The following is a 53,777-nucleotide window of genomic DNA, read 5'->3' on the forward strand; positions in this document are numbered from 1 at the left end:
ACGACTTTGCCTTCCTCGACCTTGTGCATCAGGCGGTCGATCAGGATCGGCTCGGCGCGGAACTTGTCGCGGCGGTGGATCAGCGTCACTTTCGAGGCGATGCCGGCCAGGTACAGCGCTTCCTCGACTGCGGTGTTGCCGCCGCCGATCACCGCCACTTCCTGGTTGCGGTAGAAAAAGCCATCGCAGGTGGCGCAGGCGGACACGCCGCGGCCCATGAATTCCTGCTCGCTCGGCAGGCCGAGGTACTGGGCCGAGGCGCCGGTGGCGATGATCAGGGCGTCGCAGGTGAATTCGTTCGAGTCGCCGACCAGGCGGATCGGCTTTTCGTTCAGGTAGGTCGTGTGGATGTGGTCAAACACGATCTCGGTGTTGAAGCGCTCGGCATGCTGCAGCAGGCGCTGCATCAGTTCCGGACCTTGCACGCCCAGCGGGTCGCCCGGCCAGTTCTCGACGTCGGTGGTGGTCATCAGCTGGCCGCCCTGCTCGACGCCGGTCACCAGCATCGGGTTGAGGTTGGCGCGCGCGGCGTACACGGCGGCGCTGTAGCCGGCAGGGCCGGAACCGAGGATCAAGACTTTGGCGTGTTTGCGAGTAGTCATCGTTTCACTTCACTTAGGATGTTGCCCAGGAAATGGGGCCGGGCAGCGGGGTAATCAAGAGGCGTCGTTTTTTGAGTCCAGGATTATAGACGATGATGCACACGAGCATGAATGATGGGCCCGCTCGGCCGCAGATCGCTTAGAATGGGCATTTCCGGGTTTCAAACCCTGCAGTGTGTTTCAATCAGCATGAGCAAGACTAGTCAAACGACCGGATCGACCTATACCCGCAAGCCTGCGCCGCCCCGGCAGCCGTTGCCGAACCGCCTAGTGCGCCTCTTGTCCGAGGCGCGCTGGCTCGCCACGGCTGTCGCATTGTTGTATTTCGTCCTCATCCTGCTGAGTTACAACAAAGCGGATCCGGGCTGGTCGCACGCTAATCCGGTGCCCCATATCGCCAACCTGGGCGGCCGCGCCGGCGCCTGGCTGGCCGACCTGCTGCTGTACATCTTCGGCTTCTCGTCCTGGTGGCTGTGCATGTGCTTCGCGCGCGCCGTGTGGAAGGGCTACCGGCGCCTGCACAGCCGCTTCGTGATCGAAGCCGCGCCACCCGAGCCCGAGCACCAGGGCGAGACCGTGGTGCGCTGGATCGGCTTCGTCCTGATGTTCGCCGGCAGCGTCGGCCTGGAATGGCTGCGCATGTGGGACCTGAAGGTCTCGCTGCCGCGCGCGCCCGGCGGCGTGCTGGGCCAGCTGATCGGCCACGCCTCCTACGCCGCCTTCGGCTTCACCGGCGCCACCTTGCTGCTCCTGCTGCTGTTCGGCCTGGGCTTTTCCTGGTACTTCCAGGTGTCCTGGCTGGCGGTGGCCGAGCGCATCGGCGAATCGGTCGAGATGGCCTTCGACTGGTTCCGCCTGCGCCTGGAAGACCGCGAAGACCGCCGCTACGGCGAAGCCGCCGCGCACAAGCGCGACGAGGTCGTGGGCGGCGAGCGCGCCAAGTACGTCGAGAAGCACGCCGAGAAATTTACCCCGGCGCTGGCCAAGCCGGAACCGCGCCTGATTGATGAGGGCTTCGCCGACGTCGAGCTGGCCGCGGCCGCCAGCGACGGCGAGGCGGCGCCGGGCTTCCTGGCCAAGGCCATGGCCAAGGTCAAGAAAAAGGCCGAGCCCAAGCCGGCCGTCGCCAAGGCCGAGCCGCAGATGGACGAGGATGGCGCCGCTGCAGCCGCCATCGACGACGATGATGGCGAGGCCTTCGAGACCGCCCGGCCCATGGCCGCGCAGCCGGCCGCGGCCGCCGCCGGCGCGAGCGCGAAACCGCTGTCGTCCGCCAGCGCCCCGAACCCGTCGCCGATCAAGATCGAGCCGCAGGTGGTCGCCGTGCCGCGCTCCGAGCGCGCCGAAAAGGAGCGCCAGTCGCACCTTTTCGAAGTGAATGGCGAGGGCGCCTTGCCGCCGCTGGCGCTGCTCGACGAGGCGCCGCCGGCGCAGGAGTCGGTGGCGGTCGAGACGCTCGAATTCACCAGCCGCCTGATCGAGAAGAAGCTGTCCGACTTCGGCGTCGAAGCCAAGGTCGTGGCCGCCTACCCGGGTCCGGTGGTCACCCGCTACGAGATCGAGCCGGCCACCGGCGTCAAGGGCAGCCAGATCGTCAACCTGGCGCGCGACCTGGCGCGTTCGCTGTCGCTGACCTCGATCCGCGTGGTCGAGACCATCCCCGGCAAGAACTACATGGCGCTCGAGCTGCCCAATCCGAAGCGCCAGATCGTGCGCCTGACCGAAATCGTCGGCTCGAAGATCTATGGCGACAGCCCGTCCAGCCTGACGGTCGCGCTGGGCAAGGACATCGCCGGCAAGCCGGTGATCGCCGACCTGGCCAAGATGCCGCACCTGCTGGTCGCGGGCACCACCGGCTCGGGTAAATCGGTCGGCATCAACGCCACCATCCTGTCGCTGCTGTACAAGTCCGACCCGGAAGACGTGCGCCTGATCCTGATCGACCCGAAGATGCTCGAAATGTCGGTGTACGAAGGCATCCCGCACCTGCTGGCGCCGGTGGTGACCGACATGCGCCAGGCCGGCCACGCGCTGAACTGGGCGGTCAACGAGATGGAGCGGCGCTACAAATTGATGTCGAAGCTCGGCGTGCGCAACCTGGCCGGCTACAACGGCAAGATACTGGAAGCGGCCAAGCGCGAGGAGCACATCCCGAACCCGTTCTCGCTGACCCCGGACGCGCCCGAGCCGCTGGATAAACTGCCGACCATCGTCATCATCATCGACGAATTGGCCGACCTGATGATGGTGGTGGGCAAGAAGGTCGAGGAACTGATCGCGCGTATCGCCCAGAAGGCGCGCGCGGCAGGCATCCACCTGATCCTGGCGACCCAGCGCCCGTCGGTCGACGTGATCACCGGCCTGATCAAGGCCAACATCCCGACCCGTATCGCGTTCCAGGTCAGCTCGAAGATCGACTCGCGCACGATTCTCGACCAGATGGGCGCTGAGACGCTGCTGGGCATGGGCGACATGCTGTACATGCCGCCGGGGACCGGCTTGCCGGTGCGCGTGCACGGCGCGTTCGTGTCGGACGAGGAAGTGCATCGAGTTGTAAAACATCTGCAGTCGACCGGCGAACCGAATTACATTGAGGGCATCCTGGAAGGCGGCGTGGCCGAGGAAGGCGGCGCCGACGGCGCGGTTGCGAGCGGCGAAGGCGGCGGCGAGTCCGACGCGATGTACGACCAGGCTGTGGCGGTGGTGCTGAAGAACCGCCGCGCCTCGATCTCGCTGGTCCAGCGCCACCTGCGCATCGGCTACAACCGCGCGGCGCGCCTGCTCGAGCAGATGGAGACCAGCGGCATCGTGTCGCCGATGCAGAGCAACGGCAACCGCGACATCCTGGTGCCGGCGACCCAGGCCGAATAACAAAAAAAGGAGCCTCATACGTATGCAGTTGAAGACCGCTTTCACCGCAATCCTGGCCGTCGGCGCGCTCGTGGCCGGCGCCGCGCACGCCAGCGCGCTCGAGCAGTTCAAGAGTTTCGTCGCGAGCACGAAGTCGGCGCGCGGCGATTTCAACCAACTGCAGGTGCGCAAGTCGAAGGTCGCCAAGGCGCCGCAGACCTCGACCGGCACCTTCGTGTTCGCCCGTCCCGGCAAGTTCATCTGGACCTACCAGAAGCCGTACGAGCAGGTGCTGCAGGCCGACGGCGAAACGCTGTACATCTACGAAAAAGACCTGAACCAGGTCACCACGCGCAAGCTGGGCAACGCGCTGGGCAGCTCGCCGGCTGCGATCCTGTTCGGCAGCAACGACCTGGAAAAGAACTTCACGCTGGCCGAAGCCGCCGACCGCAACCGCGACGGCCTGGAATGGCTGAGCGCCACGCCCAAGGCCAAGGACTCGACCTTCGCCCAGATCGCGATCGGCATGAAGGACGGGTTGCCGCAGCAGATGGAACTGAAGGACAACTTCGGCCAGACCTCGGTGCTCAAGTTCACCAGCTTCGAGCGCAATCCGGTGCTGGGCGCGCAGGCGTTCAAGTTCGAGGTGCCGAAGGGCGCGGAAGTCGTCAGCCAGTAATCGTCATCGAATCGGGGCTTCGCATGGGCGCGCCTGCGCCTGCGCATACGGCCCCGCCGGTCATCCGTTACACTTGCGCTTTCGACGCAACGGCCGCACATTGGCTGCATGAACAACGTGGATGACCTTTTCAAGACCGAGCCTTCGCCGCCGCTGGCCGAAGCGCTGCGCCCCAAGACCATCGCCGAGGTGATCGGCCAGAGCCACCTGCTGGGCCCGGGCAAGCCGCTCAACCTGGTGTTCCAGTCGGGCAGGCCGCATTCGATGATCCTGTGGGGCCCGCCCGGGGTCGGCAAGACCACGCTGGCGCGCCTGACGGCCAACGCCTTCGACTGCGAATTCATCGCCTTGTCGGCGGTGCTGTCGGGCGTGAAGGACATCCGCGCCTCGATCGATCAGGCCGGGCACTACCTGGCCGGCGGCAAGCACACCATCCTGTTCATCGACGAGATCCACCGCTTCAACAAGAGCCAGCAGGATGCGCTGCTGCCGTTCGTCGAAAGCGGCCTGGTCACGCTGATCGGCGCCACCACCGAAAACCCGTCATTCGAGGTCAACTCGGCATTGCTGTCGCGCGCCCAGGTCTACGTGCTCAAGGCCCTGACCGAGGACGAGCTGCGCCAGCTGCTCGCGCGCGCGCGCGAGCGCGTGATGCCCCAGCTGGAATTCGACGAAGTGGCGATCACGACCCTGGTCGGCTACGCCGATGGCGACGCGCGCCGCTTCCTCAACCTGCTGGAACAGACCAAGACCTCGGCCGACACGTCCGGCGTGAGCCGCATCACCGGCGAGTTCGTCGAAAACGCGCTGACGCTGAACGCGCGCCGCTTCGACAAGGGCGGCGACAACTTCTACGACCAGATCTCGGCGCTGCACAAATCCGTGCGCGGTTCGCACCCGGACGCCGCGCTGTACTGGCTATGCCGCATGCTCGATGGCGGCGCCGACCCGAAATACCTGGCGCGGCGCATCGTGCGCATGGCCTGGGAAGATATCGGCATCGCCGACCCGCGCGCGATCCAGCTGGCCAACGACGCCGCCGAGACCTTCGAGCGCCTCGGCTCGCCGGAAGGGGAGCTGGCGCTGGGCCAGGCCGTGATCTATCTCGCCATCGCCGCCAAGAGCAATGCCGGCTACAACGCCTTCAACGCCGCCATGGCCTTCGTCAGGAAGGACAAGTCGCGCGAGGTGCCGGTGCACCTGCGCAATGCGCCGACCAAGCTGATGAAGGAACTCGGCTACGGCCACGAGTACCGCTACGCCCACGACGAACCGAATGCGTACGCGGCCGGCGAGACCTACCTGCCCGACGGCATGCCCGAGCCGGGCTGGTACCAGCCGGTGCCGCGCGGGATCGAGGCCAAGATCGGCGAGAAGCTGGCCTGGCTGCGCAGCCTGGACGAGGATGCGCGCGGCGGCTCCGGCGACTGAGCGCTAGGCGCTTGCCGGCGCGACGGCGGCCGGCATCAAGTCGTCCGAGACCGATTTGCAGTCGTCGGCCATCGCGTTCTGCGAAGCGTTGGCGATGATCACCCGTACCAGCAGGTCGGATGGGCCGAGCGTGCCGATGCCGGGCATGGCGGTCTCCAGCAGGCGGTTCGTACGGGGAGTGTCCGCGAAATCGCCGGCCCATGCGCTACGCTTGCCGAAAGCGGGGAAGAATGCCTGTCGGCTTGGTACAATTGTGGTTTCGATACTTATAACATCGCACAAGTCCGACATGATAGACATCCAACTGCTCCGCAAAGACATCGACAACGTCGCCGCGCGTCTGGCCAGCCGCAAGTTCCAGCTCGACGTGGCCGGTTTCAACGCCATCGAGGCCGAGCGCAAGGCGATCCAGACCCGCACCGAAGAACTGCAGGGCAAGCGCAACTCGCTGTCCAAGCAGATCGGCATGTTGAAAGGCAAGGGCGAGGACACGGGTGCCGTGATGGCGGAAGTGGCCGGCATCGGCGACGAGCTCAAGGCCAACGAAGTCAAGCTGGCCGAGGTGCAGGAGAAGATGGCGGCCTTCATGCAGACCATTCCCAACCTGCCCAACGCCGACGTGCCGGTCGGCCAGGACGAGTCGGGCAACGTCGAAGTGCGCAAGGTCGGCACGCCGCCGGCATTCGACTTCGCGGTGAAAGACCACGTCGACGTCGGCGCCCCGCTGGGCCTGGACTTCGACACCGCGACCAAGCTGACCGGCTCGCGCTTCTCGGTGATGAAGGGCGGCATCGCGCGCCTGCACCGTGCGCTGGCCCAGTACATGCTGGATACGCACACGGGCCAGCACGGCTACACCGAGTGCTACACGCCGTACATGGTCAACGCCGATTCGCTGCGCGGCACCGGCCAGCTGCCGAAATTCGAGGAAGACCTGTTCGCGGTCAAGAAGGGCGGCGTCGAAGGCGAGGGCGAGACCTTCTACCTGATCCCGACGTCGGAAGTGTCGCTGACCAACATGGTGCGCGACGAGATCGTGCCGGGCGAGCAGCTTCCTATCAAGATCACCGCGCACACGCCGTGCTTCCGTTCGGAAGCCGGCAGCTACGGCCGCGACACGCGCGGCATGATCCGCCAGCACCAGTTCGACAAGGTCGAGCTCGTGCAGATCGTGCATCCGGAAAAATCGTACGAAGCGCTGGAAGAGATGGTCGGCCAGGCCGAAACCATCCTGAAACACCTGGGCCTGCCGTACCGCGTGATGGCGCTGTGCACCGGCGACATGGGCTTCGGCGCGGCCAAGACCTACGACCTGGAAGTCTGGCTGCCGGCGCAGAACACCTACCGCGAGATCTCGTCGCTGTCGAACTGCGAATCCTTCCAGGCCCGCCGCATGCAGGCGCGCTTCCGCAACGCCGCGGGCAAGCCGGAACTGGTGCACACCCTGAACGGCTCCGGTCTGGCCGTCGGGCGTACGCTGGTGGCGGTGCTGGAAAACTACCAGCAGGCGGATGGCAGCGTGGTCGTGCCGGAGGTGCTGCGCCCGTACATGGGCGGGCTGGAGCGCCTGGTTCCGGCTGCTTGAGTACGGCGTAAATAGCTCTTCCGTTTTTGCGGGAGGCTGCTATAATGTGGCCTCTCGCGAACGACCAGCGACCTGAAACGGAGAGGTGGCAGAGTGGTCGAATGTACCTGACTCGAAATCAGGCGTACGGGTGACCGTACCGTGGGTTCGAATCCCACCCTCTCCGCCAAGAAATAAAACAGGCCCCATCGGGGCCTTTTTTATTTTGTGGCGGAGAGGAGGGAGCGCCTGCGCGCTCCCCGGGTGGGATTCGAAGCCGCGCGCGTACTCGCGCGCGGGCGGCCCGCGGAACGTGGGCGAATCCCACCCCTTTGTTGGGTGCCGCCCCGGCGGCACCCAACAAAGTACATCGTGTGCAGGCCTGCGGCCCACACACGATGCGCACCGCCAGCTGAAGCCTCGTGCGCAGCACGGGCGCCGCACACCCCATCTTGAAGCCGTCGCACGCCCCAAGCCTCGTGCGCAGCACGGGCAGCACGGGCATCACGCAACTTACTCACGCCCGCGCAATCCCTATGCCAAGCCTCGCGCGCAGCGCGGGCATCACCGGACCACCGCTCGCACGCGCGCAAGCCGCCCCTCAAAGCCTGCCCTCAGCCACCAGCTCCCGCGTCTTCCTCAACGTCGACAGCAACGCCGCCTTGTACCCCTGCTCGCTGTCGAACACCGCCTGCTCCGCCCGTTCCTCCGGCCCGCCGGGCGCCTTCCCGCGCAGCCCGAGATAGCCATAAAACTTCAGCTGCAGCGCGCCGGCATCGTCTTCGAACAACTGATTGACGATCACTCCCTCGCGCGGCCCGGTCGTCTGGAAGAACGACACCTTCTTCTCGTCCTCAAAGACGATGATTTCCCGCAGCGCTTGCCCGCCGATGACCGCCTCGCGCACGATATGCGTCGCACTTTCCTCCACCACATCACAGCGCGTGCACAAGCCCGGCGGCAGGAACAGCCGCGCATCGCGCGCCTTGAGCACCAGCCCCGCCCAGGCCTGGGCCCGGGTCAGAACAGCTTCACCTTCCGGATTGACCGGCACGGCCGCAGTCGAATAGATCATGATGATTCTCCTTGAATGAATGAATAGATGGGCAGGTTCAGGCGTTGGCAGCAGCCTGCGCCGCGACACCTTCCGCAAATGCGCGATACGAGCGCAGCGGCCGCCCCAGCAGGGCAGTGAGGCGCACCACGTCCCCGGCTTCCGGCGCCATCCCGTCCGTCAGAAAACGCTGGCTCATCAGGCGCATGTCGTACGCCATCCACCCCGGCATGAACTGGCGCAGGTTCTGCTCGAAGCCGGCCGTATCGTCGCCGCCATACGCCACCTCCCGCCCCAGCACGCTTGACCAGATCGCCGCGATGTCGGTGCCGGTGAGCGTGTCCGGCCCGACCAGGTTGATGCGTTCCAATGGCATCGGGCGGGTCGCGTGAGCGCGGTGGATCAGCTCGATCGCCGCGACTTCCCCGATGTCGCGCGGGTCGACCATGGCCAGGCCGCGCGCGCCGACCGGCATCGGGTACACGCCGTGCTGCAGCACCACGTCCTTGATGGTCAGGTCGTTGCTCGTGAAGTAGGCCGGGCGCAGGATCGTGGCACTGAACCCCATCTGCTCGAGCATGCGCTCGACCCCGAACTTGCCGGCGAAGTGGGGCACGTTCACATACACGTCGCTGTGGATGACCGACAGGTAGACGACGCGGTCGATGCCGGCTTCCTTGGCGACGTTGAGCGCGATTAGCGCCTGGGTGAATTCGTCGGGCGTGACGGCGTTCAGCAGGAACAGCGCCGAGACGCCCCGGTAGGCGCTGCGCAGCGAATCCGGATCGAGCATGTCGCCCTTTGCGATCTCGACTTGCGGTGGAAAGTCCGCCTTGGCCGGATCGCGCACCAGGGCGCGCACCTTGGCGCCGCGCTGGACGAGTTGGTCGACGATGTGTTTGCCGATGGTGCCGGTGGCGCCGGTAACGAGGATGGTCATGGTATCGCTCCTTGGAAGGTTGTTTGTCGAAATGACGATTCCATCTTATGCATTCCACAGGTGGGCCGATAGCCGTTATAGTGAGACCTTGCGTCTCACCGGTGAAACACATGGATCTGCTCGCCCTTGCCGACTTCAACCTGGTTGCCCGCCACGGCGGGTTCGGCCGCGCCGCGCGCGCGAGCGGGCGCCCGAAGGCGACGCTGTCGCGCCGGGTCGCCGAGCTCGAGGCCAGCCTCGGCCTGCGCCTGCTCGAGCGCGGCGCGCGCACGCTCAAGCTGACGCAGGAAGGACAGGCGCTGCATGCGCGCACCTCGGTGCTGCTGGGCGAGATCGACGAGGCCGCCGCCGCCATCGCGTCGGGCGGCGACCGGCCGCGCGGCCGCCTGCGCATCAGCGCACCGCTGCTGTTCTCGCAGACCGCGATGGGCAAGATCGCGGCCGGCTTCGCGCTGGCCTGTCCGGAGGTGCGGCTGGAAGTGACGACCGAGGACCGCGGCGTCGACATGGTCGAGGAGGGCTACGACCTGGTGCTGCGCGTGAATCCCGATCCGGACGAAAGCCTGGTCGGACGCGTGTTCCTGCGCGACCGGCTGGTGATCGTGGCCAAGCCCGGCCTGGCGCGGCCCGTGGATGGCGCGCCCGTGGCGGCCGTGGTACGCGGATCGGCCGAACGCGGCGGCGCCTGGACGATGAGGACGGCGGCGGGCGTCGACAGCATCGCCATCGACCCGGTGCTGGGCCTGTCGTCGTTGATGATGGTGCGCGACGCGGTGCGCATGGGCGTCGGCGTGGGCCGGTTGCCGCTGTCGCTGGTGAGCCACGACCTGGCGGCCGGCAGCCTGGTGCAGTGGGGCGATGCCGACGTCCCCGAGATCGCCCTGTGGGCGCTGTACCCGTCGCGCCGGCTGCTCAGCGCGCGGGTGTCGGCGTTTCTCGACTATTTGAGAAGCGCCTTTCCGGAGGGGACGCCGGACGAGCTGGCGGCCTACGTCGCCGCTTGACCACGCCCGCGCCGAGCCGGCCGGGTCACTGGCACTGCGTGTTCCAGTTTTTCAGGATCTCGCGCAGCAGTTTGCCGGAGTCGGTCAGGTCATTGTCCGTCCACGGCCCGGTGCCGGAAGTGCCGGGCTTGAACAGCGAGGCGCCTTCCTTGCGGTCGCTGACCGCCCACTGCGCCTGGCTCAGGCAATGCGCGCGCAGGTAATCCTGCCAGCGCCGGGTTTCCGCGACGTCGACGGCGCCGTTGCCGTCGGCATCGACCGAGCCCCATTCGGTCACGAACAGCGGCGCCCCTTTGCTCATCGCCACATCGGCCTTGTCGCGCAAGAACTGCTTGTGGGTGCCGGCATAAAAGTGCAGCGAATACAGCAGGTTGGGGCCCTTGAGCGGATCGGCGGCGGCGAGGTCGACGTCCTGCGACCAGGTCGGCGTGCCGACCACGATCAGGTTGTCCGGGTCGATCGCGCGGATGGCGCCGATCACCTTGTCGGCATACGGCTTGATGGTCTGGCTCCAGGACACGTCCTTCAGCGGCTCGTTGTACAGCTCGTAGATCACGTTGGGGGTGCGGCCATATTTTTTGGCCATGCGCTGGAAGAAGGCGACCGCCTGGTCCGAATACTGTTCGGCGTGGTGCGAATGCCAGTCGATGATCACGTACACACCGTTGGCGATGGCCGCATCGACGAGCGTCTCGACACGCTTCTCGTTGGCCGGGTCCTGCAAGAAACCACCCTTGGCGTCGACCCCCATCGCCGCGCGCACGATCGACGCATGCCAGTCGGTGGCGAAGGTCTTGACCGCGTTGGCGTTGTAGAACTTTTCCTGGCCCCAGCCGGTGTTCGACCAGAAGAAGCTGGGACCAGCGAGGGCGACCGGCTTGCCGTGCTGGTCGAGTACGCGGCTGCCTTCGACGTGGAGGGCGCCGTGCGTTTCGACGGGGGTGGCGGCGCTGGCTGAGGTGGCGGCGGCAAGGCAGAGTGCGGCGAAGAGGGCTGCGGATGTCATGGATGGCGTGGGTGGATGGACGATGCGACCCATCATAAAGAGCGCTCGCGCGGCTTGTATATAAGGAATTCATCGACATGCGCCCGCCGCGCACGCCATGCACTTGCGATAATCTCAACCGCCCTCTATAATGCAGCCTCTCGCGAACGACCAGCGACCTGAAACGGAGAGGTGGCAGAGTGGTCGAATGTACCTGACTCGAAATCAGGCGTACGGGTGACCGTACCGTGGGTTCGAATCCCACCCTCTCCGCCAAGAAATAAAACAGGCCCCATCGGGGCCTTTTTTATTTTGTGGCGGAGAGGAGGGGAGCGCCTGCGCGCTCCCCGGGTGGGATTCGAAGCCGCGCGCGTACTCGCGCGCGGGCGGCCCGCCGCAGGTGGGCGAATCCCACTCTTTGTTGGGGAGCGCCAAGGCGCTCCCCAACAAAGTGCATCGTGTGCAGGCCTGCGGCCACACACGATGCGCCCCGCCAGCCAAAGCCTCGTGCGCAGCACGGGCGCCGCACACCACAAACAAAAAAGCCTCGCGCTCCGCGCGGGCGCCCCACGCCCGCTACCGCATGCACACGCGCACACGCTCCCACACGCACGCGCCCACACGCACACACGCACACACGCACACGCGCGAGCTACCCCCACGCACACTCCAAACCCGACCGCCAACCTTCGTATCTACCACCACCTCCCACCCCTCATCCGCGCGCACACGCACACAACCCCCTCCTGTCGCACCCCCGCAACCACCCCCATCAATCGTGCGCATGCACTCCGAATAATTAACCATAATCACTACAAATTACTGACCGCTGAGTCATTGAATCTCATCATGAAGAACCGTCACGCCCGCATATCCGGAGGACCCATGTCGCACGCCGTATCCCCGCGCCGCCCGGCGCTCGCACTCACCCTGCAAGCCGCCATCCTGAGCACCGCCTTCGGCGCCGTCGCCGCCCACGCCGAGCCATCGCCGGCCCTCGACCGCGTCAGCGTGTCGGTCGGCGGCTTCATCGCCAAACCGAAGATCCAGGCCGACGGCGACAGCGCCTACGGCTACCTCGAGACGCCCGAAGGCGAAGGCGGCCACACCACGCTGCCGCGCATCAAGGCCGACGTCCTGCTGGGCGACAGCCAGGGCATCTCGCTCGACTACTTCCGCTACGACAAGGATTACAACCCGACCCTGAGCGGCGCGACCACCTACCAGGGCCAGCCGATCAGCGGCAACGCCAGCGTGTACGGCAACCTGCGCCTGGACGTGGCCCAGCTGGCCTACCGCTGGTGGATCGGCCACCAGAACGACGTGTTCGGCATCGGCGTCGGCGCGGCCTACCTGCATGCGCGCGTCGAAGGCAGTGTCGAGGGCCAGGTCAGCACCCAGGGCCCCGTCACCGTCGGCGGCTTCACGATTCCGCAGCAGACCCGCACCTTCAGCGGCAGCGGCTCGGCCAGCGAGAACGGCTTCGCGCCGCTGATCGAACTCGCCTGGCGCCATTCGATCCGCCAGGACCTGCGGGTGTATGCCGAAGCGTCGGGTATCAAGAAAAACGGCGGCAATGTCGACGGCCACATCTACGGCGGCACGGTCGGCGTCGAGTGGCTGCCGGCCCGTAACATCGGCGTCGCGCTCGACTATGGCGTGCAGAAGGTGCAACTGTCGCGCAACGGCGATCGCCGGGCCGACCTCGACCTGCGCCTGACCGGCCCGTCGGCCTACGTCAAGCTGCGCTTCTGAGCAGGCGCGTGCGGCGGCGCATGGCAGGGACGACTGGGCTATGATCGGACACCTCATCGATTCCGACAGGAGCCCGACCATGTTCGATACCGCCCGCCGCATCATGTTCCGTCCAGCCGCCGCGCTGCTCGCCGCCCTCTGCGCGAGCGCGTGTGCGCCCGCCGCCGCCCAGAGCGTCGGCGCGCCTTCCGCCGGCAGCGCGGCCTCGACGCCCGACAACGCCATCCTGCTGACCATCTTCCTCAAGCACGACCAGTCGCGCCCGCTCGCCGACCTGAACGCCCAGCTGGCCAAGCAGGGCTTTTACAAGGCCTTTCCGCCCCAGGGTGTCGAAGTGGTGAGCTGGTACGTGCAGATGGGCATCGGCCAGGTGATCACCGTGCGCCTGCCGGCTTCGCGCCTGCGCGAAGTCAACCGCGTGCTCGAGGACACCGCCTGGGGCGCCTACCGCACCGAGTTCTATCCGACTTACGACTACAAGGCGGTCGGGCTGGCCGAGCACGAGAAGGCGCTCAGATAAGCGCCAAACGGGTGCTCGATCGCGTCAGCGCTTGATGGCGTGCAGCCACACCGCGGCGATGCGCTCGACGTCCTCGTAGCCCTTGCAGCCGAGCTGGCCGCCGAAGATGTCGGGGTCGAGCTCTTCGTAATGCCACTCGAGGCACTCCTGCTCGAGCCAGCCGCGGATGGCCGCCAGGAAGCGGTCGGCGCCATCGACGATCGCCACGCCGGTGTACAGCATCAGGCTGCCGCCCGGGTTGAGGCGGTCCAGCGCCGCGCGCACGATGCGGATCGAGATCTCGGCGCCGTGCTCGCCGCCGCCGTGGCGGTAGGTCAGCTCGTCCGGGTCGAGGATGTAGGGCGGGTTCGACATCACCAGGTCGAAGCCGCCTTCCATGCCGTCCAGAAGATTGCTCTCGCAGACCACCACGTTGGCGGCCTGGTTGACGCTGGCGTTGACTTCGGCCAGCGCCAGCGCGCGCGGGTTGATGTCGGCGGCATACACGGTGGCGTCCCGGCAGCGCAGGGCCAGTTCGATCGCGCCCGGACCGGCGCCGGCGCCGATGTCGACCGCACGGCGCAGCGGCACGCGCACCGCGCCGAGCGAGCGGTGCAGGGCGGCGACGTAGCGGTAGGTGTCCGGGCCGAAGAACACGGCGTCCTCGTCGCTGGTTGGCCAGGCCGAGTGAAAGTACAGGTGCTCGCCGATGCTCGAGGCGCGCACCAGGGCGCGGTGGCCGTCGCCGTCGCGCGTCAGCAGGCCGGCGTCGCGCAGCGGCGTTTCGATGTCCGGCGGCAGCGCACCGGGTCGGAACGGACGGCTCCAGCCGAGCACGCCACGCGTATCCTGCGCCCAGGCGTTTTCCGGGCGTCGGTTGATGCGGCGGTGCGTGGCCGGGGTGACGGTCACGAAACGGTAATCCGCAGCCACTAGGGTGTGGCCGAGGGCGGCGAGGAGGCGGTGGGAGTCGGTGGGCGTGTTCATTTCGACAGCATACCGTATCGCAGCGCGGCCAGGCACGCCAAACTCCACTGGCGCGCACCCGCCCGGGTGTGAAAGAATTGCATGCCATATGTGAAAGTTCGAACATACCGCTGCGAACTTGCATGTGCATACTGCAACCGAGAGTGAGGACTGTCATGAAAAGCAAATTGCCGGAATTGGAAACGAATTCGCGCCTGACGCGCGAGGTCGAACGCGAACGCCACGAGCGCGCCCTGAACGACGAGCAGCGCGCCGGCCTGGCGCTGGACGAAGAGTTCCGCAACAAGGACGCGCGCGAGAATTTTGGATCGGCCAACCTGCGGCGCCCCACCGGGCGCCGGATCGAGATGTAAGCAAAGGAGAGAAGGATGCGTTGGGAAGGTGACCGCGAAAGCGACAATATCGAAGACCGCCGTGGCGACGGCGGCGGCGGCGGTGGGGGCTTCGGCTTCGGCGGAGGAACGGTCGGCATCGGCACGATCGTGATCGCGCTGGTCGGCTCGTGGTTCTTTGGCGTATCGCCGAGCACCATCGTGCACTTGCTGTCGGGCGGCGGCAGCGCGCCGGCCCAGGTGCAGCAGGCGCCCGCGCATGCGCCGGCCAACGACCGCGAGACCCAGTTCGTGCGCACCGTGCTCGGCTACACCGAAGACACCTGGACCCAGATCTTCAAGCAGAACAACGCCACCTACACGCCGCCGCACCTGGTGCTGTACAACGGCCGAACCCCGACCGGCGGCTGCGGCATGGGCCAGGCGGCGGTCGGCCCGTTCTACTGCCCGGGTGACCGCAAGGTCTATCTCGACCTGTCCTTCTTCAACCTGATGCAGAAGCGCTTCCACGTCGGCGGCGAGTTCACCCAGGCCTACGTGATCGCCCACGAAGTCGGCCACCACGTGCAGAACCTGCTGGGCATCACCGGCAAGGTCGACCGCGCGCGCGAGCGTTTGTCCGAGACCGAAGCCAACGCGCTGTCGGTGCGCCTGGAGCTGCAGGCCGACTGTTTCGCCGGCGTATGGGCGAACCACACCAACCAGGCCAAGCAGATCATCGAGCAGGGCGACGTCGAGAGCGCGCTGAACGCCGCCAGCGCGATCGGCGACGATGCGCTGCAGCGCCAGGCCCAGGGCGTGGTGGTGCCGGATTCGTTCACGCACGGCAGCTCGGAGCAGCGCGTGCGCTGGTTCAAGCGCGGGATGGAGACCGGCTCCGTCAACCAGTGCAATACTTTCGAAGCCCGTCAGCTCTGATGGGCGCCTCGGCAACCTGCTACGCGTCGAATTTTTGGCCTGCGATGCTCGCCGTACCGTATGTGCGGCTGCGCGTCCCGGCCAAAACTTCTTCCGCTCGCTACGGTTGTCGAGACTTCCGTTAAAAAGCGTGTAAGCATCGACCCGATACGAGACGGCCGCCCAGTGCGGCCGTTTTCGTTTCCGAAAATCAGTAAATTTCCTTTTAAAAACAAATACATAATATTTTGTTCAGAAACCCGCGCACGTTTCCGCAGGTATATCGCCTTTCTTGGCGTTTTGACATAACGTTCAGTCAAAGGCCGTTGCATGCGTACTGGCCGCTAACCAATTCCAGGAGGACATATGCTGGCAATGAACTACCGCGGACCGTATCGCGTCCGCGCCGACCATAAGCCCGATCCGGTCATCGAGCACCCGGGCGATGCGATCGTGCGCGTCACGCGGACCTGCATCTGCGGTTCCGACCTGCACCTGTACCACGGCATGGTGCCGGACACCCGCGTCGGCCACACCTTCGGCCACGAATTCATCGGCGTGGTCGACGACGTCGGCTCCGACGTCAAGAACCTGAAAGTCGGCGACAAGGTGCTGGTGCCGTTCAACCTGTTCTGCGGGTCCTGCTTCTATTGCAAGCATGAGCTGTACGGCAACTGCAACAACACGAATGCGCAAGCCAGCGCCGTGGGCGGCATCTACGGCTACTCCCACACCGCGGGCGGCTACGACGGCGGCCAGGCCGAGTACGTGCGTGTGCCGATGGCCGACGTCGGACCGCACATCATTCCGGACGACATCCATGACGACGACGCCGTGCTGCTGACCGACGTCACCCCGACCGGCTACCAGGCCGCCGAGATGGGCGACATCAAGGAAGGCGATACCGTGGTGATCTTCGGCGCCGGCCCGATCGGCCTGATCGCCGCCAAGTCGGCCTGGCTGATGGGCGCCGGCCGCGTGATCGTGGTCGACGAGGTCGAATACCGCCTCGAATTCGCCAAGCGCTGGGCGCAGTGCGAGGTGGTGAACTTCCGCGAAGTCAACGACATGGCCGAGCACATCAAGAAGATGACCGACTGGATGGGCGCCGACGTCTGCATCGACTGCGTGGGCGGCGACGCCGCCGGCTCGATCGCGCAAACCCTCACGGGCCGCCTGATGAAGGCGCAGGCCGGCTCCTCGACCGTGCTGCACTGGGCCATCAATTCGGTGCGCAAGGGCGGCAACGTGTCGATCGTCGGCGTGTATGGCCCGACCTTCAACATGGTCCCGATGGGCAATGTCCTGAACAAGGGTTTGACGATCCGCGCCAACCAGGCCAGCGTCAAGCGCCACCTGCCGCGCCTGATCGAGCACATCCGCGCAGGGCGCCTGAGCCCGAAGGACATCATCACCCACCGCATTCCGCTGGAAGAAGTGTCGGACGCCTATCACATCTTCTCGAGCAAGCTGGACGAATGCATCAAGACCGTCCTGATTCCGCCGCGCGCAAAAGACGTCAGCGCCGTCCAGGCCAGCAAATCGCAATAAGGAGCCAGCATGGAAACTTCAAACCAAGTCGACCCGCACTCGCACCAGCACGACCACCGCGGCCACGCGCACGAGTTCCAGCAGGATTACCCATCCGAACCGCAGCGCCCGACGCGCGAGCAGCTGGCCCATATCAACGGCTGGGGCGCCGACCTCGACCGCAAGGATCGCCCTGGCGTGCCGATGGAGCGCACGCCGCCGCGTTTCATCCCGCCGCCGGTCGACCGCCTGCCGCAACAGGAGCAGACCGTCGAGATCCTGACTTCGACCGAACGCCCGGGCATCACGCCGATCTTCGGCACCGTGCAGCCGCCCAAGGGCTTGTCCGGCATGATCCGCCGTGCCGCTTTCCGCTGGTCGGAAAACGACATGCGTCACTGGCTGCTGCTGCTGGCCGCGGATCGCGTCAACGTGGTCGAAGGCATCGGCGAAGACCTGTCGCAAGGCAAAGTACCAAACGTACTGGCCGAAATGGGCATCAAGGCCGAGTGGGAACACAACCGCGCCGGCCTGGTGAAGAAAGCCGTGGTGGCCGGCGCCGTGCTCGGCACCATGGTGTACCTGATGCGCCGCCGCGACGAGCGCTAGACCGCCTAACAAAAGCCCCCATGGCTGCGTTGCATCGTCTCGCCGTACTAGCGTACTGTCGTCGACGATGCGTCGGTAGGCCGCATCCCTTGCCCTGAAGGTTTTGTTAGACGCTCTACATTGCAGCATCCGCGCCACCCCGGCGCGGCGTAACTCCCATCTTCCTCACGGCGGTCGCGAGCCGCCGTGGGGCTTTTTGCGCCTGAGCAAGTTACCGATATCAAGCTCGTCTCACACTTGAGCAATCCCCGCCTTGCGGGATCAAGTGCATGGAGACGTGATGAATCAGCCTATCCCTCAGCCTTTCCCCCGTTTATTCCTGACTCTGCTGGCATGCGCCGCATCGGGCTTGGCCATCGTATCCGCCGCCCAGGCCGCCCCCGGCGTCATGAGCGCGCTGGTCGTGCCCAGCGCCCAGGCGCGCGCAGCGCTGCTCGCCCAGCTGGAAGCACGCCGCGCCGCACGCGGCATCGACGCGCGCCACGGTTTCCAGGTGCTGGTCCACCATCCGGGACCCGACGGCACCCAGGTCGCACGCGTGGCGCATACCTGGAAGGGCGTGCCGATCTTCGGTTCGGAATCGGTGCTGGTGCTTGATGCGGGCGGACGCATCCTGTCCGAATCCGCGACCGACCGCCGCGCCGACCTCGGCAAGTCGAGCGGGGGCGAGTCGAGCCCGTCGGCCAACGGCCCGGCTGCCGACTTCAGCGTGACCCCGGCGATTACCTCCAGGGCCGCGATCGACGCGGTGCTGGCGGCCTTGACCCGCGCCGCCGGTAGCATGTTGACACCGGCCGCCGCGCCGCGCGCCGAGCTGATCGTCTGGCCGGTGATGCGCAGCGAACGGGGGCCGGCCGCGCGCGACAAGCCGGAGGCCGAGCTCAACGCGCTCGACCTGCAGGACGTGGTCGATCATCATGAGCTGGCCTACCTGGTGCACACCCGTGCCTACGCCGGCGACAGGCCGCTGTTCCGCGACACCGTGGTCAGCGCGCGCGACGGCGCCATCCTGGCCGAGTGGAGCATGGTGCAAAGCGTGGTCGGCGTCGGCCACAGCCAGTACAGCGGCGACGTGCCGATCAACACCACGCTGGCCGACGGCAAATACAAGATGATCGACGACACGCGCGGCACCGGCGGCAAGTTCGGCGCGATGGCGATCACCAACGCCAACCACGGCACCAGCGCCGGCGCGGTCTACGTCAACGACAGCAATACCTGGGGCGACGGCAAGCAGTACGTGGCCGGCGGCTCGACCACCAATGCCAACGGCCAGACCGCGGCCGTGAACGCCATGTGGGGCTTGATGAACACCTATGACACGCTCAAGAACGTGTTCAACTGGCAATCGCTCGATGGCCACAACACCGCCACCTACATCGCCGCCCACGTCAACACCGCCTACGACAACGCTTATTACAGCGATACCTGCCACTGCATGTTCATCGGCGACGGCTCGGACTTCAACAGCCTGGGTTCGATCGACGTGATCGGCCACGAGATGGGGCACGGCGTCACCGCCGCCACCTCGAACCTGACCTATTCGGGCGAGTCGGGCGGCCTGAACGAATCGTCGTCGGACATCAACGGCGAAGCGGTCGAGGCCTACGCGCGCGCGGGCGGGAAGGGCGACAGCGTGCCGCTCACCGGCAACGACTGGGTACTCGGCAAGGAGATCAGCAAGAATGCGACGCCGCTGCGCTGGATGTACCGGCCAAGCAAGGACGGCAGCAGCCCGGACGCCTGGAGCAGCTCGCTCAAGCGCCTGGACGTGCATTACAGCAGCGGTCCGAACAACCGCATGTTCTATTTCCTGTCCCAGGGTTCGAACAGCGACCGCGCCGGCGATACCTTCAGCCAGTACCTGGTGAAACAGCCTGCGGCGATGACCGGGATCGGCCTCGACAAGGCGTATCGGATCTGGTTCCGCGCCAACACCACCAAGTTCACGTCCAGCACCAACTACGCCGACGCCCGCGCCAAGATGATCGAAGCGGCCGAAGAGTTGTATGGCAAGGGCGGCAAGGAATCGATCGCGGTGCAGCGCGCGTACGCCGCCATCAACGTCGGAGCGGACGTCGACGAATGACTTTGCCGCATGCATGCGTTTTCCCTTCGACCGGCCCGCGTGGCCGGTTTTTTGTGCGTCATCAACTGTTGCAGGTTGCCGGAAATTAACAGGCAGCTATCTATCTTGCATCTGGTTTAATGCTAGAATTTTATTCTTTCGAATTCAGCCGACCCCCCATCATGCCCCGCAAGATCTCTTTGTCCTGTCTCCTGCTTGCCGTTCTCGGCGCCGTTTCGAACGGCGCCAGCGCCGCGCCGACCGATACGATCAGCCCGGTCGGTCTGCTGAGCAGTCCCTACGTCGTGGACGTGACGGGTTCGCTGAACAACAGCGGTCAGATTGCCGGTTATGCTTACGATAACAACCAGTTGGCCAGGGCATACGTTTACAGCAACGGTACGCGGACAAACCTGGACCCGGCGGGTGCGCTCGCCAGCCGAGCCAATGGCATCAACGACGCCGGCACGGTCGTCGGGACGGTGACGCAGCGCGATGGCAGCGACCACGCCACGGTCTTCAACGGCAACGGCAACGGCGCCGCGACCGATCTCGGTACCCTGGGCGGATCGAGCAGCTATGCGAACGGCATCAACAATGCGGGCACGGTGGTCGGCACCGCCTACCTGTCGGCCGACTCGACCTTCCATGCCTTCATGACGCAGGGCGGCAAACTGGTCGACATCGGCACCCTGGTGGGCGCGGGTGGATACAGCGAGGCGCTTGCGATCAATGGCCAGGGCCTGGCCGTCGGCTATTCGCTGGCGGCCAATGGCGGCCAGCACGCGTTTTCGTATGCGAACGGCACGATGATCGACCTCGGTACCTTGGGCGGCGCCAACAGCCAGGCCTATGCCGTGAACGGCAGCGGTACGGTCGCCGGTGTCGCTTACCTGGCCGGCGATGCGCTGGCGCACGCCTTCGTGTACGCGAACGGTGCGATGACCGACCTCGGGACGATGGGCGCGACCCTGAGCTTCGCCTACGACATCGACGATGCCGGGGACGTGGTCGGTGGCCTGGAGACCTATGACCCGGACGGTAGCGTGGTCAAGCAGGCTTTCCTGTACGGCGGCGGCCAGATGACCGACCTGAACAGCCTGATCGATCCGGCTGCCGGCTGGAATTTGCAGTGGGCCAGCGCGATCAACGACAAGGGCCAGATCGAGGCGCGCGGCTGCCAGGCGGACGGCAGCTGCCAGGACCTGCTGCTGACGCGTGTGGACAGTGCGCATCCGGCGTCGAACGTGCCGGAGCCGGAAGCGTTCAGCGCCGGCATCGCAGGGCTGGCGCTGTTTGGCCTGCTGCGGCGCCGTCGCGGCGCGCGCTGATCGGCAGGGCCACCGGCAAGGCGCCGGTCGGCCGGGCGCTCAGACGCGGCGCCGGCTGCGCTTACTGGACGGCAGGCGCGTTCAGCACGGTGCGGCACATGCGCGCCGCATGAAAGCCGATGCAGGCGGCATTCGTCCAGAAAAAGACGTAGGGCAGGGCGGCGATGGCCATGCCGGCTTTGCCAAGGCAGAACGACAGCATGATCGTGAGCGCGCCTGAAAAGGACGCGAGCGCGAAGGCGGTCCCATGGCGCGCGGCCGTTTCCGACGTGCCGGCGCCGAAGCCGATCACCAGGGCGATCGCGAGACAGGTGGCGATGAGGGCGGGCGACGTGCTGCCCGAAAAGCTGTGGACCATGCGGGCGAGGGCAACGACGGTCACCACGTAGCCGCCCAGGAAAACGGCAAGTTGACGTAATTTCATTGGAAAATCAGGCAGGTGATGGCATCGGGCGATCAGGACGTACGCCGATGCGGGAGTGCTGCAAGTATACATGCACTCAGGAAATCCTGCCGAACAACGATGTTTCCCCGTGGCATCTTAGACACGCGCGCAGCGTGTCGGTGCCGCTGGCAGAGCTAGTTCAGGCTGGCCCGGGCAGGCGCCGGCGCATCGAATCATGCCGGCGCGGCCCCTTGGTCAGGGTTTGAGCAGCGGATACGGATCCACCGGCGTGCCCTGCCACCACTGCTTCTGGGGCGTCAGCTCGAACACTGCGAAATGCAGATGCGGCGCCTTGGCGTCGGCATTGCCGGTCGAACCGACGTAGCCGATCAGGTCGCCCTTGTGCAGCATCTGGCCTTCCTGCACGCCGTCGGCGTAGCGGTCGAGGTGGGCGTAGTAATAGGCGTATTTTTCGCTCGGGTCGAACTGGTACAGCGTCAGGCCGCCCGGTTTGCTGGTAAAGAGTTTAACCAGCTTGCCGTCGGCGGCGGCGAACACCTTGGCGCCGCGCGGGGCCATGATGTCGAGCGCTTCGTGGCGGCGCTCGCCGTTGCGGGCATTGCCGCGCGACTGGTCGAACGTGTCGCTGACCTGGGCGATGTCGACGCCTTCGACCGGCATCGTCAGCTTGCCCTCGGGAAGAGCGGGCGCGGCGGCTGCGTTCGCGCCGGCGTCGCTCGCGGTATCGCCGATCGCCGGGCGCAGCGGCAAATCGAGCTCGGTGAGGTCGGGCATGACGTGTGGCGCGGGCGGCAGCTTGCCGTCCAGCGTCGGGCCGGGCGCCGGCGCCGGCAGCGAGCCGGTGCGGACGTCGCCGTTTGAGGCGGGTTCAGCCGGCATCTGGTGCAGCAAGGCAAACAGGCCGCCGGCGCCGACCAGCACGCCGATGACGAAGCTCAGAATTACCCGCATCATGCTCTCCTTTTGATCTTGTTGTCAGAACCAGCTGCTCTCACGCGCGCGCGTGAGGCCTATCGCTGTCAGGGTCACTCCTGCAGCACCACATCCGTCCCTGCATGCACCAGCCCGGCCACCTCGGCGGCGCTCCAGTTGGTCAGGCGGATGCAGCCGTGCGATTCGCTCTTGCCCACCAGGCCCGGAACCGGCGTGCCGTGGATGCCGTAGTGCGGCTTGGACAGGTCCATCCAGGCCACGCCGACCGGATTGTTCGGCCCGGCCGGCACCGTGGCCGACTTGTCGCCCGGCTGGGCGTCCCAGAACAGCTTGGGGTTGTAGTGGTAGACCGGGTTGCGCGCCACGCCGGTGATCTTCCAGTCTCCGATCGGCAGCGGGTCGTGCTCGCTGCCGGTCGAGGCCGGGTACTGGGCCAGCAGCTTGCCGGCCGCGTCCTGCAGCATCAGGATGCGCGCGTCTTTCGAGACCACGACGCGCGCCGCCGGCGCCAGCGCCGGCGTGCCGACCACGTTCGGCACGCGGATCTGCTCGCCGGCGCGCGCCAGGTTCTTGCCCGGGTTGAGCTGCTTGATCAGCGCCGGGCTGGCGTGGAATTTTTCGCCCAGGCCTTCTTCCGGCGTGGCGTAGCCGAGCGCGGGCAGCTTGGCCTTTTCCATCATGTCATCCGGGATCGGGCGGAATGGCCCGGCCACGTCGGCGTCCGCCAGCGTGTAGTCGAGCAGCGTCGGCGTCGTGTCCGCGTTGAGCGCGGTCCAGGTGGCGTCGTCGAGCTTGCCGCTGGGCGGCAGGTCGTGCGTTTTCTGGAAGCCGGCCAGGGCCTGGCGCATGTTCGAGCCGTAGGCGCCGTCGATTTCGCCGGGCGAGAAGTGAAAGCGGTCGAGCAGCACCTGGGCGCGCAGCAGGCGTTCGGTTTCCGCGGCGCTGGGCGCATTGGCGTCCGTGCCGGCGGTGGCCGCGCCCGCGTCGGCGACGCCGTTCGGCGGCAACTGCGCCGCATGCTGGGCGCCGGCCGGGACCTGGACCGGATGCTGGGCCGGCGCGGCCATGGCTTGCGGCGCCGGGGCGTTGTCGATGCGCGGTTGGGCGGACGCCGCCTGGGCGGCCGGTGCGGTTTGCACCGCCGGAGCAGGCTTGGCAGCCTGGGTCGGACGCGCGAGCGCGGGAAGGGCGGCAATGGCGGTCGCCAGGGCGATCGACAGGGATAGGGGTCGGGTGTGGATATGCATACCTGCTCGCTTTTGAATCCTAACGATTGGAAACTTCAGCGTAGAACTGCGCAGGGATAGGGTCTGTGCGGAAACGAACTCATGCCGCCCGGGTACAATGGGCGCATGTCTTCGACCACGATCACGCTGGAGCCGTCCGGCTGGACCTTCGACGCCCCGGAAGGCGCGACGCTGCTGCAGGCGGCGGAGCAGGCCGGCATCGAGCTGCCGAGCTCCTGCCGCAACGGCATCTGCCGCGCCTGCATCTGCCGCCTGCGCCAGGGCAGCGTGCGCTACCTGGTCGAATGGCCCGGTCTCTCGGTCGACGAGAAACGCGAGGGCTATGTTCTGCCTTGCGTCGCGGTGGCGCAAGGCGATGCGACGCTCGAGCAGCGCCTGGCCAGGCGCATCGTGCTTCCCGACTGAGGCGGCCTTATCGCGTCTTGTTACTGCGCCTTGTGGGCGGGCTTTTCGACCTGCAGCGCTTGTTCGATCTGCTCGAGCACCAGCGGCCAGGACGGCGAGCTCGGCGCGACTTCGTCGTAGTGGCTGGCGCCGGGCAGGATCACCACCTCGGCCTCGTCGCCCGCGGCGCGTGCTCTAGCCGCGAAATCGTGGGCCACGCGCGGCGGCGAAATCGTGTCGAGCTCGCCGGTGATCAAGACCGTGCGGCCGCCGTTGGGCATCAGGTCGCCGGCGTTGGTGTCGGAAAACACGTCCGGGCGCGCCTTGCTGGCGACGCCGGTCAGGTCGACGATGTCGCGCTCGCAGCTCGACTTGATGACGTCCTTTTCGCGCCGCAGGTCGGCCAGGCCGCCCAGGCTGATCACCTGGCGCACCGGCACCGTCCCGGCGCGGTACAAAGGACTGGACGCGGGGATGCGCGATCGCGCGCCCAGCCATTGCACCAATTGGCCGCCGGCCGAGTGACCGACGGCGACCAGGCGAGCGAGGTCGAGCGGATAGCTGCGCGCGGTCTGGCCGAGGGTGGCCATCGCCGCGTTCATGTCCTGGTAGGTGCCGGGATAGCCGCCGCCGGCCTCGTCGACGCGGCGGTATTCCACATTCCACGATGCGATCCCGCGCGCCGCCAGCGCGCCGGCCATGCTGCGCAGCTGGGTGATGCCACCGAACTCCTTCGTCCAGCAGCCGCCGTGCACCAGCACCGCGACCGGGAACGGCCCCTGGCCGGACGGCAGGAACAGTTCGGCGTACTGCGACGGCGCCGTGCCGTAGGCAAACTTTGCAGTGGGCGCCGGGCCGTTCAAGGCCATGTAGTCGGCCAGCTTCATCGGGGTGGCGCCGTGCGAGGCGCCGGAGTGGGCGGCGCCGGCGCATCCGGCGGCAAGGATCAGGGGAAGCAGGCGGGGCGACATGGGCGGATTGGGTAGAAGGGCGGGTTGACAAAGCGTCACTATAGCAAACGCCTGCCCGGGCGCACGATTGAACGCTTCGCCGGTTCATCCGTGCTAGGCTGAATGAAAGCGCTATCGCTTAATCATGAAGCTATTTGCCAAGGAGAATTGCTATGACTCAATCGAAATCGACCGGTACCCAGAACAAGCAATCGGACAATCTTTCCGAAGACGAGCTGGCCAAGAAGCGCGCCGGCGTCAACGTCGACAAGAGCAGCCACAATGCCAAGGCCACGGTCAAGGCCGGCACCAACCATGGCGCCGGCGGCGGCGCGAAGCAGAAGGAAGGCAAGTAAGTCCGAAGCGATGACGGCCGCGGCTGGACGCCGCGCCGTCATCGCCTTTCAGGAGGATAACGCATGAGCATGGAACAGAAAGCGCACAGCACGCCCGACCCCGATCTGCCGCCGTCTCAGCCGAGCCCGGATCCCGACGACGTGCCCGCGCCCGCGCGCGCGCCGGTCGAGGAGCCGGATTTTCCCGAGCCTCCGGTCAAGGCGGCGTGAAGGCCTGGGTGGGTGCAAAACGAAAACCCCGGCGCTTGCCGGGGTCTCGGTCATGCCAGGAACCGCCCCGTCAGGGCTTGGCGCCGCCTTCGGATTGCTGGCTGCCCGGCTGACCTTCCTGCAGGTTGCCGACCGGCGGGATTTCCTTGATCATCTGGTCGGTTTCCTGCTGGCCCGGCGAGCGCTCGCCGCTGCCGACGTCGGCTTCGTGCTGCATGCCGGCGCCGTTCGAGGCCGTATCGGGTTTGGTGTTTGAGGTAGGCATCGTGTTCTCCTTGCTGGTAAGTTTGAGACAATCCTAACAGCGAGCTTTTGCGCCCGGCGCGCAATAGGCGCCCGGCACCGGCTGCACCATGCAGGCGATCTGGTTGCTAGTTGGACACATTCGATGCTTGTGTACGACACCGCACATAAGTAAATTGGAAACTTTTTTTATAATGCCATATGGCCACGACGGCCAACGACCTTGGAGAGAACAGCATGAGCACCACCTTGTACAACAAGATCCCCCTCGGCCGCAATGCGCTGCTGGACTCGCGCCGCATGCAGGCAGCGTTGGCGCTGGGCGTGCTGGCGGGCGCCGGCCTGGTCTGGGTGGCGGTACGTGCATTCAGGGAAGCGCCGGCAAGGTAAACGTCGCATGACTTGCCGGACCGGGGCCACGGCTTTACCATGGCGGACTTTGTGTCTGGAAACTGGTAATGAAGAATGAAAAACTGACGGGCGACGAGTACGATGCCCTAGAGTGGATTCGCCGCGGCGCCAAGAACGACCGCGTCAACGCCTGCGTCGGCCGCAATGCCAAGCGCCTGTCCGGCCTCAAGCTGGTGCAATATGCGCGCAACGGCAGCCTGTCGCTGACCGACAAAGGCCAGGAAGTGCTGTTCCTGCGCCGCTGCGTGATCGCGCTGCGCGCGCTGGACGCCGACCCGGCCGCCCAGCTTGACGACGACGTCGCCCAATTCCTGAGCCGCAAATCCCATATCGCCGCACGCGCCGAGGGTGGTTTCGAACTGACCGCGCGCGGACGCGAATCCCTGGCCGACATCAGCGCGCAAGAACCGCAGCGCTGATCGAACTCAATCGACGAAAACCCAGGCCTGCGCCGGTGAGCCGGCGCGGGCCGCTGCGCGCGTCAGCCGTTACGGCGGCGGTCCGGGTAGACCAGCGTGCGTACGGCGATCTCGGCCGGCACGTTCATCGCGGCCAGGAATTCGGCGGCGCGCTGCAGGCCGAGGGTTGGAATCGAGGCGACGGCCTGGTTGACCAGGTCACGCGTACGCATGTCGGTACGCGGCTTACGCACGATCTGGGTGGCGAACTGCATGTTCATGTCATTCCTTATGTTTGGACGGTAACTAATTATTGCCAAAGGCTGTTTCCGGCAATTGTATGGGAACGATATATTTTAGGCTACAAGAAATTGTAGTTTGAAAAGGCGAACCAATAATTACCATCAGGCAAGGTTGACACAACACAAGATCAGGCGGCCGCCGCTTGCGGCTCGTCTTCCTGGGAGGCCAGGGTGCGCTGCTGGCGCAGCAATTGCTCGAACTCGTGCACCGGCAGCGGCCGACTGAAGTAATACCCCTGCATTTCGTCGCAGCCCTGGTGGCGCAGGTAGTCGAGCTGCTCGGCGGTTTCCACGCCTTCCGCGATCACCGACAGCCGCAGGTTGTGCGCCAGCGCGATGATCGACGCCACGATCGCGGCGTCGTTGGCGTCGTGCTGGAGGTCGTTGACGAACGAGCGGTCGATCTTCAGCACGTCGATCGGGAAACGCGACAGGTAGGAAAAGCTCGAGTAGCCGGTGCCGAAGTCGTCGATGGAAAGCTGGATCCCCAGCGACTTCATCCGGTGCAGCAGTTCGACCGCCGGTGTGACGTCGCTCATGAACAGGCTTTCGGTCAGCTCCAGCTCCAGGCAGGCCGGATCGAGGCCGGTGTCGCGCAGCACCCGCTCGATGCCGGGCACCAGGTCGGCGGCGCCGAACTGGCGTGCCGATAAATTGACCGCCACCCGCAGTGGCCCCAGGCCAGCGTCCTGCCAGGCCTTGTTCTGGGCGGCCGCGGTGCGCATCACCCAGGCGCCGATCGGGACGATCAAGCCGGTTTCCTCGGCGATGCCGATGAAGCGCGCGGGCGGCACCATGCCCAGTTCCGGGTGCTTCCAGCGGATCAGCGCTTCCATGCCGACGATGCGCCCGCTCTTGAGGTCGACCTGCGGCTGGTAGTGCAGCACGAATTCGTTGCGTTCCAGCGCATTGCGCAGCGCGCTTTCGATGCGCACGCGTTCCTGCGATTCCTCGTTCATCGCCGGCGTATAGAACTGGAAGTTGTTGCGGCCCAGCTTCTTGGCGCGGTACATGGCGATGTCGGCGTGCTCGATCAGGCTGTCGGCGGGCGTGCCGTCGCTCGGGTAGGCGGCCACGCCGATGCTGCAGGTGACGAAGAATTCCTTGGCGCCGAGCATGACCGGCTGCGCCACCGAATCCATCACGCGCTGCACGATCTCGGTCGTGAGCGGCTGGTCGGCGTGCCCGGACAGGATCGCCACGAATTCGTCGCCGGACAAGCGCGCCACGGTGTCGCTGTCGCGCAGGCTCGCGCGCAGGCGCGCCGCCACCGTCATCAGGAGCACGTCGCCGGCCTTGTGGCCCATGCTGTCGTTGACGAACTTGAAGCGGTCCAGGTCGATCAGCATCACCCACACCGGGTGGCCGCTGCGGCCGGCGTAGGCCACGGCCTGGCACAGGCGGTCCTGCAGCAGCGAGCGGTTCGGCAGGCCGGTCAGCGCGTCGTGCTGGGCGACGTGGTGCACGCGCTGCTCGGTCATCTTGCGCGCGGTGATGTCGCTGCCGGTGCCGCGGTAGCCGGCGAAGACGCCGTCCTCGGCGAAGGTCGGCTCGCCGTTGACGCAAAACCAGCGCTCGTCGCCGGCATCATCCACGATGCGGTACTCGAAGTTCTTGAACGGCTGGTGCGCGTCCAGCGCCGCCTTGTGCGCGCGCCCGGCCTCGCTGTCGAGCAGGTTCGGTACGATTTCCCAGCGCGTCTGGCCGATGAAACGGGCCATGCCGACACCGGCTTTTTCCGTGAAGTCGCCGGTCATGACGGTGAAGCGCAATGCCGCGTCCTGCTCCCAGTACCAGTCGGACGACATCGCGACCAGCTGGCGGAAGCGCTGCTCGCTCTCCTGCAGCGCCTTTTCGGTGCGCCGGCGCGCGATGACGTCGTCGATCAGTTTCTGGTTGCTGTGTTTGAGGTCGGCCGTGCGCTCGCGCACCAGTTCCAGCACCTTGCGCGCGCGTGCGCCGGCGGCTTGCACGAAGGCCGTCAACAGCAGCGTCGACACGGCGCCGCCGGCCAGCAGCGCCTGCCGGTCCAGCTCGAGCCGCTCGACCGACGCCGCCAGCACGGCGGTCGCAGCCAGGCCGCCGCCGAGGGTGAGGGCGGCGGCCAGCGTGAGCGAAAACGGCGAACGGCGGCGAGGCATCGGGTCTGTATTAATGTTCAATAAAGCTTGCGTGAGGGCATGATCTGACGCGCCAGTGTGTCATGAAGCCGTGCTTTCCGCAAACAATTCGCCCGCGTGCAGGGGTCCGAACCGGCGTTACTGTGGCCGCGTGAATACAGATCGCGCCGCGATCCAGGCCAGCACCGCGCGCACAGCAAGAGCGTCGAGGGGGCCGAGGCCCAGGCCGGGCCGGCGCGCCAGCAGGCGCTGCAGGCGCGACGCGCGCCCGTCCGCCGGCGGCGACTTCAAGGCGTAGACGATGCGGTTGTTGCCGGCTGCCTTGCCGATCCAGCAAGTGCGGCCGTCGAACACGCGCGCCAGGTCTTCCAGCACGCCACGGTAGCGCGGATCGTAAGTGAACACGTTGGCGACCAGCACCCCGCCGTCGCGCAGCACGCGCCGGCAGTCGTGATAAAAGCCCGGATTGGCCAGCGCCTCGGGCAAGCCGTCCTCGTCGAAGCCGTCCAGCAGCAGTACGTCGGCCAGCTGAGGCATGCGCGCCAGCCAGTGCGCGGCATCGGCGTGCACGACCTGGAAGCGCCCGTCGTCGGGCGGCACCCGGAACTGGTCGCGCAGGGCGATCACGTCGGCGCGCAGTTCGAGCACGGTGATGCGCGCGCGCGGAAAATGGCGATGGCAGAATTTGGCGAGCGAGCCGCCGCCCAGGCCGACCATCACGATGTGGCGCGGGTCGGGCGCGAACAGCGCAAAGCACATCATCGCGCGCGTGTACGCGAGCGCCAGCGCGTGCGGGCGCGAAAGCAGCATTTCCGCCTGGATGTCGCCGGGGGCGAATTCGAGCGTGCGCCGGTTGCCGCGCGTGCGCACCAGCGGCGCGGCAGGGCGGCTCGAAACGGAAAGTGGGCCGGATGGTGCGGCGGGCGGCGCGGGTCGGCGGCTGGGCATGGCGGCAGTCTACCCGAAACGGGCAGCCGGCCCGGCGTCTTGTTGGCGGCGATGAGTTTCTGATAAGCTGGCTCCATGGACTCGACCACGATGGTAGTGGCGCTGGCGCTGGGCAACCTGGCCCTGTGCGCCGTGCTTTTTTTCTTTGAACAGGCGGACGGTCGCCCGGCGGCGCTGTCGGCCTGGGGCTGGTCGCGCCAGATGCAGGCGGCCGGCTGGCTGCTGCTGGCGATCGGCGTGGCGGGCGTGGTGCCCGAATGGCTGGCGCTGCCGGCCGCCTACGGCCTGGTGTTCGCCGGCGTCGCCTGGGAAGCCGGAGCGCAATGGGAACGCGCCGGCTTCGGGCGCTGGCGCCGCGTCGTCGCGCCGCTGCTGGGCGTGGCCATCCTGGTGTTCCTGCTGTGCTACCTGGCCGATCCGGTCGGGCTCGGGATGCGCGCGCTGGCGACGTCCCTGATCCTCGGTGTTTCCTATCTGGCCGCCAGCGTCGCGCTGGCGCGCGGCTGGAGCGAGGCATCGATGCTGCGCCGCTTCCTGGCGGTGGCGACCGGCTGGCTGGCCTTCCTGGTCGGCGCACGCGGCGCGCTGGTGATGCTGTCGCCGGCCGGCTGGGGCTGGATGAGCAACGACATGCTGCGCCAGCTGCACAGCGGCGCCTTGTATCTGTTGATGCTGGTGGGCGGCTTCGGCTGGCTGCTGCTGGGACGCGAACGCCTGCAGGGCGAGCTGGCGCGCGCCGAAGTGCTCGATCCGATCTCGAACGTGCCCAACCGGCGCGGCTTCTTCCAGCTGCTGGCGCCGTGGATGGCGCTGGCGCGCCGACCCGGCCCGCCGACTGCGCTGGTGCTGTTCGACCTCGACAGCTTCAAGCGCATCAACGACGGCTACGGCCACGCGGCCGGCGATGCCGTGCTGCTCGATCTGCTCGACGCCTGCAAGCGCCAGTTGCGCGACAGCGACCAGCTGGGCCGCCTGGTCGGTGTCGAATTCGCGATCCTGCTGCCGCGCACCAGCCTGCAGGATGCCGCCCTGGTCGCCGAACGCATGCGCGCCGCGATCGAGGACCGGCGCGTCAAGACCGAGCGTGCGCTGATCGCGCTGACGGCCAGCTTCGGCGTCACGACCCTGCGCGCCGACGACAGCACCGTGACGCTGCTGGCGCGCGCCGAGGACGCGCTGCGTGCGGCCAAGGCGCTGGGACGCAACCGCGTCGAGCTGGCGCCGCCGCCGGCTGCGCCGGACGCCTCGGACGCCGACCAGCCCGACGAGGTCGGGGCAAGCGGCGCGGGCAGCGGCGCCGGTGGGCAGACGCTGGTCCACGCCGAAGCGCTGGCCGCGCAGGGCGATGCGGCCGACCGGCGCGCGCGCTGAGCCGCCAGACCGCCGCGCTGCAGCCTCAAACCAGCTCGTCGCTGACCCATTGGCGATAGCGTTCCTGGTTGGCCACCAGGCGCGGCGCCGGGCTGCACCGGCACAGGCACAAATCGTCCTCGAGCGCCGGGCGGCGGCCGTCTTCGCTGGCCTTCAGGCGCGGGCCGTCGCAGGCGATCCTGCCCTGGGCGTGACAGTTGGGACAATCGACCAGGTCGCCCTCGAGCGCGCGCGGGACGCCGTCCAGCGACACGCTGGAACTGGCCGTGGCGACCTTGCCGCCGGCATCGGTGCCGGCGCCCAGGGTGATGTAGCAGCGTTTGTGCATGGCGCCTCCATTCGCGCAAAAGGCCAATTTATCGGTGGAGGCCGTCAGAGTTTTGTGCTGGCGCAAACGCGAACCGAAGGCGGCGACAACCGTGCGTCAGCGCGGCCTTCGAGCAGGTGAGCGGCGTGTTCATCGCGCAGCAACAGTGCGCGGCTTCCGGGCGTCGAGCGAACCGACTATACTGTTTGGTTTGTTTCACGATGGAGTCACCCATGGCGAGAACCAGCGCCGCCAAAGCAGCACCGGCACAAGCCGCGGCCAAGCCGGCCGCACAACGCAGCACCCCGGCCAAGACCACCACGGCCAAGGCCACGGCTGCAAAGCCGGCCGCCAAGCCGGCCGCCGGCAAGGCCGCCCGCGCTGGCGTCTCGAGCGCCGCCAAGCCGGCCGCCAAGACCGCCGCCAAAGCCGCCGGCAAGGCCGCGGCCAAGCCGGCTGCCCCCGCCGCGCCGCGCGCCAAGGCGGCTGCGAAGACCGTTGCAGCCGCGCCGGTCAAGACCGCCAAGCAGGCCGCCACCCAGCTCGGCCGGCGCGCGCGCGAGGAAGCGCGCATGGAAGCGGCCGGCGCGCCGCGCCCGATGCTGGTGCGCGACAGCTTCACCATGCCCGAGCAGGAATACGCGGTGCTGGGCGCGGTCAAGCAGGCCTGCCTGCAGGCCGGCTTCGAGGTCAAGAAGAGCGAGCTGCTGCGCATCGGCGTGGCCTTGCTCGGCCAGCTCGACATCACGGCGCTGCGCACGGTGCTGGGCAGCCTGCCCCAGCTCAAGACCGGCCGTCCGCCCGGCGAATGAGCCGGTCTGCCTGCGCCGTCAGTGGTGGGTGCGCGGCGTGCTGCGCACCGCCGGCGCCACGCGCGCTTCGGCGGTCAGCTCCTTCAGCTCGCGGATCGAGATGTTCGATTTCTCGTGCATGCGCAGCAGGATCGTGGCGCCGACGTTCAGCTTGCGGTGCCGGATCTTGCTGATGATGGGCGGCTGGACTTCGAGGACGCGGCAGAGCTCCGCATCGTTTTTCAGCTGCATGCGTTGGATCAAAGTATCAAGCAGTTTGTTCGGGACAAACGCCGATGGCTCCATTGCCCGGGCGCGGTGCATGGCCTCGAGCAACTCCTGTTTTTTCTGCCGTACGCTCATGAATTTTCTCCGTATTGGATGAACATTCAAGACAGGCCGACTGTTTTGGAGAAGAAGCCCGACAATGATCTTTTAGGATCTCGACGTCCTGTCGAAAACCTTTGTGCGCCGGGTTTGTTGGAATGCTACTACGGTCTCGACGAATTTGACGCACTGTTCATGATTAAAACTGCATAACGTGCATCTTTCTTCTTGGAATGTGCGGCTTTCTTCGCGGAACTAGGCCGGTTTCAGTCCGGCGCGGGTCAGCAGCAGGGTATGGTCGGCGAGCGCGGCGGCGGCATGCGAATGGGTCACCATGATGGCGCCGGCGCCGCTGGCCTTGATCTCGGCGCGCAGCAGGTGCAGGATGCTGTCGGCGGTTTCCGGGTCGAGGTTCCCGGTCGGTTCGTCGGCCAGCAGCAGGGCCGGGCGATGCACCAGCGCGCGCGCGATCGCCACGCGCTGCAGCTCGCCGCCGGACAGCTGGCGCGGGAAGTCGCGGCCGCGCCCGGCCAGGCCGACCGCGTCCAGCATCGCCCCGGCGCGTCCATCGTCGGCGGCGCCGTTCAGCAGCAGCGGCAGCGCCACGTTCTGCGCCAGCGTCAGGTGCGGCAGCGCGTGGAAGGCCTGGAAGATGAAGCCCATGCGCGTGCGCCGCAAGCGCGTGGCGGCTTCGTCGTCGAGGGCGGACATCGGCGTGCCGTCTACCACGACCTGGCCGGAATCGGGGGTGTCCAGGCCTGCGATCAGATTGAGCAGGGTCGACTTGCCGACGCCCGATTCGCCCATGATGGCGACGAACTCGCCGGGCTGGAAGCGGTGCGACAGGCTGGCCAGCACGGTGCGGCCGCCATAGGACTTGCTGAGATTGACGAGTTCGAGCATACCGCTACTCTAGCATGCGCCTGCCGCCGCGGCCGCGCTCATGAGGGCGGGGCAAAGCCGGGGCGGCCCGGGGCCTGCGCCTTGGCCGGGCCAGGTACGGTTGGGCCGACGATGCGCGCCGCCAGGCAAATCGCGTATCATGATGGAAACAGCAACATTGCCGGCTTCGCTGCATACCGCGGCGCGGCGCCAACAAGGACCACGATGCTGAACCAGACTTCGACCGACGCGCCGTTCGACCCCGCGGCCTTGCACGTACCCGCCGAACTCGACGCGAGCCTGCGCGAGCGCCAGGCCTGGATCTCGCCCAAGTTCCTGTACGACCCGCTCGGCTCGCGCCTGTTCGAGGCGATCTGCGAACTGCCCGAATACTACCCGACCCGCACCGAGGCGGCGATCTTCGACCTGCATGGCGCCGAGATCGCGCGTACCGTCGGCAGCGGCTGCACCCTGATCGACCTGGGCGCCGGCAATTGCGCCAAGGCGGCCAGCCTGTTCCCGCTGCTGCGCCCGCGCCAGTACGTGCCGGTCGACATCTCGGCCGAATTCCTGATTGACGCCGTGGCCCGCCTGCAGCAGCGCTTCCGCGAGATCGAGATGCGTCCGGTCGGCATGGACTTTTCGCGCGACGGCTGGGACTTGCCGGACTTCGTGCGCGAAGAGCGCCGCCTGTTCTTCTATCCCGGCTCGTCGATCGGCAATTTCACGCCCGAGGAAGCGCGCGAATTCCTGCAACGCGTGCGCGCACGCTGCGGCCGCGATGGCGGCCTGCTGATCGGCGTCGACCTGGCCAAGGACCACGCCGTGCTCGACGCCGCCTACGACGATGCGCTGGGCGTGACGGCCGCTTTCAACCTGAACGTGCTGAACCACGTCAACCGCCTGCTCGGCGCCGACTTCGACATCCGCCAGTGGCGCCACCGCGGGTTCTACAACGCCGCCCAGGGCCGCATCGAAATGCACCTGGAAGCCAGGTCGGCGCAGACGGTATCGTGGCACGGCGCCAGCCGCCGCTTCGAGGCCGGCGAGCGCATCCACACCGAGAACAGCTACAAGTACCGCGTCGACAACGCCGTGCGCCTGCTGGAAGAAGCGGGCTTCGCCGCAACGCGCGTCTGGACCGATCCGCGCGAGTGGTTCGCCGTGGTCCATGCGCGCGCGGTGGCGCATTGAGCGAGGCAAGCACGATGACCACCCGCTCCATCGCCGCCATGTTCGAACAGGTGCGCCAGCGTTCGCTGCACCTGGCCGAACCGCTCTCGCCGGAAGACTGTTGCGCCCAGTCGATGCCCGACGCCAGTCCCGTCAAATGGCACCTGGCGCACACCACCTGGTTTTTCGAGACCTTCATCCTGGAAGCGCGCGAAGCGGCATTCAAACCCTTCCACCCGGCGTTCCGGATCTTGTTCAATTCCTACTACAACGGCGTCGGCGACAAGCACCCGCGCCCGCGCCGCGGCCTGCTCACGCGCCCGGCGCTGTCCGAGGTGCTGGCCTACCGCCACGACGTCGACCGCCGCATGGGCGCGCTGCTGGCGGCACGGCCCGATGACGCCGAACTGGCCGCGCTGGTCGAACTCGGCCTGCAGCACGAGCAGCAGCACCAGGAACTGATCCTCACGGACCTCAAGCATCTGCTGGCGCAGAACCCGCTGGCCCCGGCCTACCTCGACGCGCCGCTCGAGGCCGCTGGCGCGCCCGGCACGCTGGGCTGGATCGACTACCCCGGCGACCTGGCCGAGATCGGCCATGCCGGGCGCGGCTTCGCGTTCGACAACGAAGCGCCGCGCCACCGGGTCTACCTGCAGCCCTTCGCGCTGGCCTCGCGCCTGGTCACGAATGGCGAGTACCTCGAATTCATCGCAGCCGGCGGCTACCGCGACCCCTCGCTGTGGCTGTCCGAGGGCTGGGACCGGGTCGCCTCCGGCGAGCTGGCCCATCCGCTGTACTGGCGCGAGGACGACGGCGTCTGGCGGGAATTCACGCTGCACGGCCTGCAAGCGCTCGACCCGGCGCGGCCGGTCACCCACGTCTCGATGTACGAAGCCGACGCCTACGCGCGCTGGCGCGGCGCGCGCCTGCCGCTGGAGGCCGAATGGGAATTCGCGGCGCGCGACCTGGAGGTAACGTCGGGTCACCTGCACCCGGGAGCAGCCGACGGTTCGGGCTTGACCCAGATGTTCGGCGAATGCTGGCAATGGACCGGGAGCAGCTACTCGCCGTATCCGGGCTTCCAGCCGGCCGCCGGCGCGCTCGGCGAGTACAACGGCAAGTTCATGGTCAACCAGTACGTGCTGCGCGGTTCCTCGTGCGCGACCCCGCACGGGCACGCCCGCGCGAGCTACCGCAATTTCTTCCCGGCCAGCGCGCGCTGGCAATTTACCGGGATCAGGCTGGCCCGATGAAGACGCGGGAGCACGCACCGAGCAAGCCGATGAGCAGCCTGCGCCTGCGCATCCTGAACCGGCGCGCCAACGCCTGGATCATGGCGCACCCGCTCGAATTCGCGCTCACCTCGGTCAAGAACTTCCGCGCCAACCAGGGCCTGCTGCTGGCCGGCGCGGTTGCCTACTACGCGCTGCTGTCGATCGTGCCCTTCCTGATGCTGGTGGTGGTGGTGCTGTCGCACTTCATCGACCAGCACGAACTGCTGCTGACGTTGCGCCGCTACCTCGAACTGATCGTGCCCGGGCAGTCGAAACCCATCATCGCCGAGGTCGCGCACTTCCTCGACTCGCGCGACCTGATCACCTGGGTGCTGGGCGCGACCATGCTGTTCTTCAGCTCGCTCGCATTCGCCGTACTGGAACAATCGATGAGCGTGATCTTCAAGCACCGCGCGTCGGTACGGCGGCGCCACTTCCTGATCTCGGCCATCATGCCTTACTGCTACGTGCTGGCGCTCGGCTTCGGCGTGATGATCGTCACCTTGGCGGCCGGCACGCTGCAGGTCATCGGCACCGAGAGCGTCGAGCTGTTCGGCCACACATGGTCGCTCAACGGGATCTCCGGCGCGCTGCTGTACCTGCTCGGCCTGGGCGGCGAGATCCTGGTGCTGACCTCGATCTACATGGTGATGCCGGTCGGCCGCCTGTCGCTGTCGCACGCCTTCATCGGCGGCGTCACCGCGGCGCTGCTGTGGGAGATCGCGCGCCACGTGCTGGTGTGGTACTTCACCACGCTGTCCAAGGTCAACGTCGTGTACGGCTCGATGAGCACGGCGATCGTCGTCATGTTCAGCCTCGAGATCGCGGCTTCTCTGCTGCTGTTCGGGGCGCAGGTGATCGCCGAGTACGAGCGGGTCGGGCAGCAGGGCACGGGTGGCGATGGAGGCGAGGCCAAGGGGATAGGCACCGGATCGTGAGCCAGGGTGTCGTGCTGGCCCCTGTCCTACACGACTTCGGTCGCGATTCCTATTCGCCGCGGCGCGCCGGGGTCTACCATGGAGGTCATCGATCATTACCATGAAGGAGCAGCCCATGGCCGACAATCTCAACGACCAGAAGTACCCGCACGGCGTCACCGGCGACACCGTCCAGCAAGCCGCCGAGGTATCCAGGCCGACCGCCACGGTCGACCGCGTCGTGAACGTCGATGGCGAAGCCAAGCTGGTGCCCGATCCGAGAACGGGGTCGGACGCGCGCGGCAATGCTGCGACCGGCCGCGATGTTCAGCAGGTCAATCTGACTGAGTCCAGAAAAGCCACGAAATAAATGGTAGCCACGATCACAGCTGGTACGAGGTATGGCCTATATTGTCGCACCACGGTTGTCTTCGTGCGGTCGGCGCTCGACTCAAGCATGGCCGCGACGCGGACTGGCGGGAGATAGGGTTTGAGTTCCTGCCAATGTGGCAAAGAAAAGGGCAGTTCCCCCTTAAGCCATCAGTAGTGATAACGGCAAGAGAGGATGATTAGCTCATCATTACTTACCATGTAAACTAGACGATTGGTCTCGTCAATGCGTCTTGACCAGCATCCGCTGAGGCTGTGCTTCAAGGCCTCAGGTTTGCCAATGCCGGCGAATGGGTCTCTCTCGACATCCTTGATCAGATCATTGATGCGTTTAAGCGTCTTTCTGTCCTGCGTCTGCCAATAAAGGTAGTCGTTCCAACCTTCATTCGTGAACTTCTTGTTGCCCATCTTGCGGTTCCTCAGCTTCGGGTATTTCAATTAATTCCCGATGCTGCGCTTGACCGGTGCGGGCCTGAGCAAGTGACTTTGCAAGGTGAGCTGCGTTCGCAGGCGAACTCAACAAGTGCACAGTCTCCATGAGGCTGCTGTAGTGATCAAAGGACATGACTACTGCATCTGGCGCATCGCGGCGCGAAATAACGGTTACGTCGGCATCCTCAACCACCTGGTCGATTACAGTCCGTAGACTGTTGCGAGCATCGGAAAAGTTGATGATTCTCATTTTGGGTACTCCACGCTGCCTAGTGTTATCGCAGCTTTGATTCGTAAGTGTCGTTGTCTTTGTCAGTAGTGTCGTAGTCGTCGTTGTCTTCGTCTTCGCAGGTAGTCTTGTTAGTTGGCGGCGTCAGTTTCGTCAGATTCGTAGCGTTACGTATTCGGTTTCGTCTTCAGTATCGTCGTGGTCGGAGTTTGAGCGTCGTGATCAGAGTCGGTAGTAGTCTATGCTTGGGCTGTACTTGTACTATAAGTGGTACAAGTTAAGTATAGGATGAACTCTTGGAGATAGCAAGCTAGCCAGCGCTAAATACGCGGCAAGAACGCCGGTAACGCTGCTAATGCAACCGGTAAGTCGGTAAGACTAGTCGCCAACGCAATACTGAACGCGTCGAGGATTCCGACAAAACGTAGTTCCGATAGGGAGGATAAGCGCTTCGTTACGTTTGCAAAGAAGCGCTATTTCCTACTTCAGCGGTCAGAAGCACGCCTCAGATGCCTTTCAGTAGCCATCCGCACATGCTTATCGCGGGCCGACGCTTTCTTGCGTGCTCATGAAGTGCTTCGATGGGCTTTGACATGAATGAGGTCTACTGCTTCTGCAGTCGACAAGGCTGGCCTCATCGGCTGCCTTCTGCATCACGAATCGATTGTAGCAAGTCCGTCACGGCATCTAGCATCGTGGGATGTCACCTCAACTTCATCGTGCAGATCCGCTCAGTCAGATGAACCTTGACAGCCCGACGTTCCGCAGCGATTCAAACCCGTATCCCAGCCGCCTCGCCCAGCGCCAGCGGCACCCCGCGCGCCCAGCGGTTCACCGACAGCGAAAATTCCAGCGCATGCACCTGGTGATACCAGCCGGCCGGCACGTACAGCATCTCGCCCGGCTGGACGACGACTTCGATCAGCGTCGCCTGGCGCGCCAGCGGATAGCGGTCGAAGTCGGGCGCTTCGGCGTCGACCGGGGAGCCGAACAGCACCGGATTGGCTTCGCGCACGTACAGGTAGGGCTCATGATGCGGCGGCGCCAGCATGATGCGCTTGCTGCCCCAGACCTGGGCGAAGACGTTGTCGTCGTAGTCGCAGTGCAGCGGGGTGATGGTGCCGGCCGGTCCGAGCCAGTAGCGCGGCGGGCCCATGCGCTCGAAATAGCCGGGCCAGTGGCACAGCGCATTCAGCGGGCGCAATTCCAGGTTGCCGACGTACGGCGGGAGTCCGTCGGCGGGGGCGGCGACCAGGTCGAGATAGTCGCGCAGCGCCATGTCGCGCATTGCGCGGTCGGGTGCGAACGCGGTGCCGATGTAGTCGCCCACGCGCGCACGCACGGGCGCGTCGCCGCAGCGTTCGCGCATCCCGGCTACGGTGAGACGGCTCAAGGGCCAGCGCTTGAGCACGCCGGTCATGACAAAAGGCAGTCCCGCGGCGGCGCGTGCGCGGAAGGCCGCGCCATCCGGCACGCGCACGCGCCCGACGTCGGACATCGAAGGCAGCGCGCGCGCCGCGTCCTTGATCGCATCGCGCATCGCCGCCATCGAGACCACGCCGCGCACCTGGGCGTCGCGCGCCTCGCGCACCCCGTTGCGCGCGAGGGCGTCATCGGCCGTCCCGGGGATGGCGGGCAGGGGCGGCAGGCGGTCCAGCGCTGCCGTCATCAGGCCGCGCGCAGTTTATCGCCATCGAGCGGCGCCTGGCCGGCGTCGCGCGCCATCGCGATCTGGCGGTTCACCGCCGACAGCACGGCCTTGAACGAGGCGGTGACGATGTTGCTGTCGATCGCCGCGCCGAACAGCGTCGGGCCGTTGCCGAGGCGCAGTTCGACGTAGCAGGCGGCGCGCGCGTCGGCGCCCGAGCTGATCGCATGCTCGTGGTAGTCCATCAGGCGGATGTCCAGGCCGAGCGCGGCCACGAACGCGTCGATCGGGCCGTTGCCGGTGCCGTGGCGCGATTCAAGCACGCGCTCGTGCTGCACGGCGGTGTCGATCTGCACGCGCTGGTCGCTCTCGCTGTTCTCGACCATGCGGTGCGAGACGTAGCGATACGCCGCGTTGTCCTGCTCGAAGTACTCGCGTGCGAACAGCGCGTGGATGTCGGCGGCGGCCACTTCGCGGCCGGTGGCGTCGGCGTGCTTCTGCACCACGCGCGAGAATTCGATCTGCAGGCGGCGCGGCAATTCGAGGCCGTATTCCTGCTCGAGCAGGTAAGCCATGCCGCCCTTGCCGGACTGGCTGTTGACGCGGATCACCGCATCGTAGCTGCGGCCGAGATCCGCCGGGTCGATCGGCAGGTAGGGCACTTCCCAGATCGCATCCGGCTTCTGCTGGGCGAAGCCCTTCTTGATCGCGTCCTGGTGCGAGCCCGAAAACGCCGTGAACACCAGGTCGCCGACGTAGGGGTGGCGCGGGTGCACCGGGATCTGGTTGCATTCCTCGACCAGCTGGCGCACCGCGTCGATGTCGGAAAAGTCCAGGCCCGGGTGCACGCCCTGGGTGTAGAGGTTCAGGGCCAGCGTCACCAGGTCGACGTTGCCGGTGCGCTCGCCATTGCCGAACAGGCAGCCTTCGACGCGGTCGGCGCCGGCCATCACGGCCAGCTCGGCGGCGGCCACGGCGGTGCCGCGGTCATTGTGCGGGTGCACGCTGATGACCAGGCTGTCGCGGTCGTTCAGGTGGCGGCACATCCACTCGATCTGGTCGGCGTAGACGTTCGGGGTCGCCGCTTCCACCGTCGAGGGCAGGTTGACGATCATGCGGTTGGCCGGGGTCGGCTGCCACACGGCGCTGACCGCGTCGACGATGCGCTTGGAAAACTCGAGTTCCGTGGTCGAAAACGATTCCGGCGAATACTCCAGGCCCCACTGCGTGTCCGGATGCCGGGCCACCAGTTCCTTGATCAACTGGGTGCCCTTGACCGCGATCTGCACGATCTCGTCCTGGTCCATGCCGAACACCACGCGGCGGAACACCGGCGCCACCGAGTTGTAGACGTGGACGATGGCGCGCCTGGCGCCGATACAGCTTTCCACGGTGCGGCGGATCAGTTCGTCGCGCGCCTGGGTCAGCACGATGATGGTGACGTCGTCAGGGATGCGCTTTTCCTCGACCAGCATGCGCACGAAATCGAAGTCGGTCTGCGACGCCGACGGGAAGCCGACCTCGATCTCCTTGATGCCGATTTTGACCAGCTGTTCGAAGAAGCGCAGCTTTTTGTCCGGGCTCATCGGCTCGATCAGGGCCTGGTTGCCGTCACGCAGGTCGGTGCTCATCCAGATCGGCGGCTGGGTGATGGTGCGGCTCGGCCATTGACGATTGTCGATCTGGACGGCGGGGAAGGGGCGGTACTTGGCGGCGGGGTTGGTCAACATCGGAAGCTCCTGGACACTGTAAATTCTGCGGATTTGTCGAATGGGGCGCATGGGTCAATCATGCGAACTGCGCGCTGCGCGGTGTGGCGTGGGCTGCCGGGCGGGCCACGAAACGCTAGGCCCGGCAACCGCTCGGTAGCTGTAGCCGCCAATCCGCGTAACAGCGTGCAGGGTCGCCGGACGACGGCAGGATGGTTCCGGCGCTGGGTGATGCTTGCGAAAACTGGGTGAACTCTGTGAAGGCTGACATCGGTGCAACTTCCTGGGCTACGAGAATCCGGCTGGCGCCGGGCTTTGCTGTCGGAACAGCGTCGCGCTCAAGCGCGTAGTAGCAGGCTGGCCGATAGGATCGGCAGCGGTAGGATCGTCGACTGAGGCAGTAGGGATAACATTTCTTCACTCTAAGTGAATTTTGTTTGGCGTGTCAAGCATTTCCTACTCTGCAGTTTGGCGATCGCCACATCTTGTTTGAGAGCAGGATATTGATCGCCGTCAAACTGCCGTACGGATCTGGTGGCAGTATTCACTTGCGGTATCACAAGCGCCCCAAGGATGAATATTGACAGAGGAGACCCCATGAGCCAGGACTTGATCCTTGGTATGCCGATGCCGGTCGCGCTGGCCCTGCTCGGGATGATGCTGATCCTGCTGGCGCTGGCCAGCCTGGTGGCGCTGCGCAAGCTGGCGCCGGCGCGAATCGCCAGCCACTACAACGAGGCGCCATACAAGATCGAGACGCCGCACGCGCTGCCGCCCGGGCGCCTGGACGTGGTCCCGCACGCCGGCCGCGATCCGGCCAACCGCTGAAACATCCTTGGGGGCGGCATGGCGGTACGCAAAGGCCTGGACACGACGATGGAACTCACGCGACATGCGGCGGCGCTGCGCGAGCAGGGCTACGAGTTTGCGCTGCGCTACTACAGCACCAACGCGGCCAAGAATTTATCGCTGGGCGAGGCGCGCGCGCTGGCCCAGGCCGGGCTGCAGATCGGCGTGGTGTGGGAGACCAGGGGCACCTACGCCAACTATTTCACGCGCGACCAGGGCCTGGCCGACGGCGCCATGGCCTTTCGCATGGCGCGCGAGACGATCGGCCAGCCCTACGGCTCGGCGATTTACTTCGCGGTCGACTACGACCCGACCCAGGCCGACCTCGACGGCGCGATCAGCAATTACTTCACCGGCGTGCATGCGGCGCTGTACGTCGGGGCCGAGGGCAAGCCGTCCTATCGCGTCGGCGTGTACGGCTCGGGTCTGTGCTGTGCGACGCTCATCGAGCGCGGTATCTGCGCCCTGTCGTGGCTGTCGCAATCGACCGGCTTTGCCGGCAGCAAGCAGTACGCAGAGCAGCGGCGCTACAGCCTGATCCAGATGCTGCCGGTGCGCATCGCCGGCCAGGATGGGGTGGTGCTCGATATCGATCCGGATGCGACGCATCCGGAGCATGAGACGGGCTTGTTCGTGGTGTGAGGTTCAGGCCGCGCTCATTCTACGATCACGCGCGCCGCGCCGGCTTCCATCCGGCCGATCACCGCGGCTTCGCCGAAGCCCTCGCGCGCGAACAGCGCCAGCACCTCGTCGACGCTGGCCGGGTCGCACGACACCAGCAGGCCGCCCGAGGTCTGCGGGTCGGTCAGCAGCACGCGCCCGGTGTCGCCCACGCCCGCGCCCAGCTCGACGTCATGGCCGTAGCCCTCCCAGTTGCGCCCCGAGGCGCCGGTGAAATAGCCGTCGTGCGCCAGCTGGGCCACGCCCGGCAGCAGCGGGATCTTGTCCATCTCGAGCGTTGCCGTGAGCTGCGCGCCGCGTGCCAGTTCGAGCAGGTGGCCGAGCAGGCCGAAGCCGGTGACGTCGGTCAGCGCGTGCACGCCCGGCATCTCCGACAAGGCCTTGCCCGGCTTGTTCAGCTTGGTCGTGTTGGCGATCATTGCCGCGTAGCCGTCGGCATCCAGCTTGTCTTTCTTCAGCGCGGCCGACAGCACGCCCACGCCGAGCGGCTTGCCGAGGACGAGCACGTCGCCCGCGCGCGCGCCGGCGTTGCGCTTGACCTTCGATGGATGCACCAGGCCCATCACGACCAGGCCGTAGATCGGCTCGACCGAGTCGATCGTGTGGCCGCCGGCGATCGGGATGCCCGCTTCCGCGCAGATCGACGCGCCGCCTTCGGTGATCTTGCCGATGGTCTCCAGCGGCAGCTTGTTGATCGGCATGCCGACCAGCGCCAGCGCCATGATCGGCGTGCCGCCCATGGCGTAGACGTCGGAGATCGCGTTGGTGGCGGCGATGCGGCCGAAGTCGTAGGGATCGTCGACGATCGGCATGAAGAAGTCGGTGGTGGCGATCAGCGCCTGCTCGTCGTTGAGCTTGTAGACGGCGGCGTCGTCGGCGGTCTCGATGCCGACCATGAGTTCTTTCGGCACCGGGAAGCCGCTCGACTTCTTGAGGATCTCGGACAGCACGCCGGGCGCGATCTTGCAGCCGCAGCCGCCGCCGTGGGAGAACGAAGTCAGTTTGAGAGGTTGGTCGGGTGTGCTCATGTCAGATCCTATATGGGTTACGGCAGATTTCGAGACAGCAGATTATCCACCAAGTCGAGCAGGCGCGCTTGCTCGGCCTCGGGGGCAAACAGCCGGGCGCGCGCGGCGCATTGGCGCTGCAGGCGGGCGTAAAAGGCGGCCTCGAACACGCTGCGTTCGATCAGCGCGGCCAGCGCCGCGGCGTCGCCCAGCGCGAAGTAGCCGGCGTAGTCTTCGCCCAGCATGCCGCGGTTGCCGTCGATGCTTGATGCCAGCACCGGCACGTCGCAGGTGACGGCCTCGATGATCACGTTGGCGCCGCCTTCCATCCGGGAGGCGATCACCATCGCGTGGCAGCGGCGCAGCAGGCGGCGCGTGCTCATGTGGGGCAGGGCGCCACGCCAGCGGTAGCGCGGATTGGCGTCCTGCGCGCTGCGGGCGGCGTCGGCCAGCAGGGGATCGAGGGCGGCGCCGACGTGCAGCAGGCGCACGCCGGGCGCATGCACCAGGGCGGCGGCGCCGATGAAGGTGAGCGGGTCTTTTTCGTCGCGCAGGTGGCCGATCATGGCCACGTCCAGCGGCACCTCGTCGCGCGCGTGCATGTGCATGTGCGTGTGCGTGTGTGCGTGCGGATGCGCGCGGGCGCGCCGCCTGGTGCGCATCGCCGGCGCCGACTGGTAGATCACCCGGGCCTTGGCGCGCGCGGCGGCGTCCAGCTGGTCCAGGCCGCGCGGCTGCAGCACGACGATCGCATCGGCCAGCGCCAGCGAGGTGCGCGCGGTGTCGTCTTCGTGGATGTCGCGGTACAGGTCGGTGCCGGTCAGGACCAGCAGCGCCGGCTTGTGCGGATGCGCGGTCTTGAACGCCGCCAGCGCGGGGCCGGAGCGGCGCGCGTGCAGGGCGATCAGCAGGTCGGGCGCGCTGTCGCCGCTTCGCCAATCCGAGGAGATCGAGACGCGCCCGTCGCGTGCGAGGTGACGGCGCCAGCGGCTGGCGGTCTGCCAGTTGCCGTTGTTCTCGCGGCGCGAGGCCGGGCTGACGATCAGGATGTGGGGACGCGGCATGCGGAGTCGGAGTTGCGAAGTCGAGATGCGAAGTTGAAGATCGATTGGAAGTACAATGAATGCATGAGCCAAGACCTTGCATCCTTCCGCACCGCCGGACCGGACCAGCTGGCGGCCGCGTTGCAGGATGCGCGGCATTATACGCTGGCCCTGTTCGATTCCCTGGCCGCCGCCGGCTACGACCAGCCGCACAATGTGCCGCGCCTGTCGATCGTCAACCCACCGCTGTGGGAGCTCGGGCATACCGCCTGGTTCGCCGAGTGGTTCGTGCTGCGCGAGGCCATCAGCAGCCATCCGGCCGGCGCCCAGAAGCCCGGCCTGCTGGCGCGCGGCGACGACTGGTTCGACTCCAACCTGGTGCCGCACAAGAGCCGCTGGACGCTCGACCTGCCCAGCCCCGGCGCGCTCAAGACCTATTGCCGCGAGGTCCTCGAGCGCATCCTCGACCGCCTGGCGCGCGCATCTTCCCACGACGCGGCCCTGTACCCCTACCGCCTGGCGCTGGCCCATGAAGACATGCACGGCGAAGCCTACCTGTACACGCTGCAGACGCTGGGCGTCCGGCCGCAGCCCGAACTGGCGGTGCTGCTGGCGCAGTCCGCACGCACCGCCGCGCCCGCGCCGGCGCATGCGCGCGGCGAGGTGGCGTTCGGCGGCGGCGCCTTCATGCGCGGCGGCGACCAGTCGTGCGGCTTCGTGTTCGACAACGAGAAGAACGGCGCGCGCGTCCGCGTCGCGCCGTTTGCGATCGATGCCGGCCTGGTGACCAATGCCCAGTACCTCGAATTCATGGAAGACGGCGGCTACCAGCGTCCGGCTTACTGGAGCGAGGCGGGCCGCAACTGGCTGATGGGGCAGGAGCGGTCGTCGCCACGCTACTGGCACCGCGAAGGCGGTGACTGGCGTCACACCCGTTTCGGCCGCGAGCTGGCGCTGGCGATGGATGAGCCGGTGCGCCACGTCACGCTGTTCGAGGCGCAAGCCTGGTGCGCCTGGGCCGGCCGCCGCCTGCCCCTGGAGGCGGAGTGGGAATTCGCCGCCACCTCGAGCCAGCCGGGCTTTGGTTGGGGCCAGCTGTGGGAGTGGACCGCATCGCGTTTCGAACCGTATCCCGGCTTCGCGCCGGACCGCTACCTCGAATATTCGCAGCCCTGGTTCGGCAGCCGCCAGACGCTGCGCGGCGCCTCGTTCGCGACGCCGGCGCGCCTGCGCTCGCCGCAGTTCCGCAATTTCTTCACACCGGAGCGTGACGATATCTACGCGGGATTCCGCAGCTGCGCGCTGTAGTCGTGCCCGTTAGCCGCGCGCGAAGCGGAAGCTTGCCCGCACTTCCTGCGCGAATGCCGCCGGTTGTTCCAGGGCGGCGAAATGGCCGCCGCGCGGCAGTTCATTAAAGTGGACCAGCTTGGCGAAGCGCCGCTCGGCCCAGCGTTTCGACAGCCTGATCTGCTCATGCGGAAACATGCTGATGCCGGCCGGCGTCGTCATCGGCGCCGACGGCATGCCGCCCTGGCGCATCGACTGCATCGTCTCCCAGTAGAGACGCGCGGAACTGGCGCCGGTGTTGGGCAGCCAGTACAGCATGATGTCGTCGATCAGGTGGTCGAGCTCAAAGACCGCTTCGACGTCGCCGTCGTTGTCCGAAACGTCCTGGAACAAGGCATAGATCCATGCGGCCAGGCCGGCCGGCGAATCGGCCAGACTGAACGCGACCGATTGCGGACGCGTGCTTTGCAGCTTGTAGTAACCCGAGAATTCCTGTTCGTAGCGCCCGGCGTCGTCGAGCATGGCCTGCTCATCGGCGCTGGCGGCGGCGCGCTCCTGTTCGGTCGGCTGGAACATCGCCATGTTCAAATGAATGCCGATCAAGGATTCGGGCGCCATGTAGCCCAGCGTGGTGGTGATCGCAGCGCCCCAGTCGCCGCCTTGCGCGGCCCAGCGGGTGTAGCCGAGCCGCTGCATGAGCGTGATCCATGCGCCGGCGATGCGTCCGACGCTCCAGCCGGACGTCGTGGGCTGGCCGGAAAACCCGAAACCCGGCAGCGATGGAATGACCAGGTGAAAAGCGTCGTCGGCGCTGCCGCCGTGCGCGGCCGGGTCACTCAACGGTCCAATCACGTCGCGAAATTCCAGCACCGAACCCGGCCATCCATGCGTCAGCAGGAGCGGGATCGCGTCCGGATTCGGCGAGCGGATGTGGAGGAAATGGATGTCGAGCCCATCGATTTGGGTATGATATTGCCCGAACGCGTTCAGCATGCGCTCGCAGCGGCGCCAGTCGTAGCCGTCGCGCCAGCGCCGGACCAGGGCCTGGATGTTTGCCAGTTGTGGCCCCTGGCTGGCGTCGTCGACGGTTTCGGGATCGGGCCAGCGGGTGCGCTCGAGGCGGACTTGCAGGTCGTCGAGCTGCTCTTGCGGGATCGATAGCTGGAAAGGGCGGACGGCGTCGGACATGTAAACTCCTTTGTATGAGTCGTTGAAATGAAAAAAACTGAACTGAACGGTTCAGTCTAGCATGTGTGATAACTGTGTGGTGGAGAATTGGAGTGAACCGATGACGACGGCCTTGGTCAAACGTGGGGCGGGGGGACGGCCGCCGCTGGCGCGCAAGGGAGATGTGGAAGAGCGGCTATTGGCGGCCGCCACGAAACTGTTCCTGGCGCACGGCTATGAAGGCACGAGCTGCGACCAGGTGGCCGTGGATGCGCGTGCGGGCAAGGCGAGCATTTATGCGCGTTACGCCAACAAGACGGCCTTGCTGCAGGCGGTCGTCGACAGCAAGCTGCGACGCCTGTTCGAGATCGAGGTGGACGACGGCGGCGCGGAGGCACCATTGCGCGCGCGACTGGTGCGCGCCGGCGAAACCGTGATCGACAAGGTGCTGCAGCCGGATGCGATCGCGCTGCTGCGCCTGATCGTGACGGAAGCCCCGCGCTTGCACGACGCCGCCCTCGGTGTGGACGTCGTCCTGCAAAGAATCGGCGTCGAGCATATCGACCGGGCGATCCGCCCGCGTTCGTCCGCAGGCTTCGATATCGGCGCGCACGCCGACGCCGCCGCCGGCGAGGCGCAGGCGGCGGCACTGGCCCTGGTGGATGCCGCCCTGATGCCCGGACTGGTGCGCGCGCTGTTCGGCGCCGAGCCGGGCCCCTTGCGCGCGCACGCGCGCGAGGCGCTGGCGGCATCGGTCGATACCATGATCGACGCAGCCGGCCTGGGCGGCCGCGATTGAGCGTTCCCGGCGCGAACGGATAAAAAAAAGGCTGCCGAGGCAGCCTTTTTCATGATTCGACAGGGGCACGCGGCCCCTTCAAGTCCGATCAGCGATCGCCGAAGCTGCGGCGCGCCGCATCGGTCGAGCGCGGGTGGCCGAAGCCCGAACCCGAAGCCGAACGCTCGCGGCGCGGGCCGCCGTCGTTGCGGTAGCCGCTTTCACGACGCTGGCCGTTCGCGTCGCCGCGGTAGCCATTGCCCTCGGCACGGAAGCCGCCTTCACGACGCTGGCCTTCGCCTGCGAAACCGCCTTCGCGGCGCGGTGCGTCGCCGCGATAACCGCCTTCACGCGGCGCCGAAGCCGGTGCGCCCGGCTTCTGGAAGCTGCGCTGGCCGAACTTGGCCTGGCCGCCGCCGTTGTTGCGGCCGTCGCCCGGTTTCCAGCCCGGACGGTTGCCCGAGCGTGCCGGCGCCGAACGCTTCGGCTCGAAGCCTTCGACCACGTCGACCGGGATGGTCTGCTTGGTGAAGCGCTCGATGCGCTTGACGTTCATGCCTTCCGAGTGATTCACCAATGACACCGCGATGCCGTTGCGGCCGGCGCGGCCGGTACGGCCGATACGGTGCACGTAGTCCTCGGGGAACTTCGGCAGGTCGTAGTTCACCACGTGGGTGATGGTCGGCACGTCGATGCCGCGCGCGGCGACGTCGGTGGCCACCAGCACGCGCACCTGGCCGCGGCGCATGCCGTCCAGCGTGCGGTTACGCGCGCCCTGGTGCATGTCGCCGTGCAGCGCCGCGGCCGAGAAGCCGGCGATGTTCAGGCGGTCGGCGATGGTGTCGGCGTCGCGCTTGGTCGCGGTGAACACCACGGCCTGGTCCATCGACTCGTCACGCAGCAGGTGGTCGAGCAGGCGGTTCTTGTGCGACAGGTCGTCGACGAAGTGCACCTTCTGCGTGATGTTTTCATGGCGGTTGGCGGCGCTCATGATCTGAATCACTTGCGGATTCTTGGTGATGCGGCGCGCCATGTTGCCGACGACGCCATCCAGCGTGGCCGAGAACAGCATGGTCTGGCGCGAATCCGGGGTCGCGGCGACGATCTTTTCGATGTCGTCGATGAAGCCCATGTCCAGCATGCGGTCCGCTTCGTCCAGCACCAGCACTTCGAGCTGCGAGAAGTCGATCTTGCCCGACTCCATGTGATCGATCAGGCGGCCCGGGGTGGCGACCAGGATTTCCGGATTCTTGGCCAGCAGCTGCATCTGTTTCGGGTACGGCATGCCGCCCAGGATCGACACGGCGCGGATGCGGCGCATGTTGACGGTGTACTGTTCGGTGGCCTGGGTCACCTGCAGGGCCAGCTCGCGGGTCGGGGTCAGCACCAGCATTTTCGGCTGGGCTGCCTTGAAACGGACGCGCTCGCCGCGTGCCTTGGCGGCCTGCGCTTCCTGCGCAGGGGTACGGGCGGCCGGTGCCGGTTCCGTGTTGGCGAAGCGGTTCAGGGCCGGCAGCATGAATGCCGCGGTCTTGCCCGAACCGGTTTGCGACGAGACCAGCAGATCGCGGCCTGCGATGCCTGCCGGGATCGCCTGCTCTTGCACCGGGGTCGGCTTTTCGTAGCCGGCTTGTGCAACTGCTTGGACGATGGACGCGTGTAAGCCTAATGCTTCAAAACTCATTGTGTAATTTACTCTCGGTTTGGATCAGTGAGCGTCCACGCATTCAAAGGGCGGGACGCGGAATAGCAACGCGAGCCAACAATACGAAATGACTCAGAAACAAAAGAAATTTCGGCACAAAAGCTTTGCGCCGGGACGGTGCCATCTAGAGGAACCTGAAGCCTGCATGTTGCGGGTTTCGTCGGTTCACTCTCGGCACGCAGGGCGGGAGGGCTTATGAAAGGACATCCTCTTGGATGCCTGGGCTTGCGAAGCTGTTAAGGGTGCATCTGTCGCGGAGGGTTGTCTGCTCACGCGTTTTGCAACGCACAAACAACACTATACCGCAATTTTGGAAAGCGTGCACGGCGTATCGCAAAACGCGAATACCGCGCCGCGGCCTTTCGCGGCCGGGCGCGGTACTGCGCTGGAACACCGGAGTGAAACGATCTCAGCGGTGCTTGCGGCCGTTCTCACGGCTGGACTTGTGCGCGACGCGGCTCTTGATCTCGGCCATGGCATTGGCGGCGCTGGCCTTGAATCGTTGCATGCCGGTCAAGGGGCGACCCTTGCGCTTGCTGTCGCCGCGGTCGGCTTCGAGCGCGATCTGGGCGTTCTCGACGATGTTCTCGGTGATGTCGTTGTCGGCGCTGGCGCTGGTCTTGGGCACCAGGATGGTCGAGCCGGCCTTCAGGCGCATCTGCGGCGGAATGTTGTTGGCCTGGCGGATGACTTCCGGCGTCGTGTTGAATTTCGAGGCCAGCGAGGCGATCGATTCCTTGGCGCCAGTGATCTTGTGCGTGGTCCAGGTCGACAGCGCGTGACCCCATTGCGCCAGGTTCAGGTGGAACTTCTCGGCGTTTTCCTTCGGCAGCAGGATCTGCGAATCGCCGGCGATGACCGGTTTCTTGAACTGCGGATTCAGGGCCTTGAATTCGTCGACCGACATCTCGGCCAGCTGGGCGGCCACGGCCAGGTCGATGTCCGAGGTCTTGTCGACCGTGGTGAAGTAGGGCTGGTTGTCGATGTTCGGCAGCGAGATGCCGTACTGCGCCGGGTTGGCGATGATGTTCTTGACCGCCTGCAGCTTGGGCACGTAGTTGCGCGTCTCGGCCGGCATCGAATCGGCCAGGCTTTCGAAATCGGTGGGCTTGCCGAGCGAGCGGTTTTTCTGGATCGCTTTCTGGACGTTGCCTTCGCCCCAGTTGTACGCCGCCAGGGCCAGCTGCCAGTCGCCGAACATCGTGTACAGGCGCTGCAGGTAGCTGAGGGCGGCATCGGTCGAGGCCAGCACGCCGCGGCGCTCGTCCTTGAACATGTTCTGCTGCAGGTTGAAGTCGCGGCCGGTGCCCGGCACGAATTGCCAGATGCCGGCGGCATCCTTGTTCGACAGCGCCTGCGGGTTGAAGCCCGACTCGATCACCGGCAGCAGGGCCAGTTCGGTCGGCATGCCGCGCTTTTCCAGTTCCTGCACCACGTGGTACAGGTAGAGCGAGGCGCGCGTCGAGGTGCGCACCAGGGCGTCGGGGCGGGCGGTGAACAGCTGGACGTCTTTCTCGACCAGGCTGTTGTTGATGTCGGGGATGGCGTAACCGCTGCGGATGCGGGCCCACAGGTCCGGATCCTTGTAATCGTCGGCCTTGGCCGGGGGCAGGGTTGGGATGGCTTTTGCCATCACCGCCGGGGCAGCATTGGTTTGCGCGATCGGGCTCGGGGCGCTGTCGGCGGCATGGCCGATCGCCGGGGCTGCCAGGGTGGGCAGCAGGAGCGCGGCGGCCAGAGCGTAAGTGGAGCGAGTCGTTTCGTACATGGCTTTCCAGTGTTGCGTTCAGGAACGTCAGACTGACGAGTGAAGTCGGAGTGTACGGACCAGTTCGTTAGCGAGTCAAGAAATATGTCGGCTCGGTTACAAAAAACTTTGGCTAGAAATTTTGCTAATAAAGTCTTTTGATAAGGTAAATACAAGGGGAGTATGGGGTAAGTATGCTTCTGTGATGTTGCCATACCCCCGGGTGTATGAGGATTTTTGGAGGCGCAGGCACATTCGTCGAAATATTTTTTATTACCAATTTTTCAACGTCATTTTCTACCCTGGACGAGTAATACCAGCGTGCCCGGCCATGCATGCCAAGTTAGCGTGCCTTGCCCGTCCGTCTATGAGAGGACGCAAAGTCCGCGTACAATGCGATCTCTGCGCACCTGATTTTGTATTTTTGGAAAGCACCACATGAGCACTCCCAACCTCAACGCGGACGACGACGCCATCGTCGCCGCCACCCGGCGCTGGGTCGAGCGCGCCGTCATCGGCTTGAATCTCTGTCCATTTGCCAAGGCGGTGTACGTGAAGGAGCAGGTGCGCTTCGTGGTCTCGCCGGCGCGCACCCCCGAGGCGCTGCTGGAAGAATTGATGAACGAGCTGCAGGACCTGGCCGACACCGATCCGGAAAAGGTCGACACCACGCTGTTGATCCATCCCTTCGTGCTGAACGATTTCCTGGACTTCAACGAATTCCTCGATGTGGCCGACGCGGCGATCGAAGACATGCAGCTCGACGGCGACATCCAGGTCGCGAACTTCCACCCGGACTACCAGTTCGCAGACACCGATGCGAACGACATCGGCAACTATACCAACCGCGCGCCATACCCGATCCTGCAGCTGCTTCGCGAGGACAGCATCGAGCGCGCCGTGGAAGCGATTCCGGACGCCGCCGAGATCTTCGAAAAGAACATCGACACCCTCGAAAAGCTCGGCCACGAAGGCTGGGACAAGCTCGATGTCGGACCAGCACGCTGATCAGGCAGCGGCAGGGACGCCGGAGTGCCCGTCCGGGGCTCCTGTAGGCCCTGTCGGGCCTCCTGTAGGCCCTGTCGGGCCTCCTGTAGGCCCTGTCGGGGCTCCTGTACGCCCTGTCGGGGCTCCTGTACGACCCGACACTCCCTGTGTCGCCGTGTGCTCCACCACCTTCGACGAGATCTGCCGCGGTTGCGGGCGCACCGTGGTCGAAGTCGCGCACTGGGTCTCGATGACGTCCGACCAGAAGGAAGCCGTATGGGTGCGCATCCTGGCGCAGGGCTATCCGCGCCGTAACACCTGAGCCGGTCCGCGTACCGGATCCGCATATTCGATAAAGGCCGGCCGCGCATCGAGCGGGCCGGCCTTTTTTTCGTCTCTATATTAGAGCACGCCGGTCAGTGGGTGCCGACGAAATCCTTCTTGCCGATATCCAGCCCGTTATGGCGCAGGATGTCGTAGGCCGTGGTCGCATGGAAGTAGAAATGCGGCAGGGCGAAATGCAGCAGGTAGGTTAGGCCCTTGAACTGGCGCTGGTTCTCGCCGGTGCCGATGGTGATGTCGCGCGCGCCGCCGGCGTCGATCGCCTCGCGCGGCACGCCGTCGATGAAGGCCAGGGTCTTTTCCAGGCGCGCCTGCAGGCCGGCGAAGTCGTGCTCGACGTCGTCGTAGCGCGGCACCTCGACGCCGCCCAGGCGCGCCGCCGCGCCCTTGGCGAAATCGGTTGCCAGCTGCACCTGGCGCACCAGCGGGAACATGTCCGGGAACAGGCGCGCCTGCAGCAGGGCGTTCGGGTCGAGCTTCCTGGCCGCGACGTGGTCTTCGGCCTTTTTCAGGATGGTCGACAGGCTGGTCAGGATCTGGCGCAGGACCGGAACCGAAGCGGTGTACAGCGAAATATCGTACGACGTGCTCATGCACTCTCCTTTGCAAAGACCGCGATCATAGCAACAATCCGGCTGCGCCGCCGGCCGGCGCGGCCGTGCGCCGGGCGGGACGTGGCGCACAGGTAACGCGACACCAATTGACACGA

General features: G+C 66.2%; 56 protein-coding genes, 2 tRNA genes and 1 pseudogene (1 of these 59 cut by a window edge). 32 read left to right on the top strand and 27 right to left on the bottom strand.

The genetic code is table 11. The features are described from left to right. Window positions 1–602, bottom strand: partial view of a thioredoxin-disulfide reductase gene (gene trxB, locus FA90_RS03225; RefSeq protein ID WP_036165881.1) — the 5' portion only. The gene continues 352 nt to the left of window position 1, outside the view; 602 of the gene's 954 nt are visible here — the first part of the coding sequence; its start codon is at window positions 600–602; its stop codon lies off the left edge, out of view. Between the two features lie 189 nt (window positions 603–791). Between trxB and FA90_RS27095 the strand changes: the two genes are divergently transcribed. The 3 genes from FA90_RS27095 to FA90_RS03240 all read left to right on the top strand — a co-directional run bounded on the left by FA90_RS27095 (window position 792) and on the right by FA90_RS03240 (window position 5,562). Continuing rightward, window positions 792–3,473 carry a DNA translocase FtsK gene (locus FA90_RS27095; RefSeq protein ID WP_036165883.1) on the top strand — a complete coding sequence of 894 codons (2,682 nt, stop codon included), beginning with the start codon at window positions 792–794 and terminating at the stop codon, window positions 3,471–3,473. A 22-nt stretch (window positions 3,474–3,495) separates the two neighbouring features. Further along, window positions 3,496–4,131: an outer membrane lipoprotein chaperone LolA gene (gene lolA, locus FA90_RS03235; protein ID WP_036165884.1), complete on the top strand. Its 636-nt coding sequence runs from the start codon at window positions 3,496–3,498 to the stop codon at window positions 4,129–4,131. A gap of 117 nt (window positions 4,132–4,248) precedes the next feature. After that, window positions 4,249–5,562 carry a replication-associated recombination protein A gene (locus FA90_RS03240; RefSeq protein ID WP_036173897.1) on the top strand — a complete coding sequence of 438 codons (1,314 nt, stop codon included), beginning with the start codon at window positions 4,249–4,251 and terminating at the stop codon, window positions 5,560–5,562. Window positions 5,563–5,565: 3 nt separating this feature from the next. On the opposite strand, the gene FA90_RS26160 is transcribed toward FA90_RS03240, so the two are convergent. Then, window positions 5,566–5,709, bottom strand: a complete 144-nt coding sequence (locus FA90_RS26160) for a hypothetical protein (protein ID WP_156116564.1) — start codon at window positions 5,707–5,709, stop codon at window positions 5,566–5,568. A gap of 142 nt (window positions 5,710–5,851) precedes the next feature. Between FA90_RS26160 and serS the strand changes: the two genes are divergently transcribed. Both serS and FA90_RS03250 read left to right on the top strand, forming a co-directional pair. Next, a complete protein-coding gene (gene serS / locus FA90_RS03245; protein ID WP_036165885.1) occupies window positions 5,852–7,147 on the top strand; it encodes a serine--tRNA ligase in 1,296 nt (431 codons plus the stop codon). Between the two features lie 79 nt (window positions 7,148–7,226). Then, window positions 7,227–7,316, top strand: a tRNA-Ser gene (locus tag FA90_RS03250). 411 nt (window positions 7,317–7,727) lie between these two features. Here FA90_RS03250 and FA90_RS03255 read toward each other — a convergent pair. Beyond that, window positions 7,728–8,201 carry an AtaL-like protein gene (locus FA90_RS03255; RefSeq protein WP_036165886.1) on the bottom strand — a complete coding sequence of 158 codons (474 nt, stop codon included), beginning with the start codon at window positions 8,199–8,201 and terminating at the stop codon, window positions 7,728–7,730. A gap of 37 nt (window positions 8,202–8,238) precedes the next feature. Then, window positions 8,239–9,120: an SDR family oxidoreductase gene (locus tag FA90_RS03260; RefSeq protein WP_036165888.1), complete on the bottom strand. Its 882-nt coding sequence runs from the start codon at window positions 9,118–9,120 to the stop codon at window positions 8,239–8,241. A 110-nt stretch (window positions 9,121–9,230) separates the two neighbouring features. On the opposite strand from FA90_RS03260, the gene FA90_RS03265 reads away from it, so the two are divergent. Continuing rightward, window positions 9,231–10,124: a LysR family transcriptional regulator gene (locus tag FA90_RS03265; protein ID WP_036165890.1), complete on the top strand. Its 894-nt coding sequence runs from the start codon at window positions 9,231–9,233 to the stop codon at window positions 10,122–10,124. A gap of 25 nt (window positions 10,125–10,149) precedes the next feature. On the opposite strand, the gene FA90_RS03270 is transcribed toward FA90_RS03265, so the two are convergent. Continuing rightward, window positions 10,150–11,130: a glycoside hydrolase family 5 protein gene (locus FA90_RS03270; RefSeq protein ID WP_051971363.1), complete on the bottom strand. Its 981-nt coding sequence runs from the start codon at window positions 11,128–11,130 to the stop codon at window positions 10,150–10,152. Between the two features lie 165 nt (window positions 11,131–11,295). Here FA90_RS03270 and FA90_RS03275 point away from each other — a divergent pair. The 3 genes from FA90_RS03275 to FA90_RS03285 all read left to right on the top strand — a co-directional run bounded on the left by FA90_RS03275 (window position 11,296) and on the right by FA90_RS03285 (window position 13,384). Beyond that, window positions 11,296–11,385: transfer RNA gene (locus FA90_RS03275), tRNA-Ser, on the top strand. A gap of 609 nt (window positions 11,386–11,994) precedes the next feature. Next, complete coding sequence (locus FA90_RS03280) at window positions 11,995–12,864, top strand: hypothetical protein (RefSeq protein WP_036165892.1); 870 nt, start codon at window positions 11,995–11,997, stop codon at window positions 12,862–12,864. Between the two features lie 79 nt (window positions 12,865–12,943). After that, window positions 12,944–13,384 (top strand): hypothetical protein, encoded by a 441-nt coding sequence (locus tag FA90_RS03285; protein WP_373994586.1) that lies wholly within the window; start codon window positions 12,944–12,946, stop codon window positions 13,382–13,384. Between the two features lie 24 nt (window positions 13,385–13,408). Here the strand turns inward: FA90_RS03285 and FA90_RS03290 are convergent, their stop codons facing one another. Beyond that, window positions 13,409–14,350 (bottom strand): class I SAM-dependent methyltransferase, encoded by a 942-nt coding sequence (locus FA90_RS03290; protein WP_036165894.1) that lies wholly within the window; start codon window positions 14,348–14,350, stop codon window positions 13,409–13,411. A gap of 155 nt (window positions 14,351–14,505) precedes the next feature. Here FA90_RS03290 and FA90_RS03295 point away from each other — a divergent pair, with 155 nt between their 5' ends. The 6 genes from FA90_RS03295 to FA90_RS03320 all read left to right on the top strand — a co-directional run bounded on the left by FA90_RS03295 (window position 14,506) and on the right by FA90_RS03320 (window position 21,117). Next, window positions 14,506–14,703 (top strand): hypothetical protein, encoded by a 198-nt coding sequence (locus tag FA90_RS03295; RefSeq protein WP_036165896.1) that lies wholly within the window; start codon window positions 14,506–14,508, stop codon window positions 14,701–14,703. Window positions 14,704–14,718: 15 nt separating this feature from the next. Further along, entirely contained in the window at window positions 14,719–15,600 is an 882-nt protein-coding gene (locus tag FA90_RS03300) for a neutral zinc metallopeptidase (RefSeq protein ID WP_036165898.1), read from the top strand. Between the two features lie 345 nt (window positions 15,601–15,945). Next, on the top strand, window positions 15,946–17,130 hold the full coding sequence (locus tag FA90_RS03305) for a zinc-dependent alcohol dehydrogenase (protein WP_036165900.1): 1,185 nt from the start codon (window positions 15,946–15,948) through the stop codon (window positions 17,128–17,130). A 9-nt stretch (window positions 17,131–17,139) separates the two neighbouring features. Further along, a complete protein-coding gene (locus tag FA90_RS03310) occupies window positions 17,140–17,718 on the top strand; it encodes an LAMTOR1/MEH1 family protein (RefSeq protein WP_036165902.1) in 579 nt (192 codons plus the stop codon). A 388-nt stretch (window positions 17,719–18,106) separates the two neighbouring features. Next, on the top strand, window positions 18,107–19,807 hold the full coding sequence (locus FA90_RS03315; RefSeq protein ID WP_036173907.1) for a M4 family metallopeptidase: 1,701 nt from the start codon (window positions 18,107–18,109) through the stop codon (window positions 19,805–19,807). Between the two features lie 161 nt (window positions 19,808–19,968). Next, window positions 19,969–21,117, top strand: a complete 1,149-nt coding sequence (locus FA90_RS03320) for an HAF repeat-containing protein (protein ID WP_051971365.1) — start codon at window positions 19,969–19,971, stop codon at window positions 21,115–21,117. Window positions 21,118–21,178: 61 nt separating this feature from the next. Here FA90_RS03320 and FA90_RS03325 read toward each other — a convergent pair whose 3' ends face one another. The 3 genes from FA90_RS03325 to FA90_RS03335 form a co-directional block, all read right to left on the bottom strand. After that, entirely contained in the window at window positions 21,179–21,613 is a 435-nt protein-coding gene (locus FA90_RS03325; RefSeq protein ID WP_156116565.1) for a hypothetical protein, read from the bottom strand. A 144-nt stretch (window positions 21,614–21,757) separates the two neighbouring features. After that, window positions 21,758–22,477 (bottom strand): M23 family metallopeptidase, encoded by a 720-nt coding sequence (locus FA90_RS03330; protein ID WP_239700519.1) that lies wholly within the window; start codon window positions 22,475–22,477, stop codon window positions 21,758–21,760. Between the two features lie 71 nt (window positions 22,478–22,548). After that, window positions 22,549–23,703: a L,D-transpeptidase gene (locus FA90_RS03335; RefSeq protein WP_239700520.1), complete on the bottom strand. Its 1,155-nt coding sequence runs from the start codon at window positions 23,701–23,703 to the stop codon at window positions 22,549–22,551. Between the two features lie 105 nt (window positions 23,704–23,808). On the opposite strand from FA90_RS03335, the gene FA90_RS03340 reads away from it, so the two are divergent. Next, window positions 23,809–24,108 (top strand): 2Fe-2S iron-sulfur cluster-binding protein, encoded by a 300-nt coding sequence (locus FA90_RS03340; protein WP_036165906.1) that lies wholly within the window; start codon window positions 23,809–23,811, stop codon window positions 24,106–24,108. Window positions 24,109–24,128: 20 nt separating this feature from the next. On the opposite strand, the gene FA90_RS03345 is transcribed toward FA90_RS03340, so the two are convergent. Continuing rightward, window positions 24,129–25,058, bottom strand: a complete 930-nt coding sequence (locus FA90_RS03345; protein WP_036165908.1) for an alpha/beta hydrolase — start codon at window positions 25,056–25,058, stop codon at window positions 24,129–24,131. 152 nt (window positions 25,059–25,210) lie between these two features. Between FA90_RS03345 and FA90_RS03350 the strand changes: the two genes are divergently transcribed. Beyond that, complete coding sequence (locus FA90_RS03350) at window positions 25,211–25,393, top strand: hypothetical protein (RefSeq protein WP_036165910.1); 183 nt, start codon at window positions 25,211–25,213, stop codon at window positions 25,391–25,393. Between the two features lie 63 nt (window positions 25,394–25,456). Further along, window positions 25,457–25,603 carry a hypothetical protein gene (locus FA90_RS26165; protein WP_156116566.1) on the top strand — a complete coding sequence of 49 codons (147 nt, stop codon included), beginning with the start codon at window positions 25,457–25,459 and terminating at the stop codon, window positions 25,601–25,603. 70 nt (window positions 25,604–25,673) lie between these two features. On the opposite strand, the gene FA90_RS03355 is transcribed toward FA90_RS26165, so the two are convergent. Further along, window positions 25,674–25,868 carry a hypothetical protein gene (locus tag FA90_RS03355; protein ID WP_036165912.1) on the bottom strand — a complete coding sequence of 65 codons (195 nt, stop codon included), beginning with the start codon at window positions 25,866–25,868 and terminating at the stop codon, window positions 25,674–25,676. Between the two features lie 215 nt (window positions 25,869–26,083). Between FA90_RS03355 and FA90_RS26865 the strand changes: the two genes are divergently transcribed. Next, window positions 26,084–26,236, top strand: a complete 153-nt coding sequence (locus tag FA90_RS26865) for a hypothetical protein (RefSeq protein ID WP_197065236.1) — start codon at window positions 26,084–26,086, stop codon at window positions 26,234–26,236. A 68-nt stretch (window positions 26,237–26,304) separates the two neighbouring features. Next, window positions 26,305–26,676, top strand: coding sequence for a hypothetical protein (locus tag FA90_RS03365; RefSeq protein WP_036165918.1), 372 nt, complete (start codon window positions 26,305–26,307; stop codon window positions 26,674–26,676). A gap of 62 nt (window positions 26,677–26,738) precedes the next feature. Here FA90_RS03365 and FA90_RS03370 read toward each other — a convergent pair whose 3' ends face one another. From FA90_RS03370 to FA90_RS03380, 3 genes are all read right to left on the bottom strand, one after another. Next, window positions 26,739–26,936 (bottom strand): hypothetical protein, encoded by a 198-nt coding sequence (locus FA90_RS03370; RefSeq protein WP_036165921.1) that lies wholly within the window; start codon window positions 26,934–26,936, stop codon window positions 26,739–26,741. Between the two features lie 149 nt (window positions 26,937–27,085). After that, entirely contained in the window at window positions 27,086–29,098 is a 2,013-nt protein-coding gene (locus tag FA90_RS03375; RefSeq protein ID WP_081933610.1) for a bifunctional diguanylate cyclase/phosphodiesterase, read from the bottom strand. 117 nt (window positions 29,099–29,215) lie between these two features. Then, window positions 29,216–30,025, bottom strand: coding sequence for a fused MFS/spermidine synthase (locus tag FA90_RS03380; RefSeq protein WP_156116567.1), 810 nt, complete (start codon window positions 30,023–30,025; stop codon window positions 29,216–29,218). A 75-nt stretch (window positions 30,026–30,100) separates the two neighbouring features. On the opposite strand from FA90_RS03380, the gene FA90_RS03385 reads away from it, so the two are divergent. Continuing rightward, complete coding sequence (locus FA90_RS03385) at window positions 30,101–31,396, top strand: diguanylate cyclase (RefSeq protein WP_081933611.1); 1,296 nt, start codon at window positions 30,101–30,103, stop codon at window positions 31,394–31,396. Between the two features lie 25 nt (window positions 31,397–31,421). On the opposite strand, the gene FA90_RS03390 is transcribed toward FA90_RS03385, so the two are convergent. After that, complete coding sequence (locus tag FA90_RS03390; protein WP_036165924.1) at window positions 31,422–31,724, bottom strand: PAAR domain-containing protein; 303 nt, start codon at window positions 31,722–31,724, stop codon at window positions 31,422–31,424. A 212-nt stretch (window positions 31,725–31,936) separates the two neighbouring features. Between FA90_RS03390 and FA90_RS26170 the strand changes: the two genes are divergently transcribed. Beyond that, window positions 31,937–32,515, top strand: a complete 579-nt coding sequence (locus FA90_RS26170) for a hypothetical protein (protein ID WP_051971366.1) — start codon at window positions 31,937–31,939, stop codon at window positions 32,513–32,515. An 18-nt stretch (window positions 32,516–32,533) separates the two neighbouring features. Here the strand turns inward: FA90_RS26170 and FA90_RS03400 are convergent, their stop codons facing one another. Then, window positions 32,534–32,857 carry a hypothetical protein gene (locus FA90_RS03400; RefSeq protein ID WP_051971367.1) on the bottom strand — a complete coding sequence of 108 codons (324 nt, stop codon included), beginning with the start codon at window positions 32,855–32,857 and terminating at the stop codon, window positions 32,534–32,536. A 219-nt stretch (window positions 32,858–33,076) separates the two neighbouring features. Next, window positions 33,077–33,724, bottom strand: coding sequence for an ABC transporter ATP-binding protein (locus FA90_RS03405; protein ID WP_036165930.1), 648 nt, complete (start codon window positions 33,722–33,724; stop codon window positions 33,077–33,079). Window positions 33,725–33,928: 204 nt separating this feature from the next. On the opposite strand from FA90_RS03405, the gene egtD reads away from it, so the two are divergent. From egtD to FA90_RS03425, 4 genes are all read left to right on the top strand, one after another. Next, window positions 33,929–34,897 (top strand): L-histidine N(alpha)-methyltransferase, encoded by a 969-nt coding sequence (egtD, locus tag FA90_RS03410; protein ID WP_051971368.1) that lies wholly within the window; start codon window positions 33,929–33,931, stop codon window positions 34,895–34,897. Window positions 34,898–34,911: 14 nt separating this feature from the next. Continuing rightward, the gene (gene egtB / locus FA90_RS03415) at window positions 34,912–36,129 is read left to right on the top strand and encodes an ergothioneine biosynthesis protein EgtB (protein WP_036165934.1); all 1,218 of its coding nucleotides are present in this window, start codon (window positions 34,912–34,914) and stop codon (window positions 36,127–36,129) included. Between the two features lie 80 nt (window positions 36,130–36,209). Next, window positions 36,210–37,088, top strand: a complete 879-nt coding sequence (locus tag FA90_RS03420; RefSeq protein ID WP_373994629.1) for a YihY/virulence factor BrkB family protein — start codon at window positions 36,210–36,212, stop codon at window positions 37,086–37,088. Between the two features lie 115 nt (window positions 37,089–37,203). Further along, entirely contained in the window at window positions 37,204–37,437 is a 234-nt protein-coding gene (locus FA90_RS03425) for a hypothetical protein (protein ID WP_156116568.1), read from the top strand. A 170-nt stretch (window positions 37,438–37,607) separates the two neighbouring features. Here FA90_RS03425 and FA90_RS03430 read toward each other — a convergent pair whose 3' ends face one another. The 4 genes from FA90_RS03430 to leuA all read right to left on the bottom strand — a co-directional run bounded on the left by FA90_RS03430 (window position 37,608) and on the right by leuA (window position 41,496). After that, a complete protein-coding gene (locus tag FA90_RS03430; protein WP_036165940.1) occupies window positions 37,608–37,865 on the bottom strand; it encodes a Txe/YoeB family addiction module toxin in 258 nt (85 codons plus the stop codon). Further along, on the bottom strand, window positions 37,840–38,139 hold the full coding sequence (locus FA90_RS25460; RefSeq protein ID WP_081933614.1) for a type II toxin-antitoxin system Phd/YefM family antitoxin: 300 nt from the start codon (window positions 38,137–38,139) through the stop codon (window positions 37,840–37,842). Before FA90_RS25460 ends, FA90_RS03430 begins: the two co-directional genes overlap by 26 nt. Window positions 38,140–38,890: 751 nt before the next feature. Further along, window positions 38,891–39,787, bottom strand: a complete 897-nt coding sequence (locus FA90_RS03435) for a cupin-like domain-containing protein (RefSeq protein ID WP_036165943.1) — start codon at window positions 39,785–39,787, stop codon at window positions 38,891–38,893. After that, window positions 39,787–41,496, bottom strand: a complete 1,710-nt coding sequence (gene leuA / locus FA90_RS03440) for a 2-isopropylmalate synthase (RefSeq protein WP_036165946.1) — start codon at window positions 41,494–41,496, stop codon at window positions 39,787–39,789. Before leuA ends, FA90_RS03435 begins: the two co-directional genes overlap by 1 nt. A gap of 576 nt (window positions 41,497–42,072) precedes the next feature. On the opposite strand from leuA, the gene FA90_RS03445 reads away from it, so the two are divergent. Both FA90_RS03445 and FA90_RS03450 read left to right on the top strand, forming a co-directional pair. Beyond that, the gene (locus tag FA90_RS03445) at window positions 42,073–42,303 is read left to right on the top strand and encodes a hypothetical protein (protein WP_036165949.1); all 231 of its coding nucleotides are present in this window, start codon (window positions 42,073–42,075) and stop codon (window positions 42,301–42,303) included. Window positions 42,304–42,321: 18 nt separating this feature from the next. Beyond that, entirely contained in the window at window positions 42,322–42,966 is a 645-nt protein-coding gene (locus FA90_RS03450) for a DUF1906 domain-containing protein (RefSeq protein ID WP_036165952.1), read from the top strand. A gap of 14 nt (window positions 42,967–42,980) precedes the next feature. Here the strand turns inward: FA90_RS03450 and selD are convergent, their stop codons facing one another. After that, entirely contained in the window at window positions 42,981–44,033 is a 1,053-nt protein-coding gene (gene selD, locus FA90_RS03455; RefSeq protein ID WP_036165955.1) for a selenide, water dikinase SelD, read from the bottom strand. A gap of 17 nt (window positions 44,034–44,050) precedes the next feature. Beyond that, entirely contained in the window at window positions 44,051–45,076 is a 1,026-nt protein-coding gene (gene senB, locus FA90_RS03460) for a selenoneine biosynthesis selenosugar synthase SenB (protein ID WP_036165958.1), read from the bottom strand. Window positions 45,077–45,139: 63 nt separating this feature from the next. On the opposite strand from senB, the gene senA reads away from it, so the two are divergent. Further along, on the top strand, window positions 45,140–46,363 hold the full coding sequence (senA, locus tag FA90_RS03465) for a selenoneine synthase SenA (RefSeq protein ID WP_197065237.1): 1,224 nt from the start codon (window positions 45,140–45,142) through the stop codon (window positions 46,361–46,363). A 9-nt stretch (window positions 46,364–46,372) separates the two neighbouring features. Here senA and FA90_RS03470 read toward each other — a convergent pair whose 3' ends face one another. Next, window positions 46,373–47,530, bottom strand: coding sequence for an epoxide hydrolase family protein (locus FA90_RS03470; RefSeq protein ID WP_036165962.1), 1,158 nt, complete (start codon window positions 47,528–47,530; stop codon window positions 46,373–46,375). 100 nt (window positions 47,531–47,630) lie between these two features. Between FA90_RS03470 and FA90_RS24755 the strand changes: the two genes are divergently transcribed. Beyond that, window positions 47,631–48,308 carry a TetR/AcrR family transcriptional regulator gene (locus tag FA90_RS24755; protein WP_197065238.1) on the top strand — a complete coding sequence of 226 codons (678 nt, stop codon included), beginning with the start codon at window positions 47,631–47,633 and terminating at the stop codon, window positions 48,306–48,308. Between the two features lie 88 nt (window positions 48,309–48,396). Here FA90_RS24755 and FA90_RS03480 read toward each other — a convergent pair whose 3' ends face one another. Together FA90_RS03480 and FA90_RS03485 are read right to left on the bottom strand one after the other, a co-directional pair. Then, window positions 48,397–49,971, bottom strand: coding sequence for a DEAD/DEAH box helicase (locus FA90_RS03480; protein WP_036165965.1), 1,575 nt, complete (start codon window positions 49,969–49,971; stop codon window positions 48,397–48,399). A 430-nt stretch (window positions 49,972–50,401) separates the two neighbouring features. Then, window positions 50,402–51,760: a transglycosylase SLT domain-containing protein gene (locus FA90_RS03485; protein WP_036165968.1), complete on the bottom strand. Its 1,359-nt coding sequence runs from the start codon at window positions 51,758–51,760 to the stop codon at window positions 50,402–50,404. A gap of 417 nt (window positions 51,761–52,177) precedes the next feature. Here FA90_RS03485 and FA90_RS03490 point away from each other — a divergent pair, with 417 nt between their 5' ends. Together FA90_RS03490 and FA90_RS26175 are read left to right on the top strand one after the other, a co-directional pair. Next, window positions 52,178–52,747, top strand: coding sequence for a DUF1415 domain-containing protein (locus FA90_RS03490; RefSeq protein ID WP_036165972.1), 570 nt, complete (start codon window positions 52,178–52,180; stop codon window positions 52,745–52,747). Between the two features lie 124 nt (window positions 52,748–52,871). Beyond that, a pseudogene (locus FA90_RS26175) lies at window positions 52,872–53,048 on the top strand (DUF1289 domain-containing protein); the annotation flags it as partial. 94 nt (window positions 53,049–53,142) lie between these two features. On the opposite strand, the gene FA90_RS03500 reads toward FA90_RS26175, so the two are convergent. Next, entirely contained in the window at window positions 53,143–53,661 is a 519-nt protein-coding gene (locus FA90_RS03500) for a DUF1993 family protein (protein WP_036165979.1), read from the bottom strand. Between the last annotated feature and the right edge of the window lie 116 nt (window positions 53,662–53,777).

Source organism: Massilia sp. 9096, from assembly GCF_000745265.1.
GTDB lineage: Bacteria > Pseudomonadota > Gammaproteobacteria > Burkholderiales > Burkholderiaceae_D > Telluria.

What these genes read in the sequence shown, in the direction of transcription:
- FA90_RS27095 (WP_036165883.1), top strand. Translation starts at nt 792, where the DNA reads ATGAGCAAGACTAGTCAAACGACCGGATCGACCTATACCCGCAAGCCT.
- lolA (WP_036165884.1), top strand. Translation starts at nt 3,496, where the DNA reads ATGCAGTTGAAGACCGCTTTCACCGCAATCCTGGCCGTCGGCGCGCTC.
- FA90_RS26160 (WP_156116564.1), bottom strand. Translation starts at nt 5,709, where the DNA reads ATGCCCGGCATCGGCACGCTCGGCCCATCCGACCTGCTGGTACGGGTG.
- serS (WP_036165885.1), top strand. Translation starts at nt 5,852, where the DNA reads ATGATAGACATCCAACTGCTCCGCAAAGACATCGACAACGTCGCCGCG.
- FA90_RS03255 (WP_036165886.1), bottom strand. Translation starts at nt 8,201, where the DNA reads ATGATCTATTCGACTGCGGCCGTGCCGGTCAATCCGGAAGGTGAAGCT.
- FA90_RS03260 (WP_036165888.1), bottom strand. Translation starts at nt 9,120, where the DNA reads ATGACCATCCTCGTTACCGGCGCCACCGGCACCATCGGCAAACACATC.
- FA90_RS03265 (WP_036165890.1), top strand. Translation starts at nt 9,231, where the DNA reads ATGGATCTGCTCGCCCTTGCCGACTTCAACCTGGTTGCCCGCCACGGC.
- FA90_RS03270 (WP_051971363.1), bottom strand. Translation starts at nt 11,130, where the DNA reads ATGACATCCGCAGCCCTCTTCGCCGCACTCTGCCTTGCCGCCGCCACC.
- FA90_RS03280 (WP_036165892.1), top strand. Translation starts at nt 11,995, where the DNA reads ATGTCGCACGCCGTATCCCCGCGCCGCCCGGCGCTCGCACTCACCCTG.
- FA90_RS03285 (WP_373994586.1), top strand. Translation starts at nt 12,944, where the DNA reads ATGTTCGATACCGCCCGCCGCATCATGTTCCGTCCAGCCGCCGCGCTG.
- FA90_RS03290 (WP_036165894.1), bottom strand. Translation starts at nt 14,350, where the DNA reads ATGAACACGCCCACCGACTCCCACCGCCTCCTCGCCGCCCTCGGCCAC.
- FA90_RS03295 (WP_036165896.1), top strand. Translation starts at nt 14,506, where the DNA reads ATGAAAAGCAAATTGCCGGAATTGGAAACGAATTCGCGCCTGACGCGC.
- FA90_RS03300 (WP_036165898.1), top strand. Translation starts at nt 14,719, where the DNA reads ATGCGTTGGGAAGGTGACCGCGAAAGCGACAATATCGAAGACCGCCGT.
- FA90_RS03305 (WP_036165900.1), top strand. Translation starts at nt 15,946, where the DNA reads ATGCTGGCAATGAACTACCGCGGACCGTATCGCGTCCGCGCCGACCAT.
- FA90_RS03310 (WP_036165902.1), top strand. Translation starts at nt 17,140, where the DNA reads ATGGAAACTTCAAACCAAGTCGACCCGCACTCGCACCAGCACGACCAC.
- FA90_RS03315 (WP_036173907.1), top strand. Translation starts at nt 18,107, where the DNA reads ATGAGCGCGCTGGTCGTGCCCAGCGCCCAGGCGCGCGCAGCGCTGCTC.
- FA90_RS03320 (WP_051971365.1), top strand. Translation starts at nt 19,969, where the DNA reads ATGCCCCGCAAGATCTCTTTGTCCTGTCTCCTGCTTGCCGTTCTCGGC.
- FA90_RS03325 (WP_156116565.1), bottom strand. Translation starts at nt 21,613, where the DNA reads ATGTATACTTGCAGCACTCCCGCATCGGCGTACGTCCTGATCGCCCGA.
- FA90_RS03330 (WP_239700519.1), bottom strand. Translation starts at nt 22,477, where the DNA reads ATGATGCGGGTAATTCTGAGCTTCGTCATCGGCGTGCTGGTCGGCGCC.
- FA90_RS03335 (WP_239700520.1), bottom strand. Translation starts at nt 23,703, where the DNA reads ATGCATATCCACACCCGACCCCTATCCCTGTCGATCGCCCTGGCGACC.
- FA90_RS03340 (WP_036165906.1), top strand. Translation starts at nt 23,809, where the DNA reads ATGTCTTCGACCACGATCACGCTGGAGCCGTCCGGCTGGACCTTCGAC.
- FA90_RS03345 (WP_036165908.1), bottom strand. Translation starts at nt 25,058, where the DNA reads ATGTCGCCCCGCCTGCTTCCCCTGATCCTTGCCGCCGGATGCGCCGGC.
- FA90_RS03350 (WP_036165910.1), top strand. Translation starts at nt 25,211, where the DNA reads ATGACTCAATCGAAATCGACCGGTACCCAGAACAAGCAATCGGACAAT.
- FA90_RS26165 (WP_156116566.1), top strand. Translation starts at nt 25,457, where the DNA reads ATGAGCATGGAACAGAAAGCGCACAGCACGCCCGACCCCGATCTGCCG.
- FA90_RS03355 (WP_036165912.1), bottom strand. Translation starts at nt 25,868, where the DNA reads ATGCCTACCTCAAACACCAAACCCGATACGGCCTCGAACGGCGCCGGC.
- FA90_RS26865 (WP_197065236.1), top strand. Translation starts at nt 26,084, where the DNA reads ATGAGCACCACCTTGTACAACAAGATCCCCCTCGGCCGCAATGCGCTG.
- FA90_RS03365 (WP_036165918.1), top strand. Translation starts at nt 26,305, where the DNA reads ATGAAGAATGAAAAACTGACGGGCGACGAGTACGATGCCCTAGAGTGG.
- FA90_RS03370 (WP_036165921.1), bottom strand. Translation starts at nt 26,936, where the DNA reads ATGAACATGCAGTTCGCCACCCAGATCGTGCGTAAGCCGCGTACCGAC.
- FA90_RS03375 (WP_081933610.1), bottom strand. Translation starts at nt 29,098, where the DNA reads ATGCCTCGCCGCCGTTCGCCGTTTTCGCTCACGCTGGCCGCCGCCCTC.
- FA90_RS03380 (WP_156116567.1), bottom strand. Translation starts at nt 30,025, where the DNA reads ATGCCCAGCCGCCGACCCGCGCCGCCCGCCGCACCATCCGGCCCACTT.
- FA90_RS03385 (WP_081933611.1), top strand. Translation starts at nt 30,101, where the DNA reads ATGGACTCGACCACGATGGTAGTGGCGCTGGCGCTGGGCAACCTGGCC.
- FA90_RS03390 (WP_036165924.1), bottom strand. Translation starts at nt 31,724, where the DNA reads ATGCACAAACGCTGCTACATCACCCTGGGCGCCGGCACCGATGCCGGC.
- FA90_RS26170 (WP_051971366.1), top strand. Translation starts at nt 31,937, where the DNA reads ATGGCGAGAACCAGCGCCGCCAAAGCAGCACCGGCACAAGCCGCGGCC.
- FA90_RS03400 (WP_051971367.1), bottom strand. Translation starts at nt 32,857, where the DNA reads ATGAGCGTACGGCAGAAAAAACAGGAGTTGCTCGAGGCCATGCACCGC.
- FA90_RS03405 (WP_036165930.1), bottom strand. Translation starts at nt 33,724, where the DNA reads ATGCTCGAACTCGTCAATCTCAGCAAGTCCTATGGCGGCCGCACCGTG.
- egtD (WP_051971368.1), top strand. Translation starts at nt 33,929, where the DNA reads ATGCTGAACCAGACTTCGACCGACGCGCCGTTCGACCCCGCGGCCTTG.
- egtB (WP_036165934.1), top strand. Translation starts at nt 34,912, where the DNA reads ATGACCACCCGCTCCATCGCCGCCATGTTCGAACAGGTGCGCCAGCGT.
- FA90_RS03420 (WP_373994629.1), top strand. Translation starts at nt 36,210, where the DNA reads ATGGCGCACCCGCTCGAATTCGCGCTCACCTCGGTCAAGAACTTCCGC.
- FA90_RS03425 (WP_156116568.1), top strand. Translation starts at nt 37,204, where the DNA reads ATGGCCGACAATCTCAACGACCAGAAGTACCCGCACGGCGTCACCGGC.
- FA90_RS03430 (WP_036165940.1), bottom strand. Translation starts at nt 37,865, where the DNA reads ATGGGCAACAAGAAGTTCACGAATGAAGGTTGGAACGACTACCTTTAT.
- FA90_RS25460 (WP_081933614.1), bottom strand. Translation starts at nt 38,139, where the DNA reads ATGAGAATCATCAACTTTTCCGATGCTCGCAACAGTCTACGGACTGTA.
- FA90_RS03435 (WP_036165943.1), bottom strand. Translation starts at nt 39,787, where the DNA reads ATGACGGCAGCGCTGGACCGCCTGCCGCCCCTGCCCGCCATCCCCGGG.
- leuA (WP_036165946.1), bottom strand. Translation starts at nt 41,496, where the DNA reads ATGTTGACCAACCCCGCCGCCAAGTACCGCCCCTTCCCCGCCGTCCAG.
- FA90_RS03445 (WP_036165949.1), top strand. Translation starts at nt 42,073, where the DNA reads ATGAGCCAGGACTTGATCCTTGGTATGCCGATGCCGGTCGCGCTGGCC.
- FA90_RS03450 (WP_036165952.1), top strand. Translation starts at nt 42,322, where the DNA reads ATGGCGGTACGCAAAGGCCTGGACACGACGATGGAACTCACGCGACAT.
- selD (WP_036165955.1), bottom strand. Translation starts at nt 44,033, where the DNA reads ATGAGCACACCCGACCAACCTCTCAAACTGACTTCGTTCTCCCACGGC.
- senB (WP_036165958.1), bottom strand. Translation starts at nt 45,076, where the DNA reads ATGCCGCGTCCCCACATCCTGATCGTCAGCCCGGCCTCGCGCCGCGAG.
- senA (WP_197065237.1), top strand. Translation starts at nt 45,140, where the DNA reads ATGAGCCAAGACCTTGCATCCTTCCGCACCGCCGGACCGGACCAGCTG.
- FA90_RS03470 (WP_036165962.1), bottom strand. Translation starts at nt 47,530, where the DNA reads ATGTCCGACGCCGTCCGCCCTTTCCAGCTATCGATCCCGCAAGAGCAG.
- FA90_RS24755 (WP_197065238.1), top strand. Translation starts at nt 47,631, where the DNA reads ATGACGACGGCCTTGGTCAAACGTGGGGCGGGGGGACGGCCGCCGCTG.
- FA90_RS03480 (WP_036165965.1), bottom strand. Translation starts at nt 49,971, where the DNA reads ATGAGTTTTGAAGCATTAGGCTTACACGCGTCCATCGTCCAAGCAGTT.
- FA90_RS03485 (WP_036165968.1), bottom strand. Translation starts at nt 51,760, where the DNA reads ATGTACGAAACGACTCGCTCCACTTACGCTCTGGCCGCCGCGCTCCTG.
- FA90_RS03490 (WP_036165972.1), top strand. Translation starts at nt 52,178, where the DNA reads ATGAGCACTCCCAACCTCAACGCGGACGACGACGCCATCGTCGCCGCC.
- FA90_RS03500 (WP_036165979.1), bottom strand. Translation starts at nt 53,661, where the DNA reads ATGAGCACGTCGTACGATATTTCGCTGTACACCGCTTCGGTTCCGGTC.